The sequence below is a fragment of the Streptomyces sp. NPDC048106 genome (genome assembly GCF_040706415.1).
In the GTDB taxonomy this organism is placed as follows: Bacteria; Actinomycetota; Actinomycetes; order Streptomycetales; family Streptomycetaceae; genus Streptomyces.
In genome coordinates, this window is sequence record NZ_JBEZND010000016.1 from 1 (window position 1) to 55,747 (window position 55,747).

57 protein-coding genes (1 of these 57 cut by a window edge) are annotated in these 55,747 nt (G+C 72.0%); 37 read left to right on the forward strand and 20 right to left on the reverse strand.

Going from position 1 to position 55,747, the window contains the following annotated elements; translation table 11 throughout:
* Positions 1 to 107: 107 nt before the first annotated feature.
* From AB0927_RS18065 to AB0927_RS18105, 9 genes are all read left to right on the forward strand, one after another.
* On the forward strand, positions 108 to 752 hold the full coding sequence (locus tag AB0927_RS18065) for an HAD family hydrolase (protein ID WP_366668593.1): 645 nt from the start codon (positions 108 to 110) through the stop codon (positions 750 to 752).
* A 93-nt stretch (positions 753 to 845) separates the two neighbouring features.
* The gene (locus AB0927_RS18070; protein ID WP_366668594.1) at positions 846 to 1,592 is read left to right on the forward strand and encodes a VC0807 family protein; all 747 of its coding nucleotides are present in this window, start codon (positions 846 to 848) and stop codon (positions 1,590 to 1,592) included.
* Between the two features lie 23 nt (positions 1,593 to 1,615).
* Positions 1,616 to 2,833 carry an MFS transporter gene (locus tag AB0927_RS18075; RefSeq protein ID WP_366668595.1) on the forward strand — a complete coding sequence of 406 codons (1,218 nt, stop codon included), beginning with the start codon at positions 1,616 to 1,618 and terminating at the stop codon, positions 2,831 to 2,833.
* Entirely contained in the window at positions 2,784 to 3,956 is a 1,173-nt protein-coding gene (locus AB0927_RS18080) for an acetoin utilization protein AcuC (RefSeq protein ID WP_366668596.1), read from the forward strand. The genes AB0927_RS18075 and AB0927_RS18080 overlap by 50 nt, the downstream gene beginning before the upstream one ends.
* An 84-nt stretch (positions 3,957 to 4,040) precedes the next feature.
* Entirely contained in the window at positions 4,041 to 4,838 is a 798-nt protein-coding gene (locus AB0927_RS18085; protein WP_366668597.1) for a phosphatase, read from the forward strand.
* 129 nt (positions 4,839 to 4,967) lie between these two features.
* Positions 4,968 to 5,174, forward strand: coding sequence for a helix-turn-helix domain-containing protein (locus tag AB0927_RS18090; RefSeq protein ID WP_366668598.1), 207 nt, complete (start codon positions 4,968 to 4,970; stop codon positions 5,172 to 5,174).
* A gap of 132 nt (positions 5,175 to 5,306) precedes the next feature.
* A complete protein-coding gene (locus AB0927_RS18095; RefSeq protein ID WP_003948845.1) occupies positions 5,307 to 5,405 on the forward strand; it encodes an AURKAIP1/COX24 domain-containing protein in 99 nt (32 codons plus the stop codon).
* Between the two features lie 205 nt (positions 5,406 to 5,610).
* Entirely contained in the window at positions 5,611 to 6,669 is a 1,059-nt protein-coding gene (locus AB0927_RS18100) for an NAD-dependent epimerase/dehydratase family protein (protein ID WP_366668599.1), read from the forward strand.
* 34 nt (positions 6,670 to 6,703) lie between these two features.
* Positions 6,704 to 7,804, forward strand: coding sequence for a lysophospholipid acyltransferase family protein (locus AB0927_RS18105; protein ID WP_366668600.1), 1,101 nt, complete (start codon positions 6,704 to 6,706; stop codon positions 7,802 to 7,804).
* A gap of 74 nt (positions 7,805 to 7,878) precedes the next feature.
* Here AB0927_RS18105 and AB0927_RS18110 read toward each other — a convergent pair whose 3' ends face one another.
* The 3 genes from AB0927_RS18110 to AB0927_RS18120 all read right to left on the reverse strand — a co-directional run bounded on the left by AB0927_RS18110 (position 7,879) and on the right by AB0927_RS18120 (position 11,351).
* On the reverse strand, positions 7,879 to 9,084 hold the full coding sequence (locus AB0927_RS18110; protein WP_366668601.1) for a DUF5667 domain-containing protein: 1,206 nt from the start codon (positions 9,082 to 9,084) through the stop codon (positions 7,879 to 7,881).
* A gap of 247 nt (positions 9,085 to 9,331) precedes the next feature.
* A complete protein-coding gene (locus tag AB0927_RS18115; RefSeq protein WP_366668602.1) occupies positions 9,332 to 10,120 on the reverse strand; it encodes an ECF subfamily RNA polymerase sigma factor, BldN family in 789 nt (262 codons plus the stop codon).
* A gap of 304 nt (positions 10,121 to 10,424) precedes the next feature.
* Positions 10,425 to 11,351, reverse strand: coding sequence for an HAD-IB family hydrolase (locus AB0927_RS18120; protein ID WP_366668603.1), 927 nt, complete (start codon positions 11,349 to 11,351; stop codon positions 10,425 to 10,427).
* A gap of 149 nt (positions 11,352 to 11,500) precedes the next feature.
* Between AB0927_RS18120 and AB0927_RS18125 the strand changes: the two genes are divergently transcribed.
* The 6 genes from AB0927_RS18125 (at position 11,501) to AB0927_RS18150 (ending at position 17,695) form a co-directional block, all read left to right on the forward strand.
* A complete protein-coding gene (locus AB0927_RS18125; protein WP_366668604.1) occupies positions 11,501 to 11,791 on the forward strand; it encodes a glutaredoxin family protein in 291 nt (96 codons plus the stop codon).
* A 280-nt stretch (positions 11,792 to 12,071) separates the two neighbouring features.
* Positions 12,072 to 12,839 (forward strand): redox-sensing transcriptional repressor Rex, encoded by a 768-nt coding sequence (locus tag AB0927_RS18130; protein WP_366668605.1) that lies wholly within the window; start codon positions 12,072 to 12,074, stop codon positions 12,837 to 12,839.
* Positions 12,836 to 14,512 carry a glutamyl-tRNA reductase gene (locus AB0927_RS18135; RefSeq protein ID WP_366668606.1) on the forward strand — a complete coding sequence of 559 codons (1,677 nt, stop codon included), beginning with the start codon at positions 12,836 to 12,838 and terminating at the stop codon, positions 14,510 to 14,512. The genes AB0927_RS18130 and AB0927_RS18135 overlap by 4 nt, the downstream gene beginning before the upstream one ends.
* On the forward strand, positions 14,509 to 15,468 hold the full coding sequence (gene hemC, locus AB0927_RS18140) for a hydroxymethylbilane synthase (protein WP_366668607.1): 960 nt from the start codon (positions 14,509 to 14,511) through the stop codon (positions 15,466 to 15,468). The genes AB0927_RS18135 and hemC overlap by 4 nt, the downstream gene beginning before the upstream one ends.
* Positions 15,465 to 17,168, forward strand: a complete 1,704-nt coding sequence (locus AB0927_RS18145; protein ID WP_366668608.1) for a bifunctional uroporphyrinogen-III C-methyltransferase/uroporphyrinogen-III synthase — start codon at positions 15,465 to 15,467, stop codon at positions 17,166 to 17,168. The genes hemC and AB0927_RS18145 overlap by 4 nt, the downstream gene beginning before the upstream one ends.
* A gap of 134 nt (positions 17,169 to 17,302) precedes the next feature.
* Positions 17,303 to 17,695 carry an ATP-binding protein gene (locus AB0927_RS18150; protein ID WP_366668609.1) on the forward strand — a complete coding sequence of 131 codons (393 nt, stop codon included), beginning with the start codon at positions 17,303 to 17,305 and terminating at the stop codon, positions 17,693 to 17,695.
* Here the strand turns inward: AB0927_RS18150 and AB0927_RS18155 are convergent.
* On the reverse strand, positions 17,641 to 18,630 hold the full coding sequence (locus AB0927_RS18155; RefSeq protein WP_366668610.1) for a helix-turn-helix domain-containing protein: 990 nt from the start codon (positions 18,628 to 18,630) through the stop codon (positions 17,641 to 17,643). The genes AB0927_RS18150 and AB0927_RS18155 overlap by 55 nt on opposite strands.
* A 129-nt stretch (positions 18,631 to 18,759) precedes the next feature.
* On the opposite strand from AB0927_RS18155, the gene AB0927_RS18160 reads away from it, so the two are divergent.
* The 5 genes from AB0927_RS18160 to AB0927_RS18180 all read left to right on the forward strand — a co-directional run bounded on the left by AB0927_RS18160 (position 18,760) and on the right by AB0927_RS18180 (position 21,879).
* Entirely contained in the window at positions 18,760 to 19,725 is a 966-nt protein-coding gene (locus tag AB0927_RS18160; RefSeq protein ID WP_366668739.1) for an NADP-dependent oxidoreductase, read from the forward strand.
* A 31-nt stretch (positions 19,726 to 19,756) separates the two neighbouring features.
* On the forward strand, positions 19,757 to 20,077 hold the full coding sequence (locus AB0927_RS18165) for an NIPSNAP family protein (protein WP_366668611.1): 321 nt from the start codon (positions 19,757 to 19,759) through the stop codon (positions 20,075 to 20,077).
* A 64-nt stretch (positions 20,078 to 20,141) separates the two neighbouring features.
* A complete protein-coding gene (locus AB0927_RS18170; protein ID WP_366668612.1) occupies positions 20,142 to 20,588 on the forward strand; it encodes a heme-binding protein in 447 nt (148 codons plus the stop codon).
* A 171-nt stretch (positions 20,589 to 20,759) separates the two neighbouring features.
* Positions 20,760 to 21,086, forward strand: coding sequence for a nucleoside triphosphate pyrophosphohydrolase (locus AB0927_RS18175; RefSeq protein ID WP_366668613.1), 327 nt, complete (start codon positions 20,760 to 20,762; stop codon positions 21,084 to 21,086).
* Positions 21,087 to 21,474: 388 nt separating this feature from the next.
* Complete coding sequence (locus tag AB0927_RS18180) at positions 21,475 to 21,879, forward strand: CYTH domain-containing protein (RefSeq protein ID WP_366668614.1); 405 nt, start codon at positions 21,475 to 21,477, stop codon at positions 21,877 to 21,879.
* 103 nt (positions 21,880 to 21,982) lie between these two features.
* Here the strand turns inward: AB0927_RS18180 and AB0927_RS18185 are convergent, their stop codons facing one another.
* On the reverse strand, positions 21,983 to 23,104 hold the full coding sequence (locus AB0927_RS18185) for a lytic polysaccharide monooxygenase (RefSeq protein WP_366668615.1): 1,122 nt from the start codon (positions 23,102 to 23,104) through the stop codon (positions 21,983 to 21,985).
* A gap of 217 nt (positions 23,105 to 23,321) precedes the next feature.
* Complete coding sequence (locus AB0927_RS18190; RefSeq protein WP_366668616.1) at positions 23,322 to 24,317, reverse strand: phospholipase D-like domain-containing protein; 996 nt, start codon at positions 24,315 to 24,317, stop codon at positions 23,322 to 23,324.
* A gap of 208 nt (positions 24,318 to 24,525) precedes the next feature.
* On the opposite strand from AB0927_RS18190, the gene hemB reads away from it, so the two are divergent.
* From hemB to AB0927_RS18205, 3 genes are all read left to right on the forward strand, one after another.
* On the forward strand, positions 24,526 to 25,518 hold the full coding sequence (hemB, locus tag AB0927_RS18195; protein ID WP_366668617.1) for a porphobilinogen synthase: 993 nt from the start codon (positions 24,526 to 24,528) through the stop codon (positions 25,516 to 25,518).
* A gap of 104 nt (positions 25,519 to 25,622) precedes the next feature.
* On the forward strand, positions 25,623 to 26,645 hold the full coding sequence (locus AB0927_RS18200; protein ID WP_366668618.1) for an LLM class flavin-dependent oxidoreductase: 1,023 nt from the start codon (positions 25,623 to 25,625) through the stop codon (positions 26,643 to 26,645).
* A gap of 21 nt (positions 26,646 to 26,666) precedes the next feature.
* Positions 26,667 to 27,302 (forward strand): NAD(P)H-binding protein, encoded by a 636-nt coding sequence (locus AB0927_RS18205; RefSeq protein ID WP_366668619.1) that lies wholly within the window; start codon positions 26,667 to 26,669, stop codon positions 27,300 to 27,302.
* 23 nt (positions 27,303 to 27,325) lie between these two features.
* Here the strand turns inward: AB0927_RS18205 and AB0927_RS18210 are convergent, their stop codons facing one another.
* Positions 27,326 to 28,111 (reverse strand): DUF4232 domain-containing protein, encoded by a 786-nt coding sequence (locus tag AB0927_RS18210; RefSeq protein ID WP_366668620.1) that lies wholly within the window; start codon positions 28,109 to 28,111, stop codon positions 27,326 to 27,328.
* Between the two features lie 177 nt (positions 28,112 to 28,288).
* On the opposite strand from AB0927_RS18210, the gene AB0927_RS18215 reads away from it, so the two are divergent.
* Positions 28,289 to 29,638: a helix-turn-helix transcriptional regulator gene (locus tag AB0927_RS18215; RefSeq protein ID WP_366668621.1), complete on the forward strand. Its 1,350-nt coding sequence runs from the start codon at positions 28,289 to 28,291 to the stop codon at positions 29,636 to 29,638.
* 37 nt (positions 29,639 to 29,675) lie between these two features.
* On the opposite strand, the gene AB0927_RS18220 is transcribed toward AB0927_RS18215, so the two are convergent.
* A complete protein-coding gene (locus AB0927_RS18220; RefSeq protein ID WP_366668622.1) occupies positions 29,676 to 30,497 on the reverse strand; it encodes a DUF4253 domain-containing protein in 822 nt (273 codons plus the stop codon).
* A gap of 307 nt (positions 30,498 to 30,804) precedes the next feature.
* On the opposite strand from AB0927_RS18220, the gene AB0927_RS18225 reads away from it, so the two are divergent.
* Positions 30,805 to 31,818, forward strand: coding sequence for a glycoside hydrolase family 11 protein (locus AB0927_RS18225; RefSeq protein WP_366668623.1), 1,014 nt, complete (start codon positions 30,805 to 30,807; stop codon positions 31,816 to 31,818).
* A gap of 27 nt (positions 31,819 to 31,845) precedes the next feature.
* Complete coding sequence (locus AB0927_RS18230) at positions 31,846 to 32,826, forward strand: polysaccharide deacetylase family protein (RefSeq protein ID WP_366668624.1); 981 nt, start codon at positions 31,846 to 31,848, stop codon at positions 32,824 to 32,826.
* 4 nt (positions 32,827 to 32,830) lie between these two features.
* Here AB0927_RS18230 and AB0927_RS18235 read toward each other — a convergent pair whose 3' ends face one another.
* On the reverse strand, positions 32,831 to 33,211 hold the full coding sequence (locus AB0927_RS18235; RefSeq protein WP_366668625.1) for a VOC family protein: 381 nt from the start codon (positions 33,209 to 33,211) through the stop codon (positions 32,831 to 32,833).
* Positions 33,212 to 33,255: 44 nt separating this feature from the next.
* On the opposite strand from AB0927_RS18235, the gene AB0927_RS18240 reads away from it, so the two are divergent.
* Positions 33,256 to 34,272, forward strand: a complete 1,017-nt coding sequence (locus tag AB0927_RS18240; RefSeq protein ID WP_366668626.1) for a YafY family protein — start codon at positions 33,256 to 33,258, stop codon at positions 34,270 to 34,272.
* Positions 34,273 to 34,275: 3 nt separating this feature from the next.
* Here AB0927_RS18240 and argS read toward each other — a convergent pair whose 3' ends face one another.
* A complete protein-coding gene (argS, locus tag AB0927_RS18245; RefSeq protein WP_366668740.1) occupies positions 34,276 to 36,051 on the reverse strand; it encodes an arginine--tRNA ligase in 1,776 nt (591 codons plus the stop codon).
* A 210-nt stretch (positions 36,052 to 36,261) separates the two neighbouring features.
* Between argS and lysS the strand changes: the two genes are divergently transcribed.
* On the forward strand, positions 36,262 to 38,001 hold the full coding sequence (gene lysS, locus AB0927_RS18250; protein ID WP_366668627.1) for a lysine--tRNA ligase: 1,740 nt from the start codon (positions 36,262 to 36,264) through the stop codon (positions 37,999 to 38,001).
* A 113-nt stretch (positions 38,002 to 38,114) separates the two neighbouring features.
* Here lysS and AB0927_RS18255 read toward each other — a convergent pair whose 3' ends face one another.
* From AB0927_RS18255 to AB0927_RS18280, 6 genes are all read right to left on the reverse strand, one after another.
* Entirely contained in the window at positions 38,115 to 38,978 is an 864-nt protein-coding gene (locus AB0927_RS18255) for a MauE/DoxX family redox-associated membrane protein (protein WP_366668628.1), read from the reverse strand.
* 15 nt (positions 38,979 to 38,993) lie between these two features.
* On the reverse strand, positions 38,994 to 39,602 hold the full coding sequence (locus AB0927_RS18260; protein ID WP_366668629.1) for a cell wall protein: 609 nt from the start codon (positions 39,600 to 39,602) through the stop codon (positions 38,994 to 38,996).
* A 14-nt stretch (positions 39,603 to 39,616) separates the two neighbouring features.
* Positions 39,617 to 40,039, reverse strand: a complete 423-nt coding sequence (locus AB0927_RS18265) for a hypothetical protein (protein WP_366668630.1) — start codon at positions 40,037 to 40,039, stop codon at positions 39,617 to 39,619.
* Positions 40,040 to 40,234: 195 nt separating this feature from the next.
* Entirely contained in the window at positions 40,235 to 41,587 is a 1,353-nt protein-coding gene (locus tag AB0927_RS18270) for a DUF2637 domain-containing protein (RefSeq protein ID WP_366668741.1), read from the reverse strand.
* A gap of 120 nt (positions 41,588 to 41,707) precedes the next feature.
* Positions 41,708 to 42,547, reverse strand: a complete 840-nt coding sequence (locus tag AB0927_RS18275; protein WP_366668631.1) for a DUF3558 domain-containing protein — start codon at positions 42,545 to 42,547, stop codon at positions 41,708 to 41,710.
* A gap of 128 nt (positions 42,548 to 42,675) precedes the next feature.
* Positions 42,676 to 43,509, reverse strand: coding sequence for a DUF3558 domain-containing protein (locus AB0927_RS18280; protein ID WP_366668632.1), 834 nt, complete (start codon positions 43,507 to 43,509; stop codon positions 42,676 to 42,678).
* 228 nt (positions 43,510 to 43,737) lie between these two features.
* Between AB0927_RS18280 and AB0927_RS18285 the strand changes: the two genes are divergently transcribed.
* From AB0927_RS18285 to AB0927_RS18295, 3 genes are all read left to right on the forward strand, one after another.
* Positions 43,738 to 44,931, forward strand: coding sequence for an RtcB family protein (locus tag AB0927_RS18285; RefSeq protein WP_366668633.1), 1,194 nt, complete (start codon positions 43,738 to 43,740; stop codon positions 44,929 to 44,931).
* Positions 44,932 to 45,020: 89 nt separating this feature from the next.
* Positions 45,021 to 45,311: a hypothetical protein gene (locus AB0927_RS18290; RefSeq protein ID WP_366668634.1), complete on the forward strand. Its 291-nt coding sequence runs from the start codon at positions 45,021 to 45,023 to the stop codon at positions 45,309 to 45,311.
* The gene (locus AB0927_RS18295) at positions 45,299 to 45,610 is read left to right on the forward strand and encodes a hypothetical protein (RefSeq protein ID WP_366668635.1); all 312 of its coding nucleotides are present in this window, start codon (positions 45,299 to 45,301) and stop codon (positions 45,608 to 45,610) included. Before AB0927_RS18290 ends, AB0927_RS18295 begins: the two co-directional genes overlap by 13 nt.
* Here AB0927_RS18295 and AB0927_RS18300 read toward each other — a convergent pair whose 3' ends face one another.
* The 3 genes from AB0927_RS18300 to AB0927_RS18310 are packed head-to-tail and all read right to left on the reverse strand — an operon-like array spanning position 45,611 to position 46,965.
* Complete coding sequence (locus AB0927_RS18300) at positions 45,611 to 45,805, reverse strand: hypothetical protein (protein WP_366668748.1); 195 nt, start codon at positions 45,803 to 45,805, stop codon at positions 45,611 to 45,613.
* Positions 45,802 to 46,578 carry an SDR family NAD(P)-dependent oxidoreductase gene (locus tag AB0927_RS18305; protein WP_366668636.1) on the reverse strand — a complete coding sequence of 259 codons (777 nt, stop codon included), beginning with the start codon at positions 46,576 to 46,578 and terminating at the stop codon, positions 45,802 to 45,804. The genes AB0927_RS18300 and AB0927_RS18305 overlap by 4 nt, the downstream gene beginning before the upstream one ends.
* 48 nt (positions 46,579 to 46,626) lie before the next feature.
* On the reverse strand, positions 46,627 to 46,965 hold the full coding sequence (locus tag AB0927_RS18310; protein ID WP_366668637.1) for a YnfA family protein: 339 nt from the start codon (positions 46,963 to 46,965) through the stop codon (positions 46,627 to 46,629).
* A 133-nt stretch (positions 46,966 to 47,098) separates the two neighbouring features.
* Here AB0927_RS18310 and AB0927_RS18315 point away from each other — a divergent pair, with 133 nt between their 5' ends.
* From AB0927_RS18315 to AB0927_RS18335, 5 genes are all read left to right on the forward strand, one after another.
* Positions 47,099 to 47,572 carry a hypothetical protein gene (locus AB0927_RS18315; protein WP_366668638.1) on the forward strand — a complete coding sequence of 158 codons (474 nt, stop codon included), beginning with the start codon at positions 47,099 to 47,101 and terminating at the stop codon, positions 47,570 to 47,572.
* Positions 47,573 to 47,703: 131 nt separating this feature from the next.
* Positions 47,704 to 48,858: an LLM class flavin-dependent oxidoreductase gene (locus tag AB0927_RS18320; protein ID WP_366668639.1), complete on the forward strand. Its 1,155-nt coding sequence runs from the start codon at positions 47,704 to 47,706 to the stop codon at positions 48,856 to 48,858.
* Positions 48,855 to 49,454: an FMN reductase gene (locus tag AB0927_RS18325; RefSeq protein WP_366668640.1), complete on the forward strand. Its 600-nt coding sequence runs from the start codon at positions 48,855 to 48,857 to the stop codon at positions 49,452 to 49,454. Before AB0927_RS18320 ends, AB0927_RS18325 begins: the two co-directional genes overlap by 4 nt.
* A 117-nt stretch (positions 49,455 to 49,571) precedes the next feature.
* Entirely contained in the window at positions 49,572 to 50,300 is a 729-nt protein-coding gene (locus AB0927_RS18330; RefSeq protein ID WP_366668641.1) for a response regulator transcription factor, read from the forward strand.
* Positions 50,301 to 51,713 carry a HAMP domain-containing sensor histidine kinase gene (locus AB0927_RS18335; protein ID WP_366668642.1) on the forward strand — a complete coding sequence of 471 codons (1,413 nt, stop codon included), beginning with the start codon at positions 50,301 to 50,303 and terminating at the stop codon, positions 51,711 to 51,713.
* A gap of 41 nt (positions 51,714 to 51,754) precedes the next feature.
* On the opposite strand, the gene AB0927_RS18340 is transcribed toward AB0927_RS18335, so the two are convergent.
* Positions 51,755 to 51,925, reverse strand: coding sequence for a hypothetical protein (locus tag AB0927_RS18340; RefSeq protein ID WP_366668643.1), 171 nt, complete (start codon positions 51,923 to 51,925; stop codon positions 51,755 to 51,757).
* A gap of 192 nt (positions 51,926 to 52,117) precedes the next feature.
* On the opposite strand from AB0927_RS18340, the gene AB0927_RS18345 reads away from it, so the two are divergent.
* A protein-coding gene (locus AB0927_RS18345; protein WP_366668644.1) for a hypothetical protein crosses the window boundary here: on the forward strand, positions 52,118 to 55,747 show its 5' portion. 822 nt of this gene lie beyond the right edge of the window; the window shows 3,630 of its 4,452 coding nt (coding positions 1–3,630); the start codon lies at positions 52,118 to 52,120; its stop codon lies off the right edge, out of view.

The following is a 55,747-nucleotide window of genomic DNA, read 5'->3' on the forward strand; positions in this document are numbered from 1 at the left end:
ATGGTACTGCAGGGGGGACCCTGTGGGAGAGTAGGACGCCGCCGAACAATTTTTGGGGAAACCCCCGCACCTCTGGTGCGGGGGTTTTCTGCGTTTAGGGTTGGACCATGCGCTATGAACTGATCCTCTTCGACAACGACGGCGTCCTGGTGGACAGTGAGCCGATCTCCAATCGGCACCTGGCGGCCTATCTGACCGAGCTGGGCGTGCCGACGTCGTACGAGGACTCGCTGCGCGACTACATGGGCTCGGCGATGCACCGGATCCACGACCTCGTCCTGGAGCGCACCGGGCGGCGGTTGCCGGAGGACTTCGACGACGTCTTCCACGCGCGGGTCTTCGCCGCGTTCGAGCGGGAGTTGAAGCCCGTGCCGGGCGTGGCCGAGGTGCTGGGGAAGCTGGCCGCGGACGGGGTGCCGTACTGCGTGGCCTCCTCCGGGAGCCATGAGCGGATCAGGGTGGGGCACCGCACCACCGGGCTCGATCGCTGGTTCCAGGAGGAGCGGATCTTCAGCTCGCAGGACGTGGGCAAGGGCAAGCCGGCGCCCGACCTCTTCCTGTACGCGGCCGAGCGGATGGGCGTCGCCCCCGAGCGGTGCGCGGTCGTGGAGGACTCCCCGCTGGGCGTCCAGGCGGCCGTGGCGGCCGGGATGGACGTGTACGGGTTCACCGCGATGACCCCGGCCGAGCGGCTCACCGGGACGACCCGACTGTTCGGCGCGATGAGCGAGTTGCCCGACCTGCTGATATGACCCGTGCCATCCGGCGGGGCCTGACATCTGTCATGCGGTGGTCCGGACGAACGTTTCTACCGGCGGCCCCCCGCCGGCCGCGAAGCTGAGGGCATGACGCAGAACACGGGGGCCCAGGGCCGGAGCGCACGGCGCGAGCACGGCATGCGGGACAACATCAGGCCGCTCGTCATCGACGTGGCCGCGCCCCTCGGGGCGTACTACCTCCTCAGGGACGGCCTCGGCGCGAGCACCCTCGCGGCGCTCGCCTGGAGCAGCGTGCTGCCGGCGGCGCGGACGGTGTGGGGCCTGGTGCGCGAGCGCCGGGCCAACGCGCTGGCCTGCCTCATCCTGGCGGTCAACGTCGTCTCCCTGCTGGTGAGTTCGGTCGCCGGGGACCCGCGGCTGATGCTCGCCAAGGACGGCGCGATCAGCAGCACCCTCGGCATCGGGATCCTCCTCTCGGTCCGGCTCGGCCGGCCGATGATGAGCACCGCGGCGATGCCCTTCCTGGTCAAGGGGGACGCGGCGAAGGAGGCCGCCTGGCGGCGGCTGACCGGTGGGTCCTCGGCGCGGTCCGCGGCCTTCCGGCGGCGGGAGAGCGTGTTCTCCGCCGTCTGGGGCCTGGCCCTGCTCGCCGAGTGCGTCGCGCGGGTCGTCGGCGCGTACACCGTGCCCGTGGACACCATGGTCTGGCTCGGCACCGTCCTCCTGGTCGTCTCGATGGCGACCGCCTTCGTCGTCAGCGGTGCGCTGGCCGCCGAACCGATGGAGAAGCTGCTGGCCGCCGAGGCCGCCGCGGGGACCAACACCGCCGAAGCTGAAGGAAATTCACCTTCTGCGGTGTCTACCCACAGGTAGTCCGGGGCCCTACGCTCGCCGCCATGACTGATGTGCTGCGGCGCGGCAGGGCCTCGCTGGCGTTCGCCTTCTTCGCCCAGGGCGCCGCCTTCGCCCTGCTGGTGACGCGCATCCCCGCCCTCCAGGACCGGTACGGCATATCCGACGCGCTGCTGCCGGTCTTCCTGGCCGCGGTGCCGATCCTCGCGGGCGTCGGCAGCGTCACCACCGAGCAACTGGTCAAGCGGGTACGGCCCAGCCGGCTGCTGCGCTGGTCCCAGCCGGTGGCGCTGCTCGCGCTGCTGGGCGCCGCGGCGGGCGGGCGGGGCCAGCTTGCCACGGTGGCGGTGGCGCTCGGGGTGTTCGGGCTGTCGGTGGGGGTGCTGGACGCCTCCATGAACATGCTCGGGGTCAGCCTCCAGCGGTCGTACGGGCGCAGCATCATGCTCAGCTTCCACGCCGTGTACAGCCTGGGCGGCATCGTCGGGGCCTCGCTCGCGTGGGCCGGGGCGCACTGGCAGCTCGCGCTGTGGGTGTCGTACCTCCCGGTGGTGGCCGTCCTGCTGCCGGCGACGCTCGTGGGCAGCAGGTGGTACGTCGACGGGGAGGCGGCGGCGCCGGTCGAGGAGGGGAACGGCGGCGGGGGTGTGGTCTTCCGGCTGCTGCTGCCGCTGTGCCTGGTGATGACCTTCGCCTACATCGGGGACTCGACGGTCTCCAACTGGAGCGCGAAGTACCTGAAGGACGTGCTGGGCAGTTCGGAGCAGTTGGCGACGGTGCCCTACAACGTGTACATGGTGACGACCCTGGCCGGGCGGGCCCTGGGGGACTTCGGGGTGCGGCGCTTCGGCGCGGCGGCGGTCGTACGGCTCGGGGCGCTGCTGGCGGCCGGCGGGTTCGCGGTGGTGGCCGTGGCGCCGGGGGCGTGGGTGGGGATGCTCGGGTTCACGCTGCTGGGTCTGGGGCTGTGCGTGCTGGTGCCGCAGACCTTCGCGGCGGCGGGGCGGCTGTTCCCCGGGGCGTCGGACGCGGCCGTCGCCCGCCTGAACATCTTCAACTACGTCGGGTTCCTGATCGGCTCGCCTTTGGTGGGGGCGGTGGGCGACGCCTGGAGCTATCGCGGGGCGATGCTGTTGCCGATGGTGTTGGTGCTGGTGACGCTCGTGTACGCCAGGTCGTTCGCGACGAGTGCGGGCCGATACGGTGGCGGGCATGAGCGGCCGCGCACAGCTGATGTGGGACGAGGCAGTAACGGGCTATGACTTCGGTCCGGGTCATCCGATGGACCCGGTGCGGCTGGCACTGACCCGGAACCTGGTCGGTGCCCTGGGGGTCGACCGGGAGCTGGAGATCGTCGCGGCGAAACCGGCCGGGGAGTCGACGCTGCGGCTGGTCCACCGGGAGGACTACATCGACGCGGTGAAGGCCGCGTCCGCGGACCCGGCGGGGGCGGACGGGTCGTACGGGCTGGGGACGCCGGACGATCCCGCGTTCGCCGGGATGCACGAGGTGTCCGCGCTGATCGCGGGGCAGTCGGTGGCGGCGGCGGAGGCGGTGTGGCGGGGGGACGCCCCGCACGCCGTGAACTTCGCGGGCGGGCTGCACCACGCGATGCCGGGGGGCGCGTCCGGGTTCTGCGTGTACAACGACGCGGCGCTCGCCATCGCGCGGCTGCTGGAGCTGGGGGCCGAGCGGGTCGCGTACGTGGACGTGGACGTGCATCACGGGGACGGGGTGCAGGCCGCGTTCTGGGAGGACCCGCGGGTGCTGACGATCTCGGTGCACGAGCATCCCCGCACGCTGTTCCCGCAGACCGGGTGGCCGCAGGAGACCGGCGGCGGGGCGGGGGAGGGGGCGGCGGTGAACCTGCCGCTGCCGGCCGGGACGGGGGACGCGGGGTGGGTACGGGCCTTCCACGCGGTGGTGCCCGAGCTGCTCGCGGAGTTCCGGCCGCAGGTGCTGGTCTCCCAGCACGGGGCCGACACGCACTTCGAGGATCCGCTCGCGCATCTCGCGGTCTCGCTGGACGCGCAGCGTGCGGTGCAGATGGCGTGCCATGAGCTGGCGCACGAGTACGCCGACGGGAAGTGGGTCGCGCTGGGCGGCGGCGGTTACGCGGTGGTGGACGTCGTGCCCCGCTCCTGGACCCATCTCGTGGCCATCGCCGCGGGGCGGCCGGTCGCGCCGGAGACGGTGATCCCCGAGGGCTGGCGCCAGGAGGTCTACGCCCGTACGCGCCGGCTGGCTCCCCAGCGGATGACGGACGGCCGCTGGCCGGTCTCCTGGTCCTCGTGGGACGGGGGCTACGACCCCGCCGACCGCCTGGACCAGTCGGTACTGGCGACCCGCCGGGCGGCCTTCCCGCTGCGGGGCCTGCTGCCGTAGGGGCCGTTGGGCCGTTACGCCAACCGTGCGGAAAACCCCTGGTATTTCCCTTCCGGGACGGGGCGAGGGGTCACCATCGCAAGCGTGTTGAGCTATCTGTCCGCGGTCCGGCTGGCCGGGACCGTGGGGACGCCGCGGGAGCGGAGTCTGCGGAGGTACCGGATGTTCGCGGCCCGCGATCCCCGCGCGCTGATCGGGATCGATCCGCAAGGGGCCTGGCAGGAGCCGGAGTTGCTCGGGCTGATGGCGGAAAGGTGTGGGGTTCCGGCCGACCCCCGGTACCGTTCGGGGCCGGACGCGATCGATCCGGCCCGGACGCTCGCCGCGCTGGACGCGTTCGCGGCGCGGCTGGCGGCGGCCGCGGGGCGTCACGCGCCCGTGCTGTTCGGCACCGGCCACCCCGGCTCGCTGCTCGGCTTCTACGCCGCTCTCGCGGACGCCCTCTCGGCGGCGGGATGTGAGGTTCTCACCCCCGCGCGGGGTCGCTGTGTCGACATATTGACCCGGTTCGGTCTACGCACGCATCGCATCGACTACGTACGACGCGTCGCGTTGGTGCGGGAAACCGACGCCGGGCGCCCCGGTTGTGAGCCTGGCGCGCACTGCCATTCGCCGCTGCCCGTCCGGGTCGTGCTGGAGGCCGCGGCGGCCGCCGGAGGCCCGCTGCCCGAGCTGGTCGTCGGCGACCACGGCTGGCTCTGCGGCGCAGGTCAGCTCGGGTTCGAGGCGATCGGCCCGGCGGACGCGGACGATCCCGCGCCGTTCGTCGGCGAGGCGGAGGGCGCCGTCTCCGTCGTCGTACCGCTGGACGACGGAGCCCGGTCTAGTCACTACCTGCCACTCACCCGCTACGTGCTCAAACGCGCGTGTCTGTCACAGTAGGCCGCCGATGGGTGCACCTCTTCCCCACTCGTACCATCCGCCCCTAGTCTGGGGAGTGAGCACGCAGCGACGAAGAGTCACCGGAAGGGGAAGCCGGCGGCCGTCGAGTGCGGAAGGTGCAGGTGTGTCATGGCTGGCGAGAGGCCTCTGAACGAGGTTCAGTTCCTGACCGTGGCGGAGGTCGCCACGGTGATGCGAGTGTCGAAGATGACCGTGTACCGCCTGGTGCACAGCGGTCATCTGCCCGCGATCCGGGTGGGGCGGTCCTTCCGCGTCCCCGAACAAGCGGTCCACGAGTACCTCCGCGACAGCTATGTGGGGGTGGAGACGGCCTGACGACCCCCTCCGGGGGGCCCGGAGACCCTCGATTACGACCTCGGCGCTCGGTTGGGTAGGCTAGCCCCTCGTAGGTCGTGTGGGCCCATGGCGCCCAAACAACCGAGTGATGAAAAGTGAGCGAGGGTAGTCGTGGGCTCTGTTATCAAGAAGCGGCGCAAGCGGATGGCCAAGAAGAAGCACCGCAAGCTGCTCAAGCGCACGCGCGTCCAGCGTCGCAACAAGAAGTAAGCGCGGTCGCCGCGTCCGCGCGGCACCGTGAGCGACGCTCCGCGAGAGCGCGTCCTGTGGCCCTCCACCGACAAAGGTGGGGGGCCACAGGTGTATTTCCGTCACCTCACGCATCGGCCGGTCATCGCAGCGCAACATCCACCCGCTAAGTTGGCCCCCACGGGGAACGCGGGACGTGAGGAACGCCGGAAGGAAGGCGCTGATCTTGGGCAAGGTCGTGCTCGTCACCGGGGCCGCCCGGCAACTGGGCGGCCGGTTCGTGCGGCGGATCCAGCGGGACCCGGAGGTCGAGCGGGTGATCGCGGTGGATGCCGTGCCGCCCGCGCACCGGCTGGGCGCGGCCGACTTCATCCAGGCCGACATCCGGCAGCCCACCATGGCCCGCGTGCTCGCGGAGACCGGCGCCGACACCGTCGTCCACCTCGACGTGACGGGCACCGCGCTGGGCGGCGGCAGCCGGGCCACGGTCAAGGAGACCAACGTCATCGGCACCATGCAGCTCCTCGGCGCCTGCCAGAAGTCGCCGGCGGTCGAGCGGCTGGTGGTGAAGTCCAGCACCAACGTGTACGGCTCCGCGTCGCGCGATCCCGCCGTGTTCACCGAGACAGACCCGGCCAAGTCGCTGCCCAGCGGCGGCTTCGCGAAGGACACGGTCGAGGTCGAGGGGTACGTGCGGGGGTTCGCGCGGCGGCGGCCCGATGTGGCCGTGTGCGTCCTGCGGTTCGCCAACATCCTCGGGCCGTCCGCGGACACCCCGCTCGCCTCGTACTTCGCGCTGCCGGTGCTGCCGACCGTGTTCGGCTACGACCCGCGGCTCCAGTTCGTGCACGAGGACGACGTGGTGGAGGTGCTGCGGCTCGCCTCGCACGAGCCGCGCCGGGGCACCCTCAACAGCGGGACCTTCAACATCGCCGGGGACGGGGTGCTGCTGCTCTCGCAGTGCTCCCGGCGGCTCGGGCGGCCCACCGTGCCGCTGCTGCTGCCGGCGGTCACCTGGGCCGGTTCCCTGGTCCGTACGCTGGGCATGACGGACTTCTCGCCGGAGCAGTTCCGGCTGCTGACGCACGGGCGGGTCGTGGACACCGCCGAGATGCGCGACACGCTGGGGTTCACGCCCCGCTACACGACGGCGGAGGCGTTCGCGGACTTCGCCCGCGGCCAGGGCGCCGGGCTGCTGCCCCCGGAGGCCGTCGCGGGGGCCGTCGACCGGATCGCCGCGCTGGCCCTGCCCGGCGGCCGGCCCACGACGCACAGTGCCGACTAAGGCCGACTAGCGCCAACCGAGGAGCGCGGTAACGATGGCGGACGCCAAGGTCATTCCCTTCGACGACGACCGGTCCCGGGGAAGCGGGAGCGGCAGTGGTCCACAGCGGTCCGGGAGACGGCGGGGTGCGGGCGGCCGGCGCGGCGGCCGTGGCGGCGCCGGGGCCGGGACAGGCGAGTTGGGCGAGGTGCAGCGGCTGCCGGGACGGGAGCCGGGGCCGCAGGACGGCCCGGCGGGCGCGGACGAGGCGCCGGCCGGCGCGCCGGGCTCCGGCGGCCCGGACGGTGGCCCGGACGGCGGTCTGGAGCGGCGGTTGGCGGCCGGGCTGGCGTTCCTGCGGCGCCGGCTGACCGGGGACTACGAGGTCGACGACTTCGGCTACGACGCGGAGCTGACCGACCAGGTCCTGATGTCGCTGCTGCGGCCGGTGTACGAGAAGTACTTCCGGGTCGAGGTGAAGGGCGTCGAGAACATCCCGGAAAAGGGCGGGGCGCTGATCGTCGCCAACCACTCCGGGACGCTGCCGCTGGACGGGCTGATGATGCAGGTCGCGGTGCACGACCGGCATCCCGCCGGCCGGCATCTGCGGCTGCTCGCGGCGGACCTGGTGTTCGTGCTGCCGGTGGTCAACGAGCTGGCGCGCAAGCTCGGGCACACCCTGGCGTGCGCGGAGGACGCGGAACGGCTGCTGGGGCAGGGGGAGCTGGTGGGGGTGATGCCCGAGGGGTTCAAGGGCATCGGGAAGCCCTTCAGCGAGCGGTACAAGCTGCAGCGGTTCGGGCGGGGCGGGTTCGTGTCGACCGCGATGCGGCAGGGGGTGCCGATCATTCCCTGCTCGATCGTCGGCGCCGAGGAGATCTACCCGATGATCGGCAACGCGAAGACGCTCGCGCGGGTGCTGGGCATCCCGTACTTCCCGCTGACCCCGACCTTCCCCTGGCTCGGGCCGCTGGGCGCGGTGCCGCTGCCGACGAAGTGGACGATCCAGTTCGGCGAACCGATCCCCACGGACGGGTATCCGCCGGAGGCCGCCGAGGACCCGATGCTGATGTTCAACCTCACGGACCAGGTGCGGGAACAGATCCAGCACACCCTGTACAAGCTGCTGGTGCAGCGCCGCTCGGTCTTCTTCTGACCGACGGCACGACGGCCGACGGCACGACGGTGGGGGCGCCCAGCTCGGAAGGGCGCCCCCACGGTCGTAGGGCCTCAGTCAGCCGCCTCGTTGTCGATCCCCAGTCGCGGGAGCAGGCCCGGCAGGAGTGGGGGGAGGGTGACGTCGGGGGCGGTGGCCGGGGGTTTGCCGGCCGGCGGGGTGCTGCTGTCGCCGCTGGACTTCGGCGGGGTCAGCAGGCCGCCGGTGCTGCCGCCGAGCAGGCCGTCGCCGGCGCCGGTGGTGGCGGTGCCGGTGGGGCTCCCGGTGCCGGTCTGGCCGGCGGACGGGGTGCTGCTGGGCGGGGCCGACCGGTGGGCGCCGGGGGACGCCGCGCCGGGGCCCCGGTGGGTGCCGTCGCCGCCCTGGGAGGGCTGCCGCGGCAGCAGGGACTGGAGCGGGGCGACCTCCTGGTCTATGGCGTCGAACACCGACGACACCTGCTCTTTGACGTCCCCGAGCTGCGTCGGCAGCCGGTCGCTGAGCGCGCTCCAGGCCTCGCGGTGGGACCGGGAGAACGTGGACAGCGCCTGGATCGGGCCCAGTTGGTCCGGATCGGCCTCGTAGGCCGCGTGCAGCAGCCGGTGGCCCTCGGTGACGTCGTGCCGCATCCCGGACAGGGTGCGGCGGATCTCGCCGATGGACTCGTGGTCGAGGTGGCCGCCGCGGCCGCGCTCCATCAGCCGGCGGGCCTCGCCGAGCCGGGTGGAGGCCTGGTCGAGGTAGACCTGGCCGCGCTGGTCCTCGCCGTTGCTCAGGTAGTCGAGCTTGAAGTCCTCGATACCGCGTTTCAGTCCGTACAGCGAGTCGCCGGGCAGGGCGTGGGAGCTGGCGGCGGCGACCCCGCCGAAGGCTCCCGCGGCCACGCCCACGCTGAGCCCACCGGCCGCGAGGCCCTTGGTCAGCCTGGTGCGCGGCCGGAGTTTGCCCAGCGGGCTCGCCCGGTGGGCGCCCTTGCCCCGGCGCTGTGCCGGTACCGAAGCGTCCGCCGCCCCGGCCCCCTCCTGGAACATGGCCTCCATCGCGGCCACCAGCCGTGCGCGCTGGACGACCTTGACTTCGGGGTCGAGCTGCGGCCTGGGCAGCGCGCCGAGGCCGTCCGCGAGGGCCAGCAGCCGGCCCTGCTCGGTCAGTTCCTCGGGGGTCGGCGGGGATCCCGCCGCTTCCTCGGACTGCTCGGCCGCCGTGTCCCGGTCGGACTGCTCCTCCAGGGCCTGGGCGAAGGCGTGCGCCCGCCGGTGCGCCGATACGTTCGCGATCACTGGCGGCACCTCCTCTCGTCATGACGGTCGACTCCCCAGGGGGTCCTGAGGGTTGCACGCCCCCGACCACTCCACACGATCGAGCGATGGGTCGGCCGGGGGGTGACCACAGGGAGCCTGTATCCCGCTCAACGACTGGCGCGGCACTTGGGTTACGGACGCCGGATGATCCGTCCGGAAAGTCAACGCGCCTTTACAGAAGGTGAGTTGGCGGTCGCCCGGAGTGGTGCGCCGCGGGTGGCCGTGCTCAGCGGGCGTCGTCCGGCAGCAGCCGGGCGAGAGTGCGGACGGCGCGGTACTGGAGGGTCTTGATCGCGCCCTCGTTCTTGCCCATGACCCGGGCGGTCTCCGCGACCGACAGCCCCTGGAGGAAGCGCAGCGTGACGCACTCCTGCTGCTGCGGGTTGAGGCGGCGCACGGCGTCCAGGAGGGCGGCGTTCGACAGGGACTCCAGGACGGAGTCCTCCGGGGAGCGCTCGACCTCGTTGGCGTCCAGCATCTCGCCGGTGGTGACCTCCAGGCGGAAGCGGCTGGACTTGAAGTGGTCGGCGACGAGGTTGCGGGCGATCGTCACCAGCCAGGCGCCGAAGTCGCGCCCCTGCCAGGTGAAGGTGCCGATCCGGCGCAGGGCGCGCAGAAAGGTCTCGCTCGTCAGGTCCTCGGCGGTCGCCCGGCCGCCGACGCGGTAGTAGATGTACCGGTAGACGGTGTCGCTGTACTGGTCGTACAGCCGTCCGAAGGCCTCGGCCTCGCCCGCCTGGGCGCGCTCGACCAGGTCCATCATCCGGGCACTGTCGCTGTCGGCGGCGGGGCGGCGGGCGGTGGCGGCGCCGCTCGCCCCGGCGGAGCGCCCGCGTCTGGTGACGGCGGCGCCGCCGTCGGCCAGTGCGTAGCACGGGCCCGCGGGCGCGGCGAGGGCGAAGGCAGGGACGGCGGGCGCGGTGGGGACGAGGCCGCGCAGCGTCTCTTTGACCGTTGCGACAGTTGCGCGCAGCGTAGCCAGGCCCGAGGCGTCAACCCCGACGTGTGGGTACACGGGACTCCCAGAGGCAGAGCTTTCATCACGTGCAGTGCGGAACCGTTCACCCGTCGTGGCGACGGAGGGGTACCGGTTTGCGTCTGAGGAGAATAACGCTTCGTACAGGCGCTGCTACACCGAGTTGCTCAAATCACCGATTGCGTCGCATCCGTAACCGGTTGTTGTCCTCTCTCGGTTCGGAATCTGATCGCTTCTTGACCGAAAAATGGCGTATTTCGGCGAACTCGGGACGAGTTGAAATGGCCGCGGCATAATTCCGGGCGCGAGGGAGGGGGCTGGGGAGATCCCCGCCGACGGGTGGTTACCGGCGTCGGCGGCTCAGGGCGATGGCCGCCGCGGTGCCGCCGGCGACCGCGCCCACGCCCGCCGCGGCCGGGATGCCGACCCGCGCCGCCTTGCGTCCCGTGCGGTAGTCCCGCAGCCGCCAGTCCTTCTCCCGCGCGTGCTTGCGCAGCTTCGCGTCCGGGTTGATGGCGTACGGGTGGCCGACGAGGGAGAGCATCGGGATGTCGTTGTGGCTGTCGCTGTACGCCGCGCAGCGGGCGAGGTCCAGCCCCTCCGCCGAGGCCAGCGCGCGCACCGCCTCCGCCTTGGCGGGCCCGTGCAGCGGCTCGCCCACCAGGCGGCCGGTGTAGACGCCGTCCACCGACTCCGCGACGGTGCCGAGCGCGCCGGTCAGGCCCAGCCGGCGCGCGATCACCGTGGCGATCTCCACCGGCGCGGCGGTGACCAGCCACACCTTCTGACCCGCGTCCAGGTGCGCCTGGGCGAGGGCCCGGGTGCCCGGCCAGATGCGGTCGGCCATGTACTCGTCGTAGATCTCCTCGCCGATGGTCTGGAGTTCGGCGACGCGATGGCCCTTGACGATGGACAGCGCCGAGTCGCGGGCGTCCTGCATGTGCTCGGGGTCCTCGACGCCGGCCAGCCGGAACCACGCCTGCTGCCAGGCGAACCGGGCCAGGTCGCGCGTCTCGAAGAACTTCCGCTTGTACAGGCCCCGCCCGAAGTGGAAGATCGCGGCGCCCTGCATCACGGTGTTGTCGAGGTCGAAGAAGGCGGCCGCGCTGGTGTCGCCGATCACCGGGAAAGCCGGTTCCTCCTCGGCCCGCGCGGTCTCCTGTGCCTCCTCCGAGGACTTGCGGGCGGCCTCCGCCGAAGCCTCGCCTGCCAACACGCTCCGCGCCGTGGCGGAGCGCCTACGGGGAGTGAGCCATCCGAGAGCGGCCATGTCGTGAGCATAGCCAGTCCGTTCGGCGCTTCCGGAGCCGAGAGGTTCGAAGACGGTTAACTCCGGGTGAGGAGAGGGTCGAACCGGGTGCGGCGAGGCCGGACCGGGTGCGGGAAGGCGGGACCGGGTGCGGGAGGCCGCGCGCGAGAATGGCGGGCATGAGTCCACTCTTCCGACGCAGGACCGCGAAGACCCAGCCCGGTGAGCGGCTGGTCACCCTGATCCGCAAGCCGGGCTGTCACCTGTGCGACGACGCGCAGGCCGTGATCGAGGAGGTCTGCCGGGAACTCGGGGTCCCCTGGGAGCCGAAGGACATCACCGAGGACAAGGCGCTGTACGACCAGTACTGGGAGCAGATCCCCGTCGTACTGGTCGACGGTGAACAGCACACCTTCTGGCGCGTGAACGCCGACCGGCTGCGCAAGGCACTGACCGAGTAGTCCAACTGGTCCGAAATTCGCTTAGAATTCACGGGCGGTTCGGTCTCGGGGGCGGGATTCACGAGGAGCGTGTGCGGTTTTGCCCCCAGTAACGAAGGTGCGCCGGTGTCTATGCGCCGGTTCCCGCCAACGGCGCGAAAGGTGCGTGACCCCGGTCACTTCTGCCGGGCAAATCGGACACCATCTTTGTGCACGCGTTCACAAAGACATAGCCTGCTGTCGACGGGGCGGTCTGGGAACGTGTGACCGCCCGCAGCCCCGCTCTACCATCAGGAGCACCGTGGCAACTGGCCGAACACACCGACCGGCGACCCGCAGCCGAGGGATTCCCGAGGCCACCGTCGCCAGGCTTCCGCTGTACCTCCGAGCCCTGACCGCGCTGTCCGAGCGCTCGGTGCCCACGGTCTCCTCCGAGGAGCTGGCCGCGGCCGCGGGGGTCAACTCCGCCAAGCTGCGCAAGGACTTCTCCTACCTGGGCTCCTACGGAACGCGCGGTGTCGGCTACGACGTGGAGTATCTCGTCTACCAGATCTCCCGCGAACTCGGCCTGACCCAGGACTGGCCGGTCGTCATCGTCGGTATCGGTAACCTCGGCGCCGCCCTCGCCAACTACGGCGGGTTCGCCTCCCGTGGTTTCCGGGTCGCCGCGCTGATAGACGCCGACCCGGGGCTGACCGGCAAGCCGGTCGCGGGCATCCCCGTGCAGCACACCGACGACCTCGAGAAGATCATCAAGGACGACCGGGTCTCCATCGGTGTGATCGCCACCCCGGCCGGCGCCGCCCAGCAGGTCTGCGACCGGCTCGTGGCCGCCGGGGTCACCTCCATCCTGAACTTCGCGCCGACCGTCCTGTCCGTGCCGGACGGCGTCGACGTGCGCAAGGTCGACCTGTCGATCGAGCTCCAGATCCTCGCCTTCCACGAGCAGCGCAAGTCCGGCGAGGAGACCGCGGCCGGCGACGGCGCCCTGCCCGCCGCCGTCACCCCCCGCGACGACTCCGCCGACCAGGGGCCCGACGGGGACGTACCCGCCGTGATGCCGGCATGAGCCTCCTCGTCGTCGGACTGAGCCACCGCAGTGCCCCGGTCAGCGTCCTGGAGCGGGCCGCGCTGAACGCGGAGGACCAGACCAAGCTGCTGCACGACACGGTCGCCGCCGAGCCCGCGACCGAGGCCTCGCTGCTCGCGACCTGCAACCGCATCGAGCTGTACGCCGACGTGGACAAGTTCCACGCCGGTGTCGCCGAGCTGTCCACGCTGCTCGCCCAGCACAGCGGCGTCGGCCTGGAGGAACTGACTCCCTACCTGTACGTCCACTACGAGGACCGGGCCGTCCACCACCTCTTCTCGGTGGCCTGCGGCCTGGACTCGATGGTCGTCGGCGAGGGTCAGATCCTCGGCCAGATCAAGGACTCCCTGGCCCGTGCCCAGGAGCAGCACACCGCGGGCAAGCTGCTGAACGACCTGTTCCAGAAGAGCCTGCGGGTCGGCAAGCGCGCCCACTCCGAGACCGGCATCGACCGCGCCGGCCAGTCCCTGGTCACCTTCGGCCTGGAGCAGCTCGCCGCCGGCGGCGACGTCCGGCACTGGGCGGCCGGCCGCAAGGCGCTGGTGATCGGCGCCGGTTCGATGTCCTCGCTGGCCGCCGCCACGCTCGCGCGGGCCGGGGTCGCCGAGATCGTCGTGGCCAACCGCACCTTCGACCGTGCCGAACGGCTCGCCGAGATCCTCATGGCGGCCGACGACAACGCGGTGACCGCCCGTGCGGTACGGATGGACGCCGTGCCGGACGAGCTGACACGTGCCGACGTCGTCGTCTCCTGCACCGGGGCGACCGGGCTGGTGCTCACGGCGGAGGCGGTCGCCCAGGCGGTCGAGGGCCGCACCGGGCAGCCGGCCGTCGCCGAACCGGTGCCGAGCCGCACGGCCCCGAAGGACGCCCCGTCCGACGAGAACTGCCCCCTGGACCTGGCCGCGGCACAGCCCGGCTTCTCCGTGATGGGCGAGGCCGCCGTGGCCGGGATGGACGCGGCCACCCTGGAGCAGCACGCCACATGGGCCTCGGCCGGCAACACCCGCCCGGCGGGCGGTCGGGCGCCCGAGCGCCCCGAGGCCGACGCCGAGCTGATCACCGCGCTCGCCGCGACCGCCGCCACCGCGGGCCGGATCCCCGAGCGGCGCCGCCCCGAGCCGGTCGCCGAGCGCCCCGCGCCCGCCCTCTTCCTCCTCGACCTGGCGATGCCCCGCGACATCGACGCCGCCGTGCACCGCCTGGCCGGGGTGCGCCTGGTGGACATCGAGTCGCTCGCCGAGGCCTCCGCCGACGCGCCGATGGCGGCCGACGTGGACCAGGTACGGCGTATCGTCTCCGACGAGGTCGCGGCCTTCGGGGCGGCCATGCGGGCGGCGCACATCACGCCCACCGTGGTCGCGCTGCGCACCATGGCCGCCGACGTCGTCGCCGCCGAGATCGCGCGGCTGCACGGCCGCCTGCCCGACCTGGACGAACGCCAGCGCGGCGAGATCCGCCAGGCCGTGCACCGGGTCGTGGACAAGCTGCTGCACGCGCCGACCGTGAGGGTCAAGCAGCTCGCGGCCGAGCCCGGCGGCGCCGGGTACGCGGACGCGCTGCGCACCCTGTTCGACCTCGACCCCGAGACGGTCGCCTCCGTCTCCCGGGCCGAGGACAGCACAGAAGAAACGAAGGACCGACCGGCATGAGTGACAAGGCACTGCGACTGGGGACCAGGCGGAGCAAGCTCGCCATGGCCCAGTCCGGGCAGGTGGCGGAGGCCGTCCGCCGGGTGACCGGGCGACCGGTCGAGCTGGTCGAGATCACGACGTACGGCGACACCTCCCGCGAGCATCTCGCGCAGATCGGCGGCACCGGCGTGTTCGTCACGGCGCTGCGTGACGCGCTGCTGCGCGGCGAGGTCGACTTCGCCGTTCACTCGCTCAAGGACCTCCCCACCGCGCAGCCCGCGGAGCTGGTCCTGGCCGCCCTGCCGGAGCGCGAGGACCCGCGGGACGTGATCGTGGCGCGCGACGGCCTGAAGTTCACCGACCTGCCGCGCGGCGCCCGCATAGGCACCGGCGCCCCGCGCCGCATGGCCCAGCTCAACGCGTACGCCCGCGCCCATGGCCTGGACATAGAGACGGTCCCGATCCGCGGCAACGTGGACACGCGGATCCGGTACGTCCGTGACGGCGAGCTGGACGCGGTCGTCCTGGCCGCCGCCGGACTCAACCGGATCGGCCGCATAGAAGAGGTGACCGACTTCCTGTCGGTCGACACGGTTCTGCCCGCCCCCGGCCAGGGGGCCCTGGCGATCGAGTGCGCCGCCCAGCGCGCGGACCTGATCGCGGCGCTCGGCGAGCTCGACGACCCGTTCACGCGGGCCGCCGTGACCGCCGAACGATCACTGCTCGCCGCCTTGGAGGCCGGTTGCAGCGCACCTGTGGGTGCACTGGCCGACTTCCTGGGCGACGGACAGGTTGTCAAGGAAATGCGCCTGCGCGCGGTCGTCGGGACCACCGACGGCACCCGCATGGTGCAGTTGTCCACCACCGGTTCCGTGCCCCAGACGCACGAGGGTGCGCTGGCACTCGGTAGCGACCTCGCCACCGAGATGCTCGCCCAGGGCGCGGCCGGTCTGATGGGGGAGCGAGCACATTGAGCCCCACCGCCCTTCCTGCCGCCGGTCCGGAACACGGGCACGTCACCTTTCTCGGTGCCGGACCCGGGGATCCGGGACTGCTGACTCTGCGCGCCGTGGAGGCACTGTCGAACGCGGACGTCCTGATCGCCGAGCCCGAGGTGCTCGATGTGATCCGGACGCACGCACGGCAGGGCGTCTCCGTCGTGCACACCGACGGGGACCTCTCCACGTCGCCGCCGGGCACGCCGCAGCTCACGGTTGTTGACGGCACGTCAACCACCGCCGCTGCCCCGTCTCCTGCCCGGGATGCCGCTCATCTTGTCATGGAGGCCGCGCGGGGCGGCAGGCGGGTCGTGCGTGCGGTGTCCGGTGACCCCGGGCTCGACACGGACGCCGCCGAGGAGATGCTCGCCTGCGCCGCCGCCGGGGTGCCCTTCGAGGTGGTCCCGGGCGTGGCGGCCGCGGTGGGTGTGCCGGCGTACGCCGGTGTGCCGCTGCGGGACGCCGACGGCGCGGACGTCCGGTTCGTGGACGCCCGTACCGCCTCCGACCGCTGCTGGACGGAGGTGGGCGCCTCCGACGGCACGGTGGTCGTCTCCACGACCCTGGACGCGGTGGCCGCCGCGGCGGGCGAGCTGGTCTCGGCCGGCCGCAAGCCGGACACCCCGCTGACCGTCACCATCGCCGGTACGACGACCCGCCAGCGCACCTGGGCCGCCACCCTCGGCACCATCGCGCAGACGCTGAAGCAGGCGAAGGTGCTGCCCTCGCCCGACGGCGGCCGGCCGGTGATAGCCGTGGTCGGCGAGCGCTCCGCCGCCGCCCGGCGCGACCAGTTGTCGTGGTTCGAGTCCAAGTCGCTGTTCGGCTGGAAGGTGCTCGTGCCGCGCACGAAGGAGCAGGCGGCCTCGCTCTCCGACCAACTGCGTTCCTACGGCGCGGTGCCGCACGAGGTCCCCACCATCGCGGTGGAACCGCCGCGCACGCCCCAGCAGATGGAGCGCGCGGTCAAGGGCCTGGTCACCGGCCGCTACGAGTGGATCGCCTTCACCTCCGTCAACGCGGTGAAGGCCGTCCGGGAGAAGTTCGAGGAGTACGGCCTCGACGCCCGTGCCTTCGCGGGCATCAAGGTGGCCGCGGTGGGCGAGCAGACGGCCCTCGCGCTGATCGCCTTCGGCGTCAAGCCGGACCTGGTGCCGAGCGGTGAGCAGTCGGCGGCGGGTCTCCTGGAGGACTGGCCCCCGTACGACCCGGTCTTCGACCCGATCGACCGCGTGTTCCTGCCCCGCGCCGACATCGCCACGGAGACGCTGGTGGCCGGGCTGATCGAGCTGGGCTGGGAGGTCGACGACGTCACGGCGTACCGCACCGTGCGCGCCTCGCCCCCGCCGGCCGAGACCCGCGAGGCGATCAAGGGCGGCGGCTTCGACGCGGTCCTCTTCACCTCGTCCTCCACGGTCCGCAACCTGGTCGGCATCGCGGGCAAGCCGCACAACGTGACGGTGATCGCCTGCATCGGTCCCGCGACGGCGAAGACGGCGGAGGAACACGGTCTCCGGGTCGACGTCATGGCCCCGGAGCCCTCGGTGCACAAGCTGGCCGAGGCACTGGCCGACTTCGGCGCGAAGCGCCGCGACGCGGCGCTGGAGTCGGGCGACCCGGTGACGCGCCCGAGCGAGCGGCGTCCGGGAGCGCGGCGGCGTCGTTCGACGACCTGACCGTTCTCGCCCACCCGCCCACCCACAGCTCTTGGCTGAAGGGTGGGCGGGCTGGTTTATGCGGTCAGTGCTTCGCCGCGTACGGCAGGAAGCTCGCCCAGCTGCGTGATGTGAATCAGGAAACCCAGCAGTCCGTGTCGGCGCCAACGCCACTGCGCCCGTTCTCCGTACCGCTGTCGGCCACCCGCCGCGGCGCCCGCCTGGCGAGGTTCCTCGCGGTGGAGCAACTGGAGTCGTGGGGCGTCCCGTTGGACCCGGCGAGGGTGATCGTGGCCGAACTCGCCACGAACACGGTGCTGCACGGCAGGGTGCCGGGCCGCAGCTTCCGTCTCACCCTGGCGGTGCCCGCGCCCGGCGTCCTGCGCATCGAGGTCACGGACACCCGCGCGGAAGCGCTCCCCGTGCGCGGGTCCGCCACCGTGCAAGACGGTGTGGGCGGAGTGCGCGTTCGATCCGTACCCGGGGTCGGGGGTCAGGCGGGCGTGAGCGGCCCTGCCGGCTCCGGTGCGTTGTGGGCGCGGCGGTAGGCCAGGGGTGACAGGCCCAGGTATGTGTGGAAGTGCTTGCGCAGGGCGACGGGGTCGCCGAAGCCGCAGGTGGTGGCGATCCGGGCGACGGTCAGGTCGGTGGACTCCAGCAGCAGCCGCGCGTGCGCGAGCCGCCGCTGTGCCAGCCACTTCAGCGGGCTGCTGCCCACCTCGCTGCGGAACCGCCTGGTGAAGGTGCGCACGCTCATGTGCGCGTGCCGGGCCATGTCCTCCAGGGTGATCGGCTCGGCCAGCCGGTCCAGGGCCCACTGCCGGGTCGCCGAGGTGGAACGGTCGGTGTCCTGCGGAACCGGGTGCTCGATGAACTGCGCCTGTCCGCCCTCGCGCCACGGCGCCACCACGCAGCGCCGCGCGGCGGCGGAGGCCACCGCCGCCCCGTGGTCGAGGCGGACCAGGTGCAGGCACAGGTCGATGCCGGCCGCTCCGCCGGCGGAGGTCAGGATGCGGCCGTTGTCGACGAACAGCACGTCCGGATCGACCTGGACGTCGGGGAACAGCCGCGCCAGCGCGTCGCACAGCGCCCAGTGCGTGGTGGCCCGGTGGCCGTCCAGCAGACCGGCCGCCGCGAGCTGGAAGGCCGAGGTGCACAGGCTGACGATGCGGGTGTCCGGCCCTATCCGGTCCAGCGCCGCGGTGAGTTCCTCGGGGAGCGTGCCGGTCGCGAGCAGGTGTTCGCTGGGTTCCTGCGTGGCGAGCACGACGGTGTCCGCGGTCTCCAGCACCGACTCGTCGTGGTCGACGACGATCCGGTAGTCCTCGTGCGTGCGCACCGGCCGGCCGCCGAGGGAGCAGGTGCTGACGGAGTACAGGGGGGTCCCGTCCGGCTCGCGGGCCTCGTTGAACACCCGGGCGGGGATGCCCAGGTCCAGCGGCAGGACTCCGTCGAGGGCGAGAACGGCAACACGATGCGGCATGGCCGGAATGGTACGACAGGTGGCCCTCCGGCCACTCACTCGCCTCCGTGAGTACGGGCCAATCTTTCTTCTGTCGGGGCCGCGGTCCCGGCAGAAGAAGGAACCGAGACGGACATGAGCGAGGACGAAATGAGCGAGCAGACCATGCGGGCGGTCACCATCACGGAGTTCGGTGGGCCGGAGGTGCTGACCGTCGAGGAGGTCGCGCGCCCGGTGCCGCTGCCGACCGAGGTGCTGGTGCGGGTGCACGCGGCCGGCGTCAACCCGGTGGACTGGAAGACCCGCGAGGGTCAGGGCATGGCGGGGCTCCAGACGTTCCCGCTGATCCTGGGCTGGGACGTGTCGGGCGTGGTGGAGGAGGTCGGCTTCGGCGTGACCACGCTGAAGGTCGGCGACGAGGTGTACGGCATGCCGTGGTTCCCGCGCGCCGCGGGCGGCTACGCCGAGTACGTGACCGCCCCGGCCCGCCAGTGGGCCCGTAAGCCGGCCACCCTGGACCACGCGCACGCGGCCGCCGTGCCGCTGGCGGCGCTGACCGCCTGGCAGACCGTGGTCGACACCGCCCATGTGCGGGCAGGCCAGCGTGTCCTGATCACGGCCGCCGCCGGCGGGGTCGGCCACTTCGCGGTCCAGTTCGCCCGGCATCTGGGCGCCCATGTGATCGCCACCGCGAGCGCCGCCCGGCACGCCTGGCTCAAGGAGCTCGGCGCCGACGAGATCATCGACTACACCACCACCCGCTTCGAGGACGTCGTCAAGGACGTCGACGTCGTCATCGACCTGGTGGGCGACGCGCACGACCGGACCAGCACCCGCGCGCTGAAGGTCCTGCGTCCGGGCGGCCTGCTGGTCGCCGTGCCGTCCGGTGTCGCCCCGGAGCTGGCCCAGGCCGGCGAGGCGGCCGGCGTGCGCGTCACCCCGTACCTGGTCGAGCCGGACGGCGAGGCGCTGGCCACGATCGCGGACCTGATCGACGACGGCGAGGTCGTCGTCGAGGTGGAGGAGACCTTCCCGCTGGAGCGGGTCGGCGCGGCCCACACCCGCGTCGAGGCGGGCCGCACCCGCGGCAAGATCGTCCTGACCACGGCCAACTGAACTACTTATAACCGCAGTTGGGAGCCGCACCATGTACTACGAGATCCGCCGCTACCAGGCCCGGCCGGGACGCCGCGAGGAGTGGGTGCGCTACATGGAGGACGTGGTCCTCCCGTTCCAGGCCTCGCTGGGCATGGACGTGACCGCCTCCTTCGTGGACGCCGAGGACGAGGACGGCTATGTGTGGATCCGCCGGTTCGAGGACGAGGCCCAGAGCGAGGCCCTGTACGCGGCCGTCTATCAGGACGACCGCTGGAAGAACGAGATCGGACCGGTCGTCCACGACCTGCTGATCCCCGAGAAGACCGTCGTCACCCGCGTGGCCCCCACCCCCGCCTCACCCTTGCGATGACCCGGCTCCGGCCGCTTCATCCGCCACCGCATCGCACAGCACAGCACAGCAGCAAGGAACCATCATGAGCACTGACACACCCCGGAAATCGGCCCCCGCCTCGTCGGTCACGCGGGCCGCCGCCGGCGAACTCATCGCGGCGGTGCACGGCGCCGCTGCCCGGATCGGCTTCTCGGCGGCCGTCGCCGTCACCGACCAGGCCGGACATCCGAAGGCGTTCGACCGGGCCGACGACGCGCCCTTCCTCACCGCCGAGGTCGCCCTGGACAAGGCCTGGACCGCGGCCTCCTTCCGCCTCCCCACCCACACGTGGAACGACCTGATCGCCAACCCGCGGATCGCACCACTGGCCGGCCACCCCCGCGTGATGGCCGTCGGCGGCGGCTACCCGATCATCGAGAACGGCCGGTACATCGGGGGCCTGGGAATCTCCGGCGGCGACTACGCCCAGGACCAGCAGGCCGCCGAAGAGGCCCTGGCCGCCCTCGGGTTCGAGCTGCCCGGTCAGTGACCGACCACCGGAGTGTCGGGCCACCGCCGACCCGACACGGTGACGGGCGCCGTCCGAACGGGTGGGATCCGCGGTGCGCATAGCCAGTCGTGAGGCGACTTCCCTAGGCTGCGGCGGGACGAAGGGGCGGCATTCGGCGATCGCCTCACGGGCATGCGCGGGAGGACACGGGTGAACTCCTACAGCACGAACGGGAAGTTGGTGCGGGACCGGATTCCGCAGATCATCCGCGACGGCGGGGCCGAGCCGGTCGTCTACATCGCGGATCGGGAGGAGTACCGCAGTCGGCTGCGGGACAAACTCGGCGAGGAGGTCGCCGAGTTCCTCGCGGCGGGTGCCGACACGGCGCCGGAGGAACTGGCGGACGTGCTGGAGGTCGTCCACGCCCTCGCCGCGGACCTGGGAGTCGACGGGGATCAGCTGGAGAAGATCCGCGCGGCGAAGGCGGGCGAACGCGGTGGCTTCTCCGACCGGATCATCTGGACGGGCAACCGCTGACCGGAGGCCGCTCGCACGACCGGTTGGTAGATGGGCTCAAGCTTCGGGCTTCGTCACTTTCTCGACCTCGCCGAGCGCGGCGATGGAGAGTGCGGCGATGTGTGGAGAAAATGGGCGGCACGAGAAGGCAGGGAAACGTACGCGTATATGACGCTGGATGCTCTACTCGCCGCGGTTGCCCTCCATTCGACGGAGGCGGCGCAGGAGGAGCGTACGGTGCTGATGCCCGTCACCGCGGCGGACGTGATCCGCAGGGACCGCGTCTACTACAACCGGTACCTGCGGCGATGCGGTCGTTGGCACAGGGCATGCAGGTTCTTCAACGGTGGCGCAGTAAAAGCAGCTTGGCTCATGCGCACTCGGCGATTAACGCAGGAGGACGTCCACGTTGACAGGGCAGATCGAAGTGGAGCGCAAGCGGCGGCTGCCGGACGGCGGCGCGGGTCTGGCGGGGGTGCTGGCCGGCCTTGGCTGGGTCGACGCCGAGCCGATGACCGAGGCGGACGCGTACTACAGCCGACCGGACGTCGACTACATGGAGACCGTGGAGTGCCTGCGGGTCCGCCGGCGGGACGACGTCGCGGAGTTGACCTACAAGCCGCCGTCGACCGCCGCCACCCACAGCGCGTACGGCGTGATCTCGAAGCCGGAGACGAACGTGCGGCTTGCCGCCGGGGACCAGGCGGCCCTGGCCGATGACCTGCTGGAATGCATCGGCATGCGGCTGCTGGTCCGGCTGCCGTACCGCGACCTCGCCCTCGGCCGGGCTGGCGATGAGCGGTGTGCGTCGTGAACTCGGCGGGGGCGACCGTACTTGGCCTGCCCGGTGAACCCTCGGGGCGGTCACGCGGAGCGGCCTGTGGGCGTCCGGGTGGATGCCCACAGGCCGGTGTGACTTATGGCGTGGTGCAGCTGATGGAGCCGGATGGGAGGTTGTTGCCGGACGACGAGGTCGCGGTGAAGCCGAACGTCGTCGTGCCGTCCGCCGCGATGGTGCCGTTGTAGTCGGCGTTGCGGACCGTCACCGCGCCGCCCGTGCCGGTGGAGAGGACGCCGCTCCACACGCTGCTGATCGTCGTGCCGCTGCCCGGGGTCCAGCCGACGTGCCAGCCGCTGATGGGCGAGGTGCCGTGGTTCATGACGGTGACCGTGGCCTGGAAGCCGCCGCTCCAGGAGCTGTCCACCTTGTAGGTGGCCATGCAGGAGCCGGTGCCGCTGGTCGGCGGAGGCGTGGTGGGCGGAGGCGTGGTGGGGGGAGGCGTGGTCGGGGGAGGCGTGGTCGGGGGCGGGGTCGAACCGCCGCTGCCCCGGATGCCCGTGACCTCGCCGTGGCCGCCGTCGAAGACGATGTCGGAGCAGGAGAAGAAGTTCTCGCTGCTGTCCGAGCGCACCCACTGGATGAACATCAGCGCGTCGCCCGTCCGGCCGGAGGGCAGCGTCTGGTTCCAGTAGTAGTGACCGCCGTCCGTGCCGGGCGAGCCGGACGCGGGCGGGTTGGTGACCGTCGAGGCGAGCTGGAGGTCCGACCAGGCGAGCGGGGTGGTGGGCGACCAGCCCTGCTTGGTGAAGTAGACCCTGAAGTCACCGGGGTGCTGGGCCCAGTTGCTGTAGTCGAGCTCGATGGTGGAGCCCGAGGTCAGGTGCGTCTTCGGCCAGTCGTTGCGGGCCAGGTTGTAGCCGCTGAAGTCGTACGGCGACTTGTTGCCCGCGCTGCAGATGGTGCCGTCCGGGACGTAACCCTCGCCCCGTCCGGCGGCGTTGGAGTCCAGCACCGCGAACCAGTTGTAGAGCGAGCTGGAACCGCTCTGCGCGATGGCCGCCGCACAGGCCGGGTTGGTCGGGTCGACCGCGCCGGTGCTCGTGATGGCGTCCTTGTAGCAGAGGTAGGTGCGGGAGCCGGGGGACATGGCGACGCCGTGGGCCGATGCGTTCCCCGTGCCGAGGAAGACCAGCCCTAAGGCGGAGAGCAGGGCGGCGACTGCTGCCAGCAGCGCCGAGATTCTGCCGCGTCTGATCATGGGGGGATGTGACCTTTCGCAGAGGATCGACATGCCAGGAAAAGGCATGTGCATGACATTTGCGAAGTGCCGTGGAGCGCTGGCGTGGGAGCGCTCCCACCCTTCGGAGGATAGGGACGCGTTAACCATATGTAAACGGCCTGGACAAAGAGCGGGCCCGGACGGGACGGTCTGGCCGTCCCGTCCGGGCCGCTCGTACGCGATCCGGTTGTCCGCGTTACGCGGCCGTGCCGCCCGCGTAGTCGCTGTTGAACGTCGTCTCGACGGTCTGGGCCACCGGCTGGGCCACCCCCGTGCCGGTCATGATGATGCCCAGCTCACGGTTGTTGCTGAGGGAGTTGCTGCTGATGTTCATGGAGCCCGCCTCCACGGCCTGGGTGGTCAGGCCGTAGTCGGCCACCATCGCCTTGGCGTGGATGTAGAAGCCGTTGGGGTCGGAGTAGCCGACGACCGTGCCGCCCGCGGCCTTGACCGCGGAGACCTGGCTGGCGTAGCTGGCGGGGTCTTCGAGGACGACGCGGACCTTCACCCCCGCCTTGGCGCGCGCCACGATCGCGTTGACGACCGTGCTGTCGCTGAACTCCAGCTCCTGGACGTCGAGCGTCTTGGTCGCGGCGTTGATGAAGGACACCAGCTTGCTGCGGGAGTCGGTGGGGGACCACAGCAGGTGGTCGCCGTCGGTCGGGGTGATCGAGGTGCCGGCGTAGTCGGCGTCGAAGACCTTCTCGATCGCGGCGACGTCGCGGGTGTCGTCGGTGAAGACGCCGTAGTCCCGGCTGGTCGTGTAGTACTGCGAGGTCAGGTTGCCCGTCATGACCAGGGACTTCACGCCGTCCACGGTGATCGTCTTCTGGTGCGTGTAGACGTAGGCCGTGGAGGACCAGGCCACGCCCACGCCCGCGTTCGTCAGCGTCGTGTACGCCGTGTTGTTGGCGGTCTTGTGCGCCTGGTCCAGGACGACCCGGACGGTGACGCCCTTCTTCTCCAGCGCGACGAGGTCGTTGACGGCCGTGGTGTCCTCCAGCTCGTACATCGTCATGTCGAGCTTGCTGGTGGCCGAGTTGATGAAGTCGTAGATCGTCGGCTGGCCGGTGCCGGCCTGGGAGAAGGCGAACGCCGAGTACGTCGCCGCGTTCGCGGGGACGGCGGCGATGGCGACGGCCGTACCGGCGGCGAGGGCGACGGCGGCGCGGGCGAGGGTCTTCCGCAGCATTGCGTGACTCCTTTTGGGAGGCGTGGGCGTGCGATGTCGGGTGCATGACACCACGCGCGTAGAACGCTGGGGAGACGTGCGGATCCAGAGACGGCCAGGGGAGCGCAAAAACTCGGTATCGGGGTTCCGGTTTGCCCCTCAATGCCAGGCGTCGGGGCCGACAGGGCGTCGGTAACGAAGGGGAGCGGGCGGGCGTAGCGTAGAAGGCATGACGAAGTACGGATCTTTCCCCGGTACGCGTCCCCGCCGGCTGCGGACCTCGCCCGTCATGCGGCGGATGGTCGCCGAGACGCGTCTGCACCCCGCCGACCTGATCCTCCCCGCGTTCGTCCGCGAGGGCGTCAGCGAGCCGGTGCCGATCTCCGCGATGCCCGGCGTCGTCCAGCACACCCGCGACAGCCTGAAGAAGGCCGCGCTGGAGGCCGTGCAGGCCGGGGTCTCCGGGATCATGCTGTTCGGCGTGCCGGAGGACGGCAAGAAGGACGCCCAGGGGACGGCCGGTACCGACCCCGACGGGATCCTCCAGGTCGCCCTGCGCGACGTGCGGGCCGAGGTCGGCGACGACCTCCTCGTCATGTCCGACCTGTGCCTGGACGAGTTCACCGACCACGGCCACTGCGGGGTGCTGGACGCCGAGGGCCGGGTCGACAACGACGCCACCCTGGAGCGGTACGCCGAGATGGCTCAGGTGCAGGCCGACGCCGGCGCCCACGTCGTCGGCCCCAGCGGGATGATGGACGGCCAGATCGGCGTCGTCCGCGACGCGCTCGACCAGATCGGCCGCGAGGACGTGGCGATCCTCGCCTACACCGCCAAGTACTCCTCCGCCTTCTACGGCCCCTTCCGCGAGGCCGTCGGCTCCTCGCTCCAGGGCGACCGCAAGACGTACCAGCAGGACCCGGCCAACTGGCGCGAGTCGATGCGGGAGTTGGAGCTGGACCTCGCCGAGGGCGCGGACATGGTGATGGTCAAGCCGGCCGGGCCGTACCTCGACATCCTGGCGCGCGTCGCGGACGCCGTGGACGTGCCGGTCGCCGCGTACCAGATCTCCGGCGAGTACTCGATGATCGAGGCCGCCGCGGAGAAGGGCTGGGTGGAGCGGGACCGGGCCATCTTCGAGACCCTCACGGGGATCAAGCGGGCCGGTGCGCGGAACATCCTCACGTACTGGGCGACCGAGGTGGCGCAGAAGCTGCGCTGAGCCGGGGGCCGGGGCGACCGACTGGAGGCCGGGGCCCGGCGGCGGGCAGCGGGGCCGAGCGATAGTTGAGGAATCAATCAGTTCGGCCCGCTGTTCACGGCGGTATGAAACGCATCGGATTCCTCTCCTTCGGTCACTGGGCCGACAGCCCGCACTCGAAGACCCGCAGCGCCTCGGACACCCTGCTGCAGTCCATCGACCTCGCCGTGGCCGCCGAGGAGCTGGGCGCCGACGGGGCCTACTTCCGGGTGCACCACTTCGCCCGGCAGCTCGGCTCGCCGTTCCCGCTGCTCTCCGCGATCGGCGCGAAGACCTCGCGGATCGAGATCGGCACCGGCGTGATCGACATGCGCTACGAGAACCCGATGTACATGGCCGAGGACGCCGGCGCCGCCGACCTCATCTCCGGCGGCAGGCTCCAGCTCGGCGTCAGCCGCGGGTCACCGGAGCAGGTCATCGACGGCTGGCGGTACTTCGGGTACGCGCCGGGCGAGGGCGAGACCGACGCCGACATGGCCCGCAAGCACACCGAGGTGCTGCTGATGGTGCTCCAGGGCAAGGGCTTCGCCGAGCCGAACCCGCGCCCGATGTTCGCCAACCCGCCGGGGCCGCTGCGCATCGAGCCGTACTCCGAGGGGCTGCGCGAGCGCATCTGGTGGGGCGCGGGCTCCAACGCCACCGCCGCCTGGGCCGCGGGGCTCGGCATGAACCTGATGAGCTCGACCGTCAAGGACGACGAGGGCGGCGCGCCGTTCCACGTCCAGCAGGCGGCGCAGATCCGGGCCTTCCGCAAGGCCTGGGCCGAGGCGGGCTGGGAGCGCGAGCCGCGCGTGTCCGTCTCGCGCAGCATCTTCGCCCTCACCGACGACCGCGACCGCGCCTACTTCGGCGGCGACGGCGACAGCAGCGACAGCATCGGCCACCTGGACGCCGACACCCGGGCGATCTTCGGCCGCACGTACGCCGCCGAGCCCGACGCCCTGATCGAGCAGCTCGCCGGGGACGAGGCGATCGCCGAGGCCGACACGCTGTTGCTGACCGTGCCCAACCAGCTCGGCGTGGACTACAACAGTCACGTCCTGGAGAACATCCTCACCCACGTCGCGCCGGCCCTCGGCTGGCGCTGACCCTGACCGGCGGGAGTCCCCGTGCGCAAGATCCTGATCATCGGCGGGACCGGCTACACCGGCGCCAACGTCGCCGCCGAGGCCGTCGCACGGGGCCACCGCGTGGCGTCGTACTCACGGTCGGCCCCCAAGGACCCGGTCGAGGGGGTGGAGTACACGCACGGCGCGGCGGACGACGCCGTGCGGCTGGTTCCCGGTCAGGACGCGGTGGTCGCGACCCTGTCGCCGCGCGGCGACCTGGTCGGCCGACTGCTCGGCCTGTACCAGGACATCGCCGCCGCGGCGGACGCCACCGGCGCCCGGCTGATCGTGATCGGCGGGTTCTCCTCGCTGCGCCCCGCGCCGGGCGAGCCCCGCTTCGCCGAGGGCGAGGTGCCCGAGCAGTTCCGGACCGAGGCGCGGGAGATGGACGCCATCCGGGAGTGGCTCACCTCCGCCGCGCCCGCCTCGCTCGACTGGACCCTGATCTCTCCCGCGGCCGGCTACGGCTCCTGGGCCGCCGGAGAGCGGACCGGGACCTACCGCGTCGGCGGGGACGTCGCCCTCTATGACGAGCAGGGCGGATCGGAGATCTCCGGCGCCGACTTCGCGCTGGCCGTCGTGGACGAGATCGAGCGCGACGCGCATCCCCGCGCGCACATCTCCATCGCTTACTAGTCTCCCGACTCGGGGAGACCAGGTCACCAACTGGCGATGTCGGACGCGTCCCGCTGCCAGTAGGTGACCTTCAGCGTGCTGTCGTAGTACACGCCCTTCGCGGGCAGCGCGGGGCTCGCGGTGGCGCCGCCGTCGCTGCGCGGCGTCATGCCCTGGAAGTACACGGTCAGCTGGTGGGACGTCGTACCGCCGTCGCCGCTGCCGTCGGCGGCGGACAGCAGCACGCCCGCGTAACCGGACTCGCCGGGCGCGAGGGTGGTGACCGCCTGGGGCTGGGTCGACTCGTCGGCGCCCGGCGCCCACTGCATCCCGTCGAAGCGGAGCACCGGGTAGTACGTCAGGTCGCAGTTCTTCGAGCCGGTGTTCGTGACCGTGAGCAGCATGTGGTTGAGCGGGCGGGACAGCACCTGGGCGGTGACGCGGGTGTTGGCGCCGTTGCACAGGGCGCGGGTGGCGGAGTCGGTGGAGCCGGACCCCTTCGAGCCGGACCCCTTCGAGCCGCTGGAGCCGTGGGCGCTCCCGGTGCCGCCGGCGGAGTGGGCGCCGGTCGAGGCCTGCTGGTCGCCGCCGCCCCCGGAACCGGCGCTTCCGCCCTGCTCCTTCGCGTCGGCGGCGGGCTTGTCCGTGCCCTTCGTGTCGTTGCCCGTGTGGGTCCCCGTGCTCGTGCTCGCCGACGGGGTGTGCCGGGCCACGCCCTCGTCCTTGGTGCCCGTGCCGCTGTCGCACGCCGTGAGGGCGAGTGCGGCGAGGGCGGCTCCGGCCGCGGCGAGCAGGGGGGTACGGGTGCGGCGGATACGGCTGTCGCGCATGGCGCTTCTCGCTTTCGGTGGGTGGAATGCTTGGATGGCCACAGCCTGCGGGGCGGTCTGTCCCGCCCGCCAGACCCGGCGGCCGATCCGGGACGCTGGAACGGTCAAACGGGCGTTGACCTGCAAGAACGTCCCGTCCCTGGAACGGGGGAACGGGACAGGGGGAGGGGAAGGACAGTGCCGGACAGTACCGGTGGGACCGGATTCGCCGAGCGTTTGCGGGAGTTGAAGGACCGCTCCGGGCACAGCTACGGCATGCTCGCCAAGCGGCTCCACATGAGCACGTCGACGCTGCACCGCTACTGCAACGGGGAGGCCGTACCGACGGATTACGCCCCGGTGGAGCGGATGGCCCGGCTGTGCGGGGCGACGCCGGAGGAACTCGTGGCGCTGCACCGGAGTTGGGTGCTGGCGGACGCGGGACGGGGGAGGAAGGCGGCCGGTGAAGGGGCCGGGGGCGGGGCCGATGAGGGGGCGGTCGCGGAGGCGGTCGCGGAGAGGGTCGCGGACGGCGACCCCGAGACGACACCGGAGCCGGAGCGTGAGCCGACACCCGAGCCGACACCGGAGCCGGTGCCGGTGACGCCGACCCCGGTACCGGCCACCCCCGCTCCCCGCTCCCGTCGCCGCACCGTACTCGTCGCCGCCGTCACCGGAGCCGCCGTACTCGGCGCCGTGGCACTCGCGTTCGGGCTGCCCGGCGGCGGGGACGGCGGCCAGGGTGCCGCCCCCGCCGGAGCCGCCGCCTCCGTCCGCGACCGCGCGACGGCGACCCGCACCGGCACCCGCGACAGCAGCTCACCCTCCCCCTCGGGCTCCGCCCGGCACCCGTCGGCCTCCGCCACGCCCAGCAAGAGCGACGCACCGGACGCCGCCACGAGCGGGCCGCCGGGCGGGGCCACGGCCGACGGCGGGGCGGCCGCGGCCGTCCCCCTCACGGTCACCACCCACCCGTACTCCTGGGAAAGCCCGTGCAGCCAGCACTACTTGATCGACCGGCCGCCCACCCAGGTGTCCCCGCCGCCCGCCGAGAACGACGCGCCCGCGTGGGTGGCCGTACACCAGGCGGTCTCCGCGGGCGAGCAGTTCGTCACCCTCACCGTGCAGGGCTCCGGCAAGGACACCGTGGTGCTGGAGAGCATGGCGGTACGGCTGGCGGGCAAGCGGTCGCCGCTCGCCTGGAACGACTACGCCATGGGCTACCCCGGCGTCGGCTGCGGCGCCGGGGTGCCCACGCACTCCTTCACCACCGCCCTGGACAGCGTCCGGCCGGCCGTCCAGCCGGTGGCCGGACAGCGCGGCTTCCCCCTCAGCGTGAGCGAGTCGGACCCCGAGGTCCTCTACGTCACGGCGGACGCCTCGGCGTACGACGTGAGCTGGTACCTGGAGCTGTCCTGGTCCAGCGGCGGCCGGCACGGTGTCCTGGAGATCGGCGACAAGGGCCGGCCCTTCCGCACCAGCGGCAGCAACGGGCGCCCCTCCTACGCCTTCCCGCTGGGCGGCGAGAAGTGGGCGCCCGCGCGGTGAGCCGGGCCCGCCCCGTCCGGGCCCGCCCCGTCCGGGCTCAGTCCCACCAGAAGAACCAGGTGGTTTCGCCGATCAGCTCCTTCGCGTAGTCACGGATGGTGCCCGTCCCCTGCGCGACGTTGTCCGGGCAGAACGCGAAGTGCTCCGCCGCCACCGCCTCGGCCTCGGCCAGGTCGGTCGGCGGGGCGGCCACGGACAGCAGCAGGGCGTCGAAGCCGAGGGCGACGACCCGTATGCCGAACCGGTCCTCCCAGGAGCGCAGGACCGCGCACAGCCGGGCCACGTCGTCGTCGTGGTTCACGGGGCCGGTCCAGCCGATCGCGGCCGGTATGTCGGCGGAGCGGCGCGCGGGGACGAGGGCGAGGTGGGGGGACGGGAACACGGACTGTGTCTGGTCACCGCTGAGTTCGTCGGCGGCCCGCGCCGCGCGGGTCCCCGGATCGACGGTGAGCTTCCCGGCGGGGGCGAGCCCGGGCCACTGGGGTCCGAACGGCTCCAGCATGTCCCCGAGTTCCTCGTCCTGCCAGTCGTCGTCCTCCCAGTACTCGGCGAGGACCTCCTCCGGGTCGTGGTCGCCGGGGTAGGACATCTCGTCCGGCGCCAGGTCCCAGTCGGCCGGCCCGCCCTGGGTGCCGGCCGTCTCCACCAGCACCGGCAGCAGCCCGGCGCGCGCGGCCGGGGCGCCCAGGGCGGTCCAGGTGCCGGGTCCGGCCGGCTTGTCCGCGAGCCACAGCAGGGGCTCGTCGTGCGGGCCGTCGTCGGTCATGTCGAGCAGCCTGCCGGGCGGCAGTTGGAGCCCCAGGCTGCGGCCGCTGGGGTCGGTGGCCAGCCGGGGCAGCGGGTTGGGAAGAGTCGCCATGGGAGTGACTCTAGGGGGAGGGTGTGACAACGGCTCCCGGCGGTCTTCGAAACTTTCGAATCGACCTCATGCCGTCTCGATCTTGATTTCCCCGTCTTCTCGGTGAAGCGGGTGGCGCTTCGCCTCGGCGGCCGTTAACCAGCCAAAACCTTTCAGGTTATGGGACGTTGATGAACCGAACGTTTCGAAATAACTACCGAAACTGTTGACTGTCTTTGTGTACACCCCAACACTGAGGCACCATCGCGCAGCGCGTCGCTCCACCCTCATCCGGCTCCACCCCGATCCATGAGGAGGAAGCACGTCCATGAAGATCCGCACGCGGAGAGAACGCGGCCCGGCCGGCCGTCTCACCTCGCTCTTCAGAGGTGTCTGCGCCGTCATCCTGCTCGCCGTGGGGGCGCTGACCCTGCCCGGCACCGGAATCGCCAGTGCCGACACGGTCATCACCACGAACCAGACCGGCACCAACAACGGCTACTACTACTCGTTCTGGAGCGACGGCGGCGGGTCCGTCTCCATGAACCTGGGTTCCGCCGGCAACTACAGCACCAACTGGAGCAACGTCGGCAACTTCGTCGCCGGCAAGGGCTGGAGCAACGGCGGGCGCCGCACCGTCACCTACTCCGGCACCTTCAACCCGTCCGGCAACGCGTACCTGTCGCTGTACGGCTGGACCTCCAACCCGCTGGTCGAGTACTACATCGTCGACAACTGGGGCACCTACCGGCCCACCGGCACCTTCAAGGGCACGGTCAACAGTGACGGCGGGACGTACGACATCTACGAGACGACCCGGACCAACGCCCCGTCGGTGGAGGGCACCAAGACCTTCAACCAGTACTGGAGCGTGCGGCAGACCAAGCGGACCGGCGGCACCATCACCACCGGCAACCACTTCGACGCCTGGGCCAGCCACGGGATGAACATGGGCAGCTTCAACTACTACATGATCATGGCGACCGAGGGCTACCAGAGCAGCGGCAGCTCCAACATCACCGTGGACAGCTCGACTTCGGGCGGCGGCGGTGGTGGTGGCGGTGGCGGCGGCACCGGGGGCTGCACCGTCAACGTGACCGCGGGCACGTCGTGGGACGACCGGTACAACCTCAACGTCTCGGTGAGCGGTTCGAGCAACTGGACCGTCACGGCGAACGTGCCGTCCCCGGAGAAGGTCATGGCGACCTGGAACGTGACCGCGAGCTATCCCAGTGCGCAGGTGCTCGTGGCCAAGCCCAACGGCAACGGCAACAACTGGGGTCTGACCGTGCAGAAGAACGGCTCCACCACCTGGCCGAGCTTCAGCTGTACGGCCGGCTGACGTACTCCTGAGAGGAGGAGCACGCGCATGCGCACCGCCAGAATCGCCGTGGCCGTCGCCGCCCTCGCGGCCGTGACCGCGGGCACCCTGACCGTCGGGGCCGCCCCGTCGCAGGCCGCCACCTGCAACGGATACGTCGGACTCACCTTCGACGACGGCCCGTCCAACGACCACACGCCGGCCATCCTCAACGCGCTGAAGCAGAACGGTCTGCGCGCCACGATGTTCAACGAGGGCCAGTACGCGGCCTCGTACCCGGCCCAGGTCAAGGCCGAGGTCGACGCCGGGATGTGGGTGGGCAACCACAGCTACACCCACCCGCACCTCATCCAGGAGAGCCAGGCCCAGATCGACTCGGAGCTCTCCCGCACCCAGCAGGCCATCGCGAACGGCGGCGGCGGGACGCCGAAGCTGTTCCGGCCGCCGTACGGCGAGACCAACGCGACGCTGAAGACCGTCGAGGCCAAGTACGGCCTGACCGAGGTGATCTGGGACGTCGACTCGGGGGACTGGAACGGCGCCAGCACGGACGCCATCGTCCAGGCCGTCTCCCGGCTCGGCAACGGCCAGGTCATCCTCATGCACGAGTGGCCCGCCAACACCCTGGCCGCCATCCCGCGGATCGCCCAGAACCTCGCGAGCCGCGGCATGTGCTACGGGATGATCTCCCCGTCCACCGGCCGCGCCGTCGCACCCGACGGCGGGGGCAGCGGGGGCAGCGGTGGCGGCGGCGGTGGCACCGGTGGCTGCACCGTCAACGTGACGGCGGGCACGGTGTGGGACGACCGGTACAACCTGAACGTCTCGGTCAGCGGTTCGAGCAACTGGACCGTCACGGCGAACGTGCCGTCCCCGGAGAAGGTCATGTCGACCTGGAACGTGACCGCCACCTACCCCAGTGCCCAGGTGCTCGTCGCCAAGCCCAACGGCAACGGCGACAACTGGGGCCTGACCGTGCAGAAGAACGGCTCCACCACCTGGCCGACCTTCAGCTGCGCGGCGAGCTGAGGCCCTACACCAGGGTCGTGATGCAGAACGGGTGTCCGGCCGGGTCGAGGAGCACCCTCCACCGCTCCTCGCCCGGCTGGAACTCCGGCTTGACGGCGCCCAGTTCGAGCAGCCGCCGCTCGGCGCCGTCCAGGTCGTCCACGCCCAGCTCGATGTGGGCCTGCTTCCCCTGGGCCGGGTCCGGCCAGGTCGGCGGGCGGTAGTCGGCGACGCGGGTGAAGCCGAGGCCGGCGGCGCCCTCCTTGCCGAGCAGGACGAAGTCGTCGGTGGAGAAGAGCACGGGGTAACCGAGCAAGTCACCGTAGAAACGAGCGAGTTCGGCAGGATCGGCACAGTCGAAGGTGACGGCGGCATAGCGGAAGGCGGGAGTGGTCTGCGTAGTCATGGGCGGCACGCTACGACGTGACCAGGACAGCTACGGTCCTGGTTGTGCCGCCGAGTCAGACTTCCCCCCGTGACACCCCCGCGACCGCCACGTCCGCCCGACTGCTGGGCCTGCTGTCCCTCCTGTCCGCCCGCCCCTCGTGGACCTGCGCCGAGCTGGCGGAGTCCCTGAAGGTCACCGACCGCACGGTCCGCCGGGACATCGCCCGCCTGCGCGAACTCGGCTACTCCGTCGACTCCGAGGCGGGCCCCTGGGGCGGCTACCGCCTGCGCGCCGGCTCCCGGGTGCCCCCGCTGATCCTGGACGACGAGGAGGCGCTGGCCGTCGCGGTGGGCCTCAGCGAGGCGGCCCTGAACCGCTCACTGGGCAGCGACCAGGCCGCCCTCTCCGCCCTGTTGAAGCTCCGCCAGGTGCTGCCCCGCCGCATCGCGGACCGCCTGGGCGAGCTGGACGAGGCCTTCGTACGGCTGCCCGGCGCCGACGGGTCCGGGGTCGGCCCCGGCCTGCTGCTGGAACTGGCGGCGGCGTGCCGGCGGGGAGAGCGGGCCCGGCTGTCGTACACGGACGCCGGGGACCGCTCCACGGTCCGGGACATCGACCCGTACCGCCTGGTCCACACGGGCCGGCTCTGGTACCTGGTCGCCCGGGACGTCGCGCGCGGCGCGTGGCGCACCTTCCGCGCGGACCGCGTCGAACGCCTCCAGCCCACCGGCCAGCCGGCCGACCTCACCGACCCCCCGGACCCGGCCGGCCTGGTCTCCCGCAACATCGCGAACGGCCCGTACCCGCTGTCCGCGACCGTCCGCCTGCCCCTTCCCCTCGCCCAGGCACTCCGCGTCGTCCCGCCCACGATCGGCCACCACCGCCCGGACGGCCCCGACGCGACCCTGGTCGACATCGGGGGCCCGGACGCGGACGGCCTGGCGCGCTATCTGCTCACGCTGGGCACGCCCTTGCGGGTGCTGGCGCCGGACGACGTACGACGGGCCCTGGCGCGGCGGGCGCGGGAGCTGGCGGACGGGAACGCGGACGGGAACGCGGACGGGAACGCGGACGCGTAGCGGTCAGAGCTTCTCGGGGGTGCGGATGCCCAGGAGGGACATGCCCCGGTGGAGGGTGCGGGCGGTGACGTCGCAGAGGAACAGGCGGTTCTCCACCTGGGCGGGCGTCTCGGCCTTCAGGACGGGGCACTTGTCGTAGAAGGTCGTGTAGAGGGAGGCCAGCTGGTAGAGGTAGGCCGCCAGCTTGTGAGGGGCGTACTCGCCGGCCGCCTCCGCCACCGTCTCCCCGAAGGCGTCCGCGTGCAGGCCCAGGGCGCGTTCCGCGGGCGCCAGCTCCAGCTCCGGGTGGGCGACGGGACGGGTGTCGCCGGCCTTGCGGAGGATGGACTGGATGCGGGCGTAGGCGTACTGGAGGTACACGCTGGTGTCGCCGTTGAGCGAGACCATCTGGTCCAGGTCGAACTTGTAGTCGCGGTTCGCCGACGTCGACAGGTCCGCGTACTTCACCGCGCCGATGCCCACCTGGGCGCCCCGCTCGGCGATCTCCTCCTCGGAGAGGTCCTGGGCCTTCTCGCGCACCACGGCCGAGGCGCGGTCGATGGCCTCGTCCAGGAGGTCCACGAGGCGGACGGTCTCGCCCGCACGCGTCTTGAACGGCTTGCCGTCCTTGCCCAGCACGGTGCCGAAGGCCAGCTGGACCGCGGTCACGTCCTCGTTCAGCCAGCCGGCGCGGCGGGCGGTCTCGAAGACCATGCGGAAGTGCAGGGCCTGGCGGGCGTCGACCACGTAGAGGAGGGTGTCGGCCTTGAGGTCGAAGACGCGGTCGCGGATGGCGGAGAGGTCGGTGGCCGCGTAGCCGTAGCCGCCGTCGGACTTCTGGACGATCAGCGGGACCGGGTTGCCCTCGGGGCCCTTGATGTCGTCGAAGAAGACGCAGAGCGCGCCCTCGGAGCGGACCGCGACGCCGGACTCCTCCAGGAGGCGGCAGGTCTCGGCCAGCATGTCGTTGTACCCGGACTCGCCGACGATGTCGGGGTCCCGGACCTCCATGTCCAGCTTCTCGAAGACGGAGAAGAAGTAGATCTTCGACTCGTCCACGAACTTCTGCCAGATGGCGAGCGTGTGCGGGTCGCCGGCCTGGAGGTCGACCACCCGGCGGCGGGCGCGGGTCTTGAACTCCTCGTCGGAGTCGAAGAGCTTGCGCGCGGTCTTGTAGAGGCGGTCCAGGTTGGACATCGCCTCCTCGCCGGAGGTCGCGGTGTCCTCGGCGGCCGCCTTGTGGTCCAGCTCGTGCGGGTGCTCGTCCAGGTACTGGATGAGCATGCCGAACTGGGTGCCCCAGTCGCCGATGTGGTGGCGGCGGATCACGTGCTCGCCGGTGAACTCCAGGAGCTGGACGACCGAGTCGCCGATCACCGCGGAGCGCAGGTGGCCGACGTGCATCTCCTTGGCCACGTTCGGCTGGGCGTAGTCGATCACCGTGGTGCCGGGGTGGGCGGAGTGCGGCACGCCGAGGCGGCCGGTGTCGTCCGCGTACCGCGCGGCGAGGTTCTCGGTGATCGCCTGGTCGGAGATGGTGATGTTGAGGAAGCCGGGGCCCGAGACCTCGACGTCCTTGATCACCGCGCCGGTGGCCACCTGGGAGACGACCTGCGCGGCCAGCTCCCGCGGGTTCGCCTTCGCCTTCTTGGCGAGGGCCAGGATCCCGTTGGCCTGGTAGTCGGCCCGGTCGCTTCGTCGCAGCAGCGGGTCCGCGCCGGCGGCCTCCGGCAGGGTGGCCGAGAGGGCGGACGCGAGCTGCTGCTGGACGGAGTCGCTGAGGGACGTGACCGAGGCCATAGGTGGAGTGCCGTTCTCCTCGTGGGGATGGATGGTCACGCCCAGTATCCCACGGGGGGTCCAGCGGATTTTCCGGTCCGCCGGTGAACGCGGGCCGCGGGGAGGCCGTCCCACGCGTTGAAAAGGCGTTTTCGTGGATGTGGTTTCGCCTGGGAGAATGGAGCGGTCAGCCGTGCGACCGCTGCGGCTGCCCGATGGAGAAAGAAGGACGTGCCGATCGTGGCTCAGAGCACCGAGACCACCGACTGGGTCTCCCGTTTCGCGGATGAGGTCATCGAGGAGTCGGAGCGCCGGGCCCCGGGCAAACCGGTCGTCGTCGCGTCCGGGCTGTCCCCGTCCGGCCCCATCCACCTGGGCAACCTGCGCGAGGTCATGACCCCGCACCTGGTCGCCGACGAGATCCGCCGCCGCGGGTACCAGGTCCGGCACCTGATCTCCTGGGACGACTACGACCGCTACCGCAAGGTCCCCGCGGGCATCGCCGGCGTCGACGAGTCCTGGGCCGGGCACATCGGCAAGCCGCTGACCTCGGTGCCGGCCCCGAAGGGCTCGGCGTACCCGAACTGGGCGGAGCACTTCAAGGCCGCGATGGTCGAGTCGCTGGCCGAGATGGGCGTCGAGTTCGACGGCATCAGCCAGACCGCGCAGTACACCTCGGGCGTCTACCGCGAGCAGATCCTGCACGCGATGCGGCACCGCGGCGACATCGACGCGATCCTCGCCCAGTACCGCACCAAGCCCAAGGCCAAGAAGCAGCAGCAGAAGGCCGTGGACGAGGCCGAGCTGGAGGCCGAGGAGGGTTCCGGCGCCGCGTCCGAGGACGACGGCTCCGCCGGCTCCGCCGGGTACTTCCCGTACAAGCCGTACTGCGGCAACTGCGAGAAGGACCTGACGACCGTCACCTCGTACGACGACGACACCACCGAGCTGGCGTACACCTGCGGGGAGTGCGGGTTCGCGGAGACCGTCCGGCTCACCGAGTTCAACCGCGGCAAGCTGGTCTGGAAGGTCGACTGGCCGATGCGCTGGGCCTACGAGGGCGTGGTCTTCGAGCCGAGCGGTGTCGACCACTCGTCCCCGGGGTCGTCCTTCCAGGTGGGCGGGCAGATCGTCGGCATCTTCGGCGGCCGGCAGCCCATCGGCCCGATGTACGCCTTCGTCGGCATCTCCGGCATGGCCAAGATGTCGTCCTCGCGCGGTGGCGTGCCGACCCCGGCCGACGCGCTGAAGATCATGGAGCCGCAGCTGCTGCGCTGGCTGTACGCCCGCCGCCGGCCCAACCAGTCCTTCAAGATCGCCTTCGACCAGGAGATCCAGCGGCTGTACGACGAGTGGGACAAGCTCGCCGCGAAGGTCGCCGACGGCTCGGCGCTGCCGGGTGACGTGGCCGCGTACACCCGCGCGGTCGGCACGGCGGCCGCCGAGCTGCCGAGGACGCCGCGGCCGCTGCCGTACCGCACGCTCGCGTCCGTCGCCGACATCACGGCCGGGCACGAGGACCAGGCCCTGCGGATCCTGTCCGAACTGGACCCGGAGCGGCCGCTGGCCTCGCTGGCGGAGGCCCGGCCGCGCTACGACCGGGCCGAGGCCTGGATCAACACGCACGTGCCCGCCGACCAGCGGACCATCGTGCGCGAGGAGCCGGACGCCGAGCTGCTGAAGTCCCTCGACGAGGCGTCCCAGCGGTCCGTACGGCTGCTGCTCGACGGTCTCACCGAGCACTGGTCGCTGGACGGGCTGACGCACCTCGTCTACGGCGTGCCGAAGGTGCAGGCCGGGTTCTCGGCGGACGCGACGCCCAAGGAGCTGCCGCCGGAGATCAAGACCGCCCAGCGGACGTTCTTCGCGCTGCTGTACCAGCTCCTGGTGGGCCGGGACACCGGTCCCCGGCTGCCCACGCTGCTGCTCGCGGTGGGGCAGGAGCGGGTGCGGGCGCTGCTCGGGGAGTGACGCGGACGGTGCGGACATGAATGAGGGGCCCTCCTGGCGGAGGGCCCCTTTTTTCATGGGGTTTCAGCGGGTCGTGTCTCGCGGGTCGTGTCTCGCGGGTCGTGTCTCGCGGGTCAGGCGAGCAGGTCCACCTCGACCGGTTCGTCGGTCCGGTCGTCGATCAGGGTGACCCGGACCGCCGGCTTGTCGGTGGTGTCCTTCGTCGCGCGCGGGTCCACCGCGAACAGCACGGTGACCGGGCGCGCCGCGCCGTCGGGGTCGTGGACCCCGGCGAACTGGAGGAAGCGCCAGCCGTCGGCCTCCCAGTGGTCGATCAGCCCGGAGCGGACGACGGGCGCGGCGGCCACCCAGGCCAGCGAACGCTCCAGCAGTTCGACGGAGGCGGCCACCGGCACCTCCTCGTCCCGGCCCGGGACGAGCGGGTGGCCGAAGATCCTCAGCCGGGTCCTGCGCAGCGGCACCAGCCACAGGTGGTCCAGGTCGCTGGAGACCGCGGCCAGGACGGCCAGGGCGACGACGAGGAACGCGACCGAGGCCACCGGATGCCGGGCGGTCTGGGTCCACCAGGCCGTCCGGGCACCGGCGGCCGCGGCGCCGCCCACCACGACCAGGCCCGCGCGGACGAAGGCCCGCCAGGTGATCGGGCCGTTGCTGCGGGCGGTGCAGCCGCAGGACGACTCCGGGGCGCTCGCGCGGGCGTACCCGAGGTAGCCGAGGAAGCCGACGCCCAGGACGGCCGCCGCGATACCGGGGACCGTGGTGGCCGGCGCGGCCAGCAGGCCCGCGGCCACGACGAGTTCCGCGGCGCCGGTGGCCCGCAGGACGAGCGTGGCGCGGCGGCCGTCGTTCAGGACGCGGACCAGTACGGTGCCGGCCGCCTGCCCCGCGACCTGCCTGCCGAACGCCTTGCCCGCGCCGGTGGCGGCGAGCAGGACACCCAGCAGCAGGGTCGCGAGGTTCGTGGTGAGCGATGCCATCACATTCCCCTCGGCTCAGTGCCCGACGCTGATGCGGGCGATGTCGACGCTGTCGTCCGCGGGCCGCCAGGCGCCCAGCACCTGGGCGTGGTGCCCGATCTTGAGCTGCGAGAGGTTGGAGGTGAGGGCGCCGCCGCGGAAGGACGCGGTGGTCCGCTTCTCCACGATGTTGCCGACCAGGGCGTTGTGGCCGTGGCTCAGGTGCAGCCGGGAGCGCTCGATGCCGCGGACGGTGACGTAGAGGTTGACGATGTTCACCCAGACCGCGTCGGCGGCCACGCTGCCGTCGGGCATCTCGACGCCCCGCGCGTACAGGCCGTCGCCGGTCTCGATGGCCTCGGCGGTGACGGTCTCCAGCTTCCAGACGCTCGTGGCGTTGGTGAGCTGGATGAGCCGGTGGGTGCCGTCGGACTCGACGACGTCGAGGACGCTGCCCTTGATCTGGCTGACGCGGCCGTCGACGAACGACGACTGGGAGATCGCGGGGTCCAGGGAGGGCATCGGGGCGGCGAAGGCGGCGTCCGCGTCGAGGCCGCCGAGTGCGGAGGCGCCCACGATGGTGGCGCCGCCGAGCGCGGCGGTGGTCAGGAGGCGGCGGCGGTTGATTCCGTTGCTTCCGGTCATGGTGGTGTTCCCCCTCACTCGTAGATGTAGACGGGAAGCATGCCGGAGCTGAGGCTGCCGATGGCCGAGAAGGCCGCCGGGGTCAGGTCGATGACCCGGTGGGTACGGCACGAGCCGTTGCAGCAGGTCTGCTCGCTGCACCACAGCTGGGTGTTGGGGCCGCAGTCGGCGAGGGTGACGCAGACGGCGGCGCCGGAGCACTGGTGTTTGACGTTCACGACCGAACCGCAGCCGCGTCTGGGCATGTTCTCGCCGCAGGCCGCCGGGTTGGTGACGCTCCAGCAGGCGGAGGACAGGTTGGGCCAGGCGGCCATGTTCTTGCCGGACTGGCAGGTGCCGCAGGCGCCGGTGCCGGTGCTGCCGCAGGGGCCCCAGGAACTGCCGCAGCAGAACCAGGAGGTCTCCCCTGCCCACAGGCTGGTGGATCCGCAAGCCATTGCTGTTTCCCTTCGTCGGACGGTATTGACCGGTACATGACAAAAGAGAGGTGAAAGCACTGTGCGGGATGGTGCGTTGGCGCAAGCAATGATGCTCGCTGCTACGCGCGTTGGCCAGGGGGTGTGCCGGGATGAACGGGGTGAGCGGGGCGCGGCGCGCTCCGTGGGCCGCTCCGGGGAACGGCCCACGGCCCGTCACGCGATGTGGTCCTCTTCCAGTTCCGCCGAATGGCGCTGCTGGAAGCGGGCGGCGAGGGACTTCAGCTCGGCGGGGCTGAGCTGGGTGCCGTAGGTCGCCTGGATGTTCTCGCCCAGGATGTGGGGCGTGGGGTAACTGCCGTCTATCGACTGGCGGAAGACCTGGTAGAAGGCGTCCTCGTCCGGCTCGGAGGGGCCGCCTCCCTCGCCCAGTTCACGGGTGCGGTTGGGGCCCACCGGGATGGGGAAGCTGCCGGTCTCCTCGGGGGAGGGCTGCTGGAACCGCTCCGGGGGCTGGCCCTCGTACCAGTCCTCGTACTGCTCCTCGGGGTAGTACTGGGGGTCCGGGGGCGGCTCGAAGGAGGGGTCGTAGCCGCCGTGGTACTCGACCTCCCGCGGCGCCTGGAACCAGGGGCTCTGCTCGTCGGCCGGGGGCTCCTGCGGGTGCTGGGCGGGCTGCTGGACGGACTGCTGCGCGGGGTGGGGGGCCGGTGCGGCCCCTGCGGCGGCCGTGGGGGCCGCGGCGGTCGCGGGAGCCCCGGCGGTCGCGGGGGCCCCGGCGGCAGCCCCGGCCGGTGCGGCGGCCACGGCGGCCGCCACCGGTATCGCGCCCGCCGCCGGCTCCGCCGCGGTCCCGGCGGTCAGTTCGGGCGTCGCCTGGACGGGCTTCGGCGGCAGGAGCACCGGTTCGATGCCCGCCGCCAGCAGGCCCGACGGGGCCGTCTCCGCCAGCGGGACGCCGTACCGCGCCAGGCGCAGCGGCATCAGGGACTCCACCGGAGCCTTGCGGCGCCAGGCGCGGCCGAAGCGGGAGCGCAGGCGGGCCTGGTAGACCAGGCGTTCCTGCTCCAGCTTGATGACCTGGTCGTAGGAGCGCAGTTCCCAGAGCTTCATGCGGCGCCACAGCAGGAACGTGGGCAGCGGGGAGAGCATCCAGCGGGTGAGGCGGACGCCCTCCATGTGCTTGTCGGCCGTGATGTCCGCGATACGGCCGATGGCGTGGCGGGCCGCCTCGACGGCGACGACGAAGAGGAGCGGGATCACCGCGTGCATGCCGACGCCGAGCGGGTCGGGCCACGCGGTGGCGCCGTTGAAGGCGATCGTCGCCGCCGTCAGCAGCCAGGCGGCCTGGCGCAGCAGCGGGAAGGGGATGCGGATCCAGGTCAGCAGCAGGTCGAGGGAGAGCAGGACGCAGATACCCGCGTCGATGCCGATCGGGAACACATAGGCGAAGTTCCCGAAGCCCTTCTTCCAGGCCAGCTCGCGGACGGCGGCGTACGAACCGGTGAAGCCGATCCCCGCGATGATCAAGGCGCCGCCTACGACCACGCCGATGAGTATCCGGTGCATCCGGGTCAGCTGCGGTGGCGCGGCCACTCGTAATCCCCTCCCATTGCCTGTTGTTGCGCGCAACAGGGTGGCACACGTGTGCGGTGCACGTGGTACCGGTCGGGCCTTAGGGCCCTTCGGTCAGCTCTTCTTGGTGCTCGCGGACGGCGAGGCGCCGTCGGAGGGCTTCGTGGACGAAGTCCCGGAACCGGAGCCGTTGTTGGCCGAGGAGACCGAGGTCACCGCCTCCTTGAGGGCCTTCTCCGCGGACTTGGCGAGGCCCTCGGCGTCGGGGGTCTTGTCGCCCGCCAGACCCGCGCCGTTGAAGTCGAGGGTGACGACGACGTTCTCCACGCGCGCGACGATGGTCTCCTGCTTGAAGAGGCCTTCCTTCTTGCTCAGGTCGTAGCGCACGGCCGTCGCCTCGTCCCCGATGCCGGACACCGGGACCACCTGGGCCTTCTTGGCGCCGCTCACCGACTGGGCGTCCTTGACCTGGTTGGTGAAGTACGTGTGGGCCTGGGTGCCGGCCGAGCCGCGGGTGGTGTCCGAGTCGAAACGCAGCAGGGAGACGTTCAGCCAGCGGAACTGGGAGCCCTTGACGCCGTTGTTGCTCAGGCTGCTCCAGGAGCAGGAGGAACGGGACGACGGATCGTCCGAACCGCCCTTCTTGCCCGAGGTGCCGGCCTTGGGCACCATGTCGCCCAGGGTCTTCTTCGACAGCGTCTTGCAGGGGTCCGGCAGCGTCTTGTACGCGGCCGGTGCCACGGTCGGGGAAGAGCTGGCGGAGGGCGACGCGGTGTCGCCCGCCGACGTACTGGCGCTCGCGCCGTCGCTCTTGGGCTTGGAGTCGCCGGAGTCCGAGGAGCAGGCCGCGGTGATCAGCACCGCGGGGACGGCTGCCGCGCAGACAAGGGCACGGCGCAGACGCCTGTTTCGCCGGCTCGGCTGGGCATGGTCGTCTCGCTTGACTCGCTGCATGGTTCCTTCACTCATGACGCTCGGTGTTCGTGCGGGTTCCTGCGGGGCCCCACCGTACGCGGTGAAGGAGCTGTGCGGTTTCCGTTCGGGAGCTTTGCGGACGGGGCCGGGCAGGGCGCGGAAGTGGATCAGCCGCCCAGCGCGCCGTCCAGCCGGGAGGCCAGTTTCCTGGCCCTGTCCTGCATTTCCTTGCTGTCGGGGACCGCGCCGGCGGCCATCGGCTGCTCCTCGTACTGGATGGTGACGACGACGTTGGACGTGCGGAACACCACAGTCACCGTCCGCTGCGCGGCCGTCGAACCGGAGGTGCCGAGTTGGTCGTCGAGGTACGCCTCGTCGCCGAGGTCGGAGAGGACGCGCGGCTGGAGGTCGGCGTCCGTGGCGCCCGAAGTGGAGGCCGAAGTGGAGGCCGAGGAGGGGGCGCCGCTCGCGGAGCCGGTCGGCGTGGGGGCGCCCGAGGGGGCGGTGCCGGAGCCGTCACTGTGCGTGTTCGCCGGCGGGGTGCCGCTCGGCTCGGGGAGGTCGGCCGCCGTCTCCTTCTGGTCGAAGAGCTGCTGCGCCTGGTCGTCGTCGCTGACCGTGTTGTCGTACGACACCACGCGCTCCAGGTCGACCGCGAGGCGGTCGGTGGCGCCGGCGGACGGGACCTTCCAGCGGCAGCCGACCTTGCGGTCGGTGTCGTAGGTCAGCTCGGCCTCGCCCTGGTACGCCTTGTCCCGCTGGTCGGGGTCGGCGATCTGCCGGATGCCGGGCAGCAGCGTGTCGAGGGTGGCGCGGCCCACGGAGCCGCAGGGTTCGGGCAGGGTGCGGTACTTGCCGGGCTGCGCCGCGGCGGCGGTGGTGCCGGTGTCGCCGGGGTTGGCGTCGTCCGCGGAACTGCCGCCGCCGGAGCCGCCGGTGCAGCCCGCCAGCAGTGCCGCGAGCAGGGCGGCGGTGCCGGTTACGTACGCCTTCCGCTGCACGGGCGGGCTCCTCTCGACGGCTGCGCTCCGGTGGATGCGCTCGATGGTCGCTTCAGTGTCCCCGCTGGTTATTCGCTTGCCGCGGCGGGGGCTGGCCTGGAGACAATGTGTATCGCACGCGCCGCCGTGGACGCCGGTCCGCGGTCCTCTTTCTGTGCGCTTGGTGCTGATTTTCCTTTTTGCTGCTTTCAAGGCTTTTGTTGTCGTTATCGGGGGGACGAGGAAGTCATGTCGTACGTGGAGATGCCGGGCGCCCGGGTGCCGATCCGCATGTGGGCCGACCCGGCGACGGTCGAGGACGGCGCCCTGCGCCAGTTGCAGAACGTCGCGACGCTGCCGTGGATCAAGGGCCTGGCCGTGATGCCGGACGTGCACTACGGCAAGGGCGCCACGGTCGGTTCCGTGATCGCGATGCGGGGCGCGGTGTGCCCGGCCGCGGTCGGCGTGGACATCGGCTGCGGAATGTCCGCGGTGAAGACCTCGCTGACCGCGAACGACCTGCCGGGCGACCTGTCCCGGCTGCGCTCGAAGATCGAGCAGGCGATCCCGGTGGGCCGCGGCATGCACGACGACCCGGTCGGGCCGGCCGGCTTCCACGGGCTCGCGACCAGCGGCTGGGACGAGTTCTGGGGGCGGTTCGGCGGGGTGGCCGAGGCGGTCCACTTCCGCCAGGAGCGCGCCACCCGGCAGATGGGCACGCTCGGCAGCGGCAACCACTTCGTCGAGGTCTGCACCGACACCACCGGCGCGGTCTGGCTGATGCTCCACTCCGGGTCCCGCAACATCGGCAAGGAACTGGCCGAGCACCACATCGGCGTGGCCCAGAAGCTCCCGCACAACCAGAACCTGGTCGACCGCGACCTCGCCGTCTTCGTCGCGGACACACCGCAGATGGCGGCGTACCGCCACGACCTGTTCTGGGCGCAGGAGTACGCCAAGTACAACCGCACCCTGATGATGGCGCTCCTGAAGGACGTGATCCGCAAGGAGTTCAAGAAGGCCAAGCCGCTCTTCGAGCCGGAGATCTCCTGCCACCACAACTACGTGGCGGAGGAGCGGTACGACGGCATGGACCTGCTGGTCACCCGCAAGGGCGCGATCCGGGCCGGCGCCGGCGACTTCGGCATCATCCCGGGCTCCATGGGCACCGGCTCGTACATCGTGAAGGGCCTGGGCAACGACAGCTCCTTCAACTCCGCCTCGCACGGCGCGGGCCGGCGCATGAGCCGCAACGCGGCCAAGCGGCGCTACACCGCGAAGGACCTGGAGGAGCAGACGCGGGGCGTGGAGTGCCGCAAGGACTCCGGCGTCGTGGACGAGATCCCGGGCGCCTACAAGTCCATCGAGCAGGTCATCGACCAGCAGCGGGACCTGGTGGAGGTCGTGGCGAAGCTGAAGCAGGTCGTCTGCGTCAAGGGCTGAGGCCCCGCGGCCGGGGCCGGCCGGAACCGGGCCGGCCCCCGGTGCTGTCCTCAGGGTGCAGGCATCAACTCTCGGGGGAGGGACGGCCGATGAACCGAGTGCGCAGGGGCGGGGCGATCCGGGCCGCGGGTCTGGTGGTGATCGTGGCGGGACTGCTCGTGGGCTGCTCGCAGAAGTACAACGACGAGCGCGGCAAGGGCGACGCGCCCGTGCAGGGCAAGTCGGGGGACAACACGCCCGCCGAGGTCTACAACATGCCCGACGGCTTCGGGAACCTGGCCACCAAGTGCGTGGGGCACGGATTCCGGGCGTACGTGACCACCAACGCCAGCGGTCCGTCGAACGTGCAGATCGTGGAGGACAAGGCGTGCGCCGGCTGAGGGCGGGGCTCGCCGTGGCGGGCGTCTGCGCGGCGCTGCTGCTCGGCGGCTGCTCCCGGCAGCACTACGAGGAGCGCGGCAAGGCGGACGCCCCGGTGGCGGGCCGTGCCGGGGAGGACACGCCCGCCGAGGTCTACAACTTCCCCGACGGGTTCGGGAACCTCGCCACCAAGTGCGTCGGGGAGGGCAGGCGGGCGTACGCCACCACCAAGTACGTGCGGCAGGAGGACGAGGACGACGTCGAGATCATCCCGGCCAACGCGGTGATCGTGCGGGACCCCACGTGCCACGCCAGGTGACTACTTGGCGTGGCGCACGGCGTAGATCATGACGAACGCCACGAGGTGGATGCCGAAGAGGAAGTAGGCGAGGAAGTACCAGACCTTGCGTTCGTCCCTCTTCTCCTGGGCGAGGCGGCGCCTGTCGTACTCCTCGCCCGGAGTGAGTGGCGCGGGCGCCCCGATGGGGGCGCCGGCGGGGTCGTCGGCCGTCACAGTTCCCGGTGGACCTTGGCGTTCGAGGCCTGGGCGCGCGGGCGGACGATCATGAGGTCGATGTTGACGTGGCTGGGCCGGGTCACCGCCCAGGTGATGGTGTCCGCCACGTCCTCCGCGGTGAGCGGCTCGGCCACGCCCGCGTAGACCTTCGCCGCCTTCTCCGTGTCGCCGCCGAAGCGGGTCAGGGCGAACTCCTCGGTCTTGACCATGCCGGGCGCGATCTCCACGACGCGCACCGGGCTGCCGACGATCTCCAGCCGGAGGGTCTCGGCGAGCACATGGGCGCCGTGCTTGGCGGCGACGTAGCCCGCGCCGCCCTCGTACGTCGAGTGCCCGGCGGTGGAGGAGACCACCACCACGACGCCGTCGCCGCTCGCCTCCAGCTTGGGCAGCAGGGCCTGGGTGAGGTTCAGGGTGCCGATGACGTTCGTCTCGTACATCGTGCGCCAGTCGGCCGGGTCGCCGGTGGCCACCGGGTCGGCGCCGAGGGCGCCGCCCGCGTTGTTCACCAGGACGCCGATGGCCGGGAACGCCGTCGCGAACTCGTCCACGGCCGCGCGGTCCGTCACGTCCAGCGGGTAGGCGGTCGCCGAGTGCCCGGCCGCGTTGATCTCCTCCGCCAGGGCCTCGATGCGGTCCTTGCGGCGGGCGGTGAGCACCACGCGGTAGCCGGCCGCGGCGAGCTGCCGGGCCGTCGCGGCACCGATGCCGCTGCTCGCGCCGGTGACGACGGCGATGCGGGAGGCGGCGGACGGGGCGGACGTGGCCATGGGCTGCTCCTCGGGGGTGTCGGTGGCTCCGTCCAATGTAGGCGAGGCTCAGCCGCCGTTCCTCGGCGCCCACATGATGAGCGCCATTCCGCAGAGGCAGACCAGCGCCCCGGCGATGTCCCAGCGGTCCGGGCGGTAGCCGTCCGCGACCACGCCCCACAGGATCGACCCCGCCACGAAGATCCCGCCGTACGCCGCCAGGATGCGCCCGAAGTGCGCGTCCGGCTGGAAGGTCGCGACGAACCCGTACGCCCCGAGCGCCAGCACCCCGCCGGCCGCCCACAGCCAGCCGCGGTGCTCCCGTACCCCCTGCCACACGAGCCAGGCCCCGCCGATCTCGAAGATCGCGGCGAGCACGAAGAGGGCGGCGGAGCGCAGGATCGGCATGGCGGCAGCTTCGCACGGGGCGGGCGGCGGCCCGGGTGAGGGGAGGGGTTCACCTGTTGGAGGGCGCCTGGGCGGGGGCGCGGGTGGCATACATCGATACGGCGGTCCCGATGGTGGCTACGACGGTGAAGTGGTGAGCGGCGTGCGGGTGTGGATGTGGGTCGTGCCGGGGCTGTGCGCGGGAGCCGTGCTGGCCGCGGGGACCGCCGGGGCGGCGCCCGGACCCGAGGCGGATCTGGCCTTCCACGGCACCGCGACCATGACGGGGGACCGGATGGAGGTCCGGATCACCCCCTACGACCTGGGGCCCGATCCCGTCGCCGACGCCAGTGTGCGGCTGCGCTGGTCGGTGCCGCTGGCCGATGCGCAGCGGCTGCCCGCGCGGTGCGCGCGGGAGGACGCGCGGACCGTGCTGTGCGGGACGGGGGCGCTGACGGCGGACGGGCCGGGGGAGCTGCTGAGGGTGCCGGTGCGGCTGCGGGAGCGGTCCGCGCAGGTGACCGTCGAGGTCGGCACCGGGTGGGGCGGGGGCGCGGCGGACCGGGACCGGACGAACGACCGGCTGTCGGTGCTGGTGCTGGACACGGGCGACCCGTACGCCTTCTGAGCTTGCCGCTCGCCGCGGGGCTCCTTCCGGGGGCCCCTTTTCTCCGCTTTCCCCGCTCCGGAATATCCGGGAGTGGGGGACTGTTGGCCGGGGTGTAGTTGAATGGTCAACAATCTGGAGGGTGAGCGGCCATGCAGTTCGGGATCTTCACGGTCGGCGACGTCACGCCGGACCCCACCACGGGGCGTACGCCGACCGAGCGCGAGCGGATCAAGGCCATGGTCGCCATCGCGCTGAAGGCCGAGGAGGTCGGCCTGGACGTCTTCGCCACCGGTGAGCACCACAACCCGCCGTTCGTGCCGTCGTCCCCGACCACGATGCTCGGTTACATCGCCGCGCGGACCAGGAACCTGGTCCTCTCCACGTCCACCACGCTGATCACCACCAACGACCCGGTGAAGATCGCGGAGGACTTCGCGATGCTCCAGCACCTGGCCGACGGCCGCGTCGACCTGATGATGGGCCGCGGCAACACCGGCCCGGTCTACCCCTGGTTCGGCAAGGACATCCGCCGGGGCATCGACCTCGCCATCGAGAACTACGCCCTGCTGCGCCGGCTGTGGCACGAGGACGTCGTCGACTGGGAGGGCAAGTTCCGCACGCCGCTCCAGGGTTTCACGTCCACCCCGCGGCCGCTGGACGGCGTGGCGCCGTTCGTCTGGCACGGCTCCATCCGCTCGCCGGAGATCGCCGAGCAGGCCGCCTACTACGGCGACGGCTTCTTCCACAACAACATCTTCTGGCCGGCCGAGCACACCAAGCGGATGGTCGAGCTGTACCGGGCGCGGTACGCCCACTACGGGCACGGCACACCCGAGCAGGCGATCGTCGGCCTCGGCGGCCAGGTGTTCATGCGCAGGAACTCGCAGGACGCGGTGCGCGAGTTCCGGCCGTACTTCGACAACGCGCCGGTCTACGGGCACGGGCCCTCGCTGGAGGACTTCACCGAGCAGACCCCGCTCACGGTGGGTTCCCCGCAGCAGGTCATCGAGCGGACCCTGGCGTTCCGCGAGTACGCCGGCGACTACCAGCGCCAGCTCTTCCTGATGGACCATGCCGGGCTGCCGCTGAAGACCGTCCTGGAGCAGCTCGACCTGCTGGGCGAGGAGGTCGTGCCGGTGCTGCGCGAGGAGTTCGCCAAGGGCCGCCCGGCGGGAGTGCCGGACGCGCCGACGCACCAGTCGCTGCTCACCGCGCGGCAGTCGCAGGAGGCGAAGGCCGCTGAGGCTTCGCAGGCATCGCAGGCATCGCAGGCTTCGCAGGAGAAGGAGGAGAGCGCCGCATGAAGCTCGTCGTCGTATCCGCGGGACTGAGTGTCCCGTCGTCCACGCGGCTGCTGGCCGACCGGCTGGCGGCGGCGGTGGACCGCAGGACGCCGGTGGACACCGAGGTGATCGAGCTGCGTGACCTCGCCGTCGAGATCGCGCACAACCTCACCAACGGGTTCCCGGGCAAGGCGCTCGCCGCCGCGCAGGACGCGGTGGCGGGGGCCGACGGGCTGATCGTCGTCACCCCGGTGTTCAGCGCGTCGTACAGCGGCCTGTTCAAGTCCTTCTTCGACGTGCTGGACAAGGACGCGCTGGCCGGCAAGCCGGTGCTGATCGCCGCGACCGGGGGTACCGCGCGGCACTCCCTGGTCCTCGACCACGCCCTGCGTCCCCTCTTCTCCTACCTGCGGGCCGTGATCGTGCCGACCGGCGTCTACGCGGCCTCGGAGGACTGGGGCGCGGAGGGGCTGCCGGACCGGATCGAGAGGGCGGCGCAGGAACTGGCGGCGCTGATGCCGAAGGCCGAGCGGCGCGAGGAGGCGCCGGTGGTGCCCTTCGCCGAGCAACTGGCCGCCCTGCGCGTCGACCGGGCGGACCGGGCCGCGGCTCGGTGAGAAGACGGTAGGCGACCCGAAGCGGTTGCGCGTTCGACGGTGAGAGGGGGGTAAAAAGGGTGATCGTAGGCCCAGGCACCCCGGCCGAACCGCCGGGGGCCTTGGCAGACTGGTTCCGTGCCCCAGACTGTGCTCCTCGCCGAAGACGACCGCGCCATCCGCCACGCCCTCGAACGTGCCCTCACTTTGGAAGGGTACGAGGTGACGGCGGTGGCCGACGGCGTCGAGGCGCTCGCACAGGCCCACAAGACCCCGCCGGACGTCCTCGTGCTCGACGTGATGATGCCGGGCATCGACGGCCTCCAGGTCTGCCGTGTGCTGCGCGCCGAGGGGGACCGCACCCCCATCCTCATGCTCACCGCGCTCGTCGAGACCGCCGACCGCATCGCGGGCCTGGACGCCGGGGCCGACGACTACGTGGTCAAGCCCTTCGACGTCGAGGAGGTCTTCGCCCGGCTGCGCGCCCTGCTGCGCCGTATCAGCCCGGTCCCCGCCGGGCCGGCCGGCGGCGACGGCGGCGGCCGGGGCGAGCCCCAGGCCTCCGACCGGCAGGTCGAGGCCGCCGGCCTGCGCATGGACCTCCAGGCCCGCCGGGCCTGGCGCGGCAGGCGTGAGCTGGAGCTGACCCGCACCGAGTTCGAACTGCTCGAACTGCTGGTGCGCAACGCCGGCATCGTGCTCGACCACTCCACGATCTACGACCGCATCTGGGGCTACGACTTCGGCCCCGGCTCCAAGAACCTCGCCGTCTACGTCGGCTACCTGCGCCGCAAGCTGGACGAGCCCGGCGCCCCCCAGCTCATCCACACGGTGCGGGGCGTGGGTTACGTGCTGCGGGAGGACTGAGTGGGCCGCCTGCGCCGGTTGCCGGCCGGGCGCCGGCCCAAGCTGGTCTCCCTGCGCACCACCTTCGCCGTCTCCTTCGCCGCCGTCACCGCGGCCGTCGCGATCCTCGTCGGCATCGTGTCGTACGGCTCCGCGGCCCGGCTGGTCCGCGTCGACCAGCAGTCGGTGTTCGGCCAGGTCGTGCAGGACGTACGGGACGAGGTACGGCAGCACGCGATGGTGCCGGAGGACTTCTCCTCCTCCCGGCCCGGCCACGACCTGGTCCGGCCCGCCCGTACCGACGTGCAGGTGCTCGGCGCGCGGGGCGAGATCGTCGACCACGGCGACCCGTCGCTCCCCGTCACCTCCCACGACCGGGCGATGGCGCTCGCGCGGTCGGCCGGCAAGACGGTCGAGCACAAGGACGTCCAGGTCGGCGACGACCTCTACCGCATCGCCACCGTCTCGCTCGGCGACGGGCGGGGCGCGGTGCAGGTGGCGCAGGAGTTCAGCGACACCGAGGACCTGCTGCGCACGCTCCAGCAGCGGACGCTGATCCTGATGGCGGCCGTGGTGGTGGCGGCGGGGCTGTTCGGCTGGTGGCTGGCCCGCCGGATCACCCGGCGCCTGGTGGTGCTGACCTCCGCCGCCGAGGACGTCGCCCGCACCCGGCGGCTGGGCATCGAGGTGCCGGTGGCGGGACTCGACGAGGTGGGCCGGCTCGGACGCGCCTTCGACCGGATGCTGGGGCGGCTCGCCCAGTCGGAGGAGGATCAGCGCAGGCTGGTCCAGGACGCGGGGCACGAGCTGCGGACCCCGCTCACCTCACTGCGCACGAACATCTCGCTGCTGCGCCGCATCGACGAGCTGCCCCCGGACACCCGGGACGACCTCGTCGCCGACCTCACCCAGGAGGCCCGCGAACTCACCGACCTGGTCAACGAGTTGGTCGATCTCGCGGCCGGGCAGTCCGACACCGAGCCACCGCAGCGGGTCGATCTCGCCGACATCGCGGAGGACGTGGTGGGGCTGGCATCGCGGCGGACCGGACGGCGGATCGTGCTGCGCGCGAGCGGCGACACGACCACCGACGGGCGGCCCGGGATGCTCCAGCGGGCCATGTCCAACCTGGTCGAGAACGCGGCCAAGTTCGACCGGGCAGGCCAGGCGCCGATCGAGGTCCATGTGCTGGGCCCTGCCCGGCCGGGCACGGTACGGGTGGAGGTGCTGGACCGCGGGCCCGGGATCGCGGAGGGCGACCTGATCCGGATCTTCGACCGCTTCTACCGGGCGGCGGACGCCCGGTCCCTGCCGGGCTCGGGACTCGGCCTGTCCATCGTGCGGGAGGTGGCGATGGCGCACGGGGGCGCGCCGTTCGCCTACCGGCGCGAGGGCGGCGGTTCGGTGATCGGCTTCACGGTGGGCGGCGGTTAGGACCCTTCCTTCGGACCAGGGTGGCTCCGGGCGCCGGTCCCTCACCGCTTCCCCCGCAGCGCCCGCACCACCTCCGCCACGCCCTCCAGGATCGACGCGCGGTCCTTGGAGTCGGTGTCGGTGAGGGCCGAGCGGACGATCAGGACGGCGGCCGCGGCGATGATCAGGAGGGTGACGAGGGCGGAGGCTGCGGCGAGGAGGAGCGGGTCCATCGCGGGGTCCTTTCGGCGCTGGTCGCAAGGGGGTTCGTGGCGATGGCGACGAGGTTGCCCGAGGTCGGCGGCCCCGGAGCGGGCGGATCCGCGCCACCCCGGTCGAAGGCGCAGGTCAGCCGGTAATCTGCGACTTCCCGAGTCGTACGAGTCGTACGATTCGCGGGAGTCGGGGCGGGAGGGGGCGGCGCGATGACGGGACGGAAGCGGTACGAGGACGAGCTGAGGCGGCTGTACCGGGCGGCCGGCTCGCCGGGCTCGAAGAGGCTCGCTTACGAGATCAAGGCGCGGTACCGGCAGGACGTCTCACCCCAGACGCTCGACGACTGGTGCGCGTGCGACCGGCTCCCCCGCCGCACGGAGAAAGCCGCCGCGTTCTGGCGCGCGCTGGCCCACCTGGCGCACGAACAGAACCCGCGGGCCCAGGGTTTCCCCACGGTCGAGGAGTGGACCCTGCTGCTGAAGGAGGCCCGGCGGCGGCGCGACGAGGAGCGGCCCCCGCCCGGCACCACCGGCACCACCGCCGGGCCGGCCGGCACCGGACTGCCGTACCTCTGGCGGCAGTTGGCGGAAGGCTCGGAAGCCTGGACGCTCGTGCGGGCCGACGCCGCCGAACGGGCCGCGGCGCTCCGGGCGCAGACGGCGGACGCCGCGAGCAGGCTCGCGGAACTCTACGACGAGCAACGGGAGTTACTCACCCCGGACCCCTGGTACGACCCCGAACTCGCCCGGCGCACGGTCCGCTGGACCGATCTGCGGCTGGCCGACATCCGGGGCGCCCTTACGACCCCCTCGCTGTCGGCCGCCGAGGCCGCGCTGATCGCCCTGCTCCCCTTCCTGTACCAGGTGCAGCACGCCTGGACCGTCGCCGACCTGTGCGCCGTGGATCCGGCGGACCTGGACGAGCACGCCGAGGGCGGGCCGGAACGCGCGGAGTTCAACGCCGTACTGGCGGGCCACAAACGCCTCGTCAGGGCGGCCAAGCTCGGCACCACCCTGCCCGACCGCGGGGATGGCCGTGCCGAGGTCGGCTGGTGGCTTTTCCACCAGTGGGCCAAGCCGCGGGCCGCGCAGCCGGAGCGCCTCGGGGACGTGCTGGACGCCCTCGGCCGGACGGGGCCCGACCTGGCGACCGTACTCGAACAGCCCTGTCTGCCCTGGCTGTTGTCCTGTGCCCACCTCGGCCCGCGGGAACTGTTCCGCAAGCCCCCGCAGGAGTCGTCGTACCTCGACTTCGGCGGGCACGACGCCCAGCAGGTCCGCGCCCTCCTCGTCGGCCCCCTCTTCGCGATCGGCCACGCCATGGCGATCGAGGTCACCGACCTGCCGTCGGCCGTCGCCGAGCACGTCGGCATCCCCGAACCCCTCGTCCCCGCCCAGCTACTGGCCAGGCTGAACAAGGCGAAGTGGACCCCCGTCGGGGACACCCTCGCGCTGGACGCCCCCTGCGACCACCCCGCCGCCGTCGCCGCGCTGACCGGGCACGCCCGGCACGTGGACGCCCTGCTGCGCGAGGCCCGCCGCACCAAACCCACCGAGGAGATCGGCGCCCTGCCGGTCTACGCGCACGCCGACGGGGTGCGCGAGGTGGACGCGACGGGCCGCCCCCGGCAGGCGGGCGAGGTGATCCGGTTCCGGCTGGACGAGGAGCGGATCCAGGAACTCCTCATGGGCGAGAACCTGTACCGCGACCGCGGCCTCGCCATCCGCGAGCTGTACCAGAACGCGCTGGACGCCTGCCGCTACGGCCGCGCCTACCACCACCGGCTCTACGGCCGCGACACCTTCCAGGGCCGGATCACCTTCCGCCAGGGCTGGGACGAGGACGAACAGCGCCACTACCTCGAATGCCAGGACGAGGGCATCGGCATGGACGAGACCGTGCTGGCCGAGGTGTTCTCCCGGGCAGGCGTGCGTTTCCGCGACCATCCGCGCGCCGCCGACTGGGAGGACGGCGACGGGTTCGCCGTACGGCCGAACAGCCGGTTCGGCATCGGAGTGCTCAGCTACTTCATGCTCGCCGACGAGATCCGGGTCACCACCTGCTCGATGGACACCCGCGAGGGCCCCCAGGAACAGCTGACCGTCCTGATCACCGGTCCGGGCCACTACTTCCGGGTCGGGCGGACGGGGAAGCGGGGCCCCGTCGGCACCAAGGTCCGCCTCTACCTCAGGGACGGCAAGGACGCGCCCTCCTGCGTGCGGGAACTGCGCCGCCTCCTCGGCATCGCGGAGTTCCCGGTCACCGCGGAACGGGACGGCGGACAGGAGAAGGCACCCTGGGAGCCGGGCGTGCTCCGGCTCCGGGAGGCCGCGGTGGGCCGCTCGGACGGGTTCGTCGCCCACGGGTTCACGGTCTCCTGGCCGGACGGCGAGGCGCGCACCGACGGCCAGGTGATCTGGTGCGAGCACGGGGGCGGCCTCCTCGCCGACGGCATCTTCATCGAACCCCGGATCCGGCGGGGCGTGCTGGCCGGGCCGGAGGGCGCCGGACGGCTGCGGGGAGCCGTGGTGAACCTGACGGGCGGGAGCCGGCCACGGGACCTGTCGGTGGACCGGGCGGAGATCCTGGACCCGGACGTGGACGACGTGGTCGAGAAACTCGTCAAGGCCGCGCTGCCGACGCTGCTCGCGGCCGGTCCGCCGCTGCTGACCGGCCAGTGGCTGGCCGAGGTGGCCCGGCGCAGCCCCCGGCTGGCCGACCTGATCACCGAGGCGGCGGGGGAGGCGGGCGTCGCGCTCGACGTGCACGGGCACCCCGCGCCCGTGGCGAGCGCCGGGTTCTTCCCGCCCGACGTCCTGTGGGTGCACGATGCCGATCGCCCGCAGGGCTGGACCGCGCCGGCCCAGATCGTCGGCGCCCGCGCGGACGACGCCACGCTGCTGTGGCGCCTGCTCGCGCATCCCGGCTGCGCCGAACTGACCGCCCTGACCAGCCTCGTGCCGGAGCTGTCCCGGGTCCGGGCGGTGCTGCCCGCGCGGCCGTCGGATGTGCTGCTGCGCTCCACGGACGGCAGGGGCTGGGAGAACCGCAACTGGATCGAGCCCGAGGACGACGACGAGCCCGTACGCCCGGGGCACGTGCTGTCGGCGGCCATGGCCTGCGGGATGTCGTACGAGGAGACACTCGTCCGGATGGAGCGGCTCGGCCTGCCCGTGCCCGGGCGGCCCGTGGGCGAGGTCGTCGCCGACGCCACCACGGTCGCGCTGCTCGACCGCACCCTGCGCGGCGTGGACGCGGACTTCTACGCCAACCGCTGGATGGCGACGGCGGAGCCGGTGGCGCCGGGGCACTTCGTCAAGGCGTACCTGACGTTGAACATCCGTGTGGAGGAGGCGCTCGAACGGATGCGGGCGCTGGGCTTCCGGGTGCCCGCGCGCGGTCTACCGGCCGTGCCGCCGGAGGACTGGGTGGCGCGCCTGCTCAGCGTCCAGCTGAACGGCGACGTCCCGTGGCTGGAGCCCGACCGGCCGGTCACGGCCGGGCAACTGCTGGTGGCGATGCGCGAGCTGGACCGCTCACTGGGCGAGGTGGTGGGGGCGCTCGCCGACTACGGGCTGCGGCCCGAGCCGGGCGCCCTCGACGACCCCGCCGCGCGGGAGCTGCTGCGGCTGAGCGGCGAGTGGGGCTGGAGCACGGCGCTGCTGCGGCTTCTCGACGCCCGGGAGCCCGTGCCCCCGGGCCTCCTCCTCCAGGCGACCCTGCGCTCCGGCGAGTCGCTGCCCGAGATCGCGTGCCGCCTACGGGAGTTGGGACTCTTGGTCGGCAGCCTGCCCGATCACGTCGAGGACGCCGACGCGCTGCTGTTCAACGTCAACGAG

Coding starts and splice junctions, on each gene's coding strand:
- AB0927_RS18065 (WP_366668593.1), top strand. CDS start 108: ATGCGCTATGAACTGATCCTCTTCGACAACGACGGCGTCCTGGTGGAC.
- AB0927_RS18070 (WP_366668594.1), top strand. CDS start 846: ATGACGCAGAACACGGGGGCCCAGGGCCGGAGCGCACGGCGCGAGCAC.
- AB0927_RS18075 (WP_366668595.1), top strand. CDS start 1,616: ATGACTGATGTGCTGCGGCGCGGCAGGGCCTCGCTGGCGTTCGCCTTC.
- AB0927_RS18080 (WP_366668596.1), top strand. CDS start 2,784: ATGAGCGGCCGCGCACAGCTGATGTGGGACGAGGCAGTAACGGGCTAT.
- AB0927_RS18090 (WP_366668598.1), top strand. CDS start 4,968: ATGGCTGGCGAGAGGCCTCTGAACGAGGTTCAGTTCCTGACCGTGGCG.
- AB0927_RS18105 (WP_366668600.1), top strand. CDS start 6,704: ATGGCGGACGCCAAGGTCATTCCCTTCGACGACGACCGGTCCCGGGGA.
- AB0927_RS18120 (WP_366668603.1), bottom strand. CDS start 11,351: ATGGCCGCTCTCGGATGGCTCACTCCCCGTAGGCGCTCCGCCACGGCG.
- AB0927_RS18125 (WP_366668604.1), top strand. CDS start 11,501: ATGGCGGGCATGAGTCCACTCTTCCGACGCAGGACCGCGAAGACCCAG.
- AB0927_RS18135 (WP_366668606.1), top strand. CDS start 12,836: ATGAGCCTCCTCGTCGTCGGACTGAGCCACCGCAGTGCCCCGGTCAGC.
- hemC (WP_366668607.1), top strand. CDS start 14,509: ATGAGTGACAAGGCACTGCGACTGGGGACCAGGCGGAGCAAGCTCGCC.
- AB0927_RS18155 (WP_366668610.1), bottom strand. CDS start 18,630: ATGCCGCATCGTGTTGCCGTTCTCGCCCTCGACGGAGTCCTGCCGCTG.
- AB0927_RS18160 (WP_366668739.1), top strand. CDS start 18,760: ATGAGCGAGCAGACCATGCGGGCGGTCACCATCACGGAGTTCGGTGGG.
- AB0927_RS18165 (WP_366668611.1), top strand. CDS start 19,757: ATGTACTACGAGATCCGCCGCTACCAGGCCCGGCCGGGACGCCGCGAG.
- AB0927_RS18170 (WP_366668612.1), top strand. CDS start 20,142: ATGAGCACTGACACACCCCGGAAATCGGCCCCCGCCTCGTCGGTCACG.
- AB0927_RS18185 (WP_366668615.1), bottom strand. CDS start 23,104: ATGATCAGACGCGGCAGAATCTCGGCGCTGCTGGCAGCAGTCGCCGCC.
- AB0927_RS18190 (WP_366668616.1), bottom strand. CDS start 24,317: ATGCTGCGGAAGACCCTCGCCCGCGCCGCCGTCGCCCTCGCCGCCGGT.
- hemB (WP_366668617.1), top strand. CDS start 24,526: ATGACGAAGTACGGATCTTTCCCCGGTACGCGTCCCCGCCGGCTGCGG.
- AB0927_RS18200 (WP_366668618.1), top strand. CDS start 25,623: ATGAAACGCATCGGATTCCTCTCCTTCGGTCACTGGGCCGACAGCCCG.
- AB0927_RS18210 (WP_366668620.1), bottom strand. CDS start 28,111: ATGCGCGACAGCCGTATCCGCCGCACCCGTACCCCCCTGCTCGCCGCG.
- AB0927_RS18220 (WP_366668622.1), bottom strand. CDS start 30,497: ATGGCGACTCTTCCCAACCCGCTGCCCCGGCTGGCCACCGACCCCAGC.
- AB0927_RS18225 (WP_366668623.1), top strand. CDS start 30,805: ATGAAGATCCGCACGCGGAGAGAACGCGGCCCGGCCGGCCGTCTCACC.
- AB0927_RS18230 (WP_366668624.1), top strand. CDS start 31,846: ATGCGCACCGCCAGAATCGCCGTGGCCGTCGCCGCCCTCGCGGCCGTG.
- AB0927_RS18235 (WP_366668625.1), bottom strand. CDS start 33,211: ATGACTACGCAGACCACTCCCGCCTTCCGCTATGCCGCCGTCACCTTC.
- argS (WP_366668740.1), bottom strand. CDS start 36,051: ATGGCCTCGGTCACGTCCCTCAGCGACTCCGTCCAGCAGCAGCTCGCG.
- AB0927_RS18255 (WP_366668628.1), bottom strand. CDS start 38,978: ATGGCATCGCTCACCACGAACCTCGCGACCCTGCTGCTGGGTGTCCTG.
- AB0927_RS18260 (WP_366668629.1), bottom strand. CDS start 39,602: ATGACCGGAAGCAACGGAATCAACCGCCGCCGCCTCCTGACCACCGCC.
- AB0927_RS18265 (WP_366668630.1), bottom strand. CDS start 40,039: ATGGCTTGCGGATCCACCAGCCTGTGGGCAGGGGAGACCTCCTGGTTC.
- AB0927_RS18270 (WP_366668741.1), bottom strand. CDS start 41,587: ATGCACCGGATACTCATCGGCGTGGTCGTAGGCGGCGCCTTGATCATC.
- AB0927_RS18275 (WP_366668631.1), bottom strand. CDS start 42,547: ATGCAGCGAGTCAAGCGAGACGACCATGCCCAGCCGAGCCGGCGAAAC.
- AB0927_RS18285 (WP_366668633.1), top strand. CDS start 43,738: ATGTCGTACGTGGAGATGCCGGGCGCCCGGGTGCCGATCCGCATGTGG.
- AB0927_RS18290 (WP_366668634.1), top strand. CDS start 45,021: ATGAACCGAGTGCGCAGGGGCGGGGCGATCCGGGCCGCGGGTCTGGTG.
- AB0927_RS18305 (WP_366668636.1), bottom strand. CDS start 46,578: ATGGCCACGTCCGCCCCGTCCGCCGCCTCCCGCATCGCCGTCGTCACC.
- AB0927_RS18310 (WP_366668637.1), bottom strand. CDS start 46,965: ATGCCGATCCTGCGCTCCGCCGCCCTCTTCGTGCTCGCCGCGATCTTC.
- AB0927_RS18320 (WP_366668639.1), top strand. CDS start 47,704: ATGCAGTTCGGGATCTTCACGGTCGGCGACGTCACGCCGGACCCCACC.
- AB0927_RS18325 (WP_366668640.1), top strand. CDS start 48,855: ATGAAGCTCGTCGTCGTATCCGCGGGACTGAGTGTCCCGTCGTCCACG.
- AB0927_RS18340 (WP_366668643.1), bottom strand. CDS start 51,925: ATGGACCCGCTCCTCCTCGCCGCAGCCTCCGCCCTCGTCACCCTCCTG.